This window comes from Ignavibacteriota bacterium, from assembly GCA_016218045.1.
Lineage (GTDB): Bacteria > Bacteroidota > Ignavibacteria > SZUA-365 > SZUA-365 > JACRFB01.
The window spans coordinates 1-57,671 of the sequence record JACRFB010000010.1 but is presented as its reverse complement, the minus strand read 5'-3'; the positions used below and the strand labels follow the sequence as shown (position 1 = coordinate 57,671).

The 57,671-nt window shown below is 60.5% G+C and carries 47 protein-coding genes (1 of these 47 running past the window's edge); 37 read left to right on the top strand and 10 right to left on the bottom strand.

Annotation, left to right across the window (positions count from 1 at the left end):
* From HY962_02620 to HY962_02590, 7 genes are all read left to right on the top strand, one after another.
* Nucleotides 1-2,205 carry the 3' portion of a PAS domain S-box protein gene (locus HY962_02620; GenBank protein MBI5645800.1) on the top strand. 903 nt of this gene lie to the left of the window's left edge, so only the last 2,205 of its 3,108 coding nucleotides appear in the window; its start codon lies beyond the left edge, outside the window; it ends in the stop codon at nt 2,203-2,205.
* Nucleotides 2,206-2,369: 164 nt separating this feature from the next.
* Complete coding sequence (locus HY962_02615) at nt 2,370-3,065, top strand: heme exporter protein CcmB (protein MBI5645799.1); 696 nt, start codon at nt 2,370-2,372, stop codon at nt 3,063-3,065.
* 122 nt (nt 3,066-3,187) lie between these two features.
* On the top strand, nt 3,188-4,036 hold the full coding sequence (gene ccsA, locus HY962_02610; protein ID MBI5645798.1) for a cytochrome c biogenesis protein CcsA: 849 nt from the start codon (nt 3,188-3,190) through the stop codon (nt 4,034-4,036).
* Between the two features lie 69 nt (nt 4,037-4,105).
* Nucleotides 4,106-4,228, top strand: coding sequence for a CcmD family protein (locus HY962_02605; protein ID MBI5645797.1), 123 nt, complete (start codon nt 4,106-4,108; stop codon nt 4,226-4,228).
* 18 nt (nt 4,229-4,246) lie between these two features.
* Nucleotides 4,247-4,654 (top strand): cytochrome c maturation protein CcmE, encoded by a 408-nt coding sequence (locus HY962_02600; GenBank protein MBI5645796.1) that lies wholly within the window; start codon nt 4,247-4,249, stop codon nt 4,652-4,654.
* Nucleotides 4,655-4,692: 38 nt separating this feature from the next.
* Nucleotides 4,693-7,365 (top strand): cytochrome c biogenesis protein CcsA, encoded by a 2,673-nt coding sequence (gene ccsA / locus HY962_02595; GenBank protein MBI5645795.1) that lies wholly within the window; start codon nt 4,693-4,695, stop codon nt 7,363-7,365.
* Nucleotides 7,366-7,664: 299 nt separating this feature from the next.
* Nucleotides 7,665-9,809, top strand: coding sequence for a T9SS type A sorting domain-containing protein (locus HY962_02590; protein MBI5645794.1), 2,145 nt, complete (start codon nt 7,665-7,667; stop codon nt 9,807-9,809).
* A 149-nt stretch (nt 9,810-9,958) separates the two neighbouring features.
* Here the strand turns inward: HY962_02590 and HY962_02585 are convergent, their stop codons facing one another.
* Entirely contained in the window at nt 9,959-10,483 is a 525-nt protein-coding gene (locus HY962_02585; protein MBI5645793.1) for a hypothetical protein, read from the bottom strand.
* A gap of 82 nt (nt 10,484-10,565) precedes the next feature.
* Nucleotides 10,566-11,180 carry a hypothetical protein gene (locus HY962_02580; protein ID MBI5645792.1) on the bottom strand — a complete coding sequence of 205 codons (615 nt, stop codon included), beginning with the start codon at nt 11,178-11,180 and terminating at the stop codon, nt 10,566-10,568.
* 186 nt (nt 11,181-11,366) lie between these two features.
* On the opposite strand from HY962_02580, the gene HY962_02575 reads away from it, so the two are divergent.
* The 4 genes from HY962_02575 to HY962_02560 all read left to right on the top strand — a co-directional run bounded on the left by HY962_02575 (nt 11,367) and on the right by HY962_02560 (nt 18,173).
* On the top strand, nt 11,367-13,742 hold the full coding sequence (locus HY962_02575; protein ID MBI5645791.1) for a hypothetical protein: 2,376 nt from the start codon (nt 11,367-11,369) through the stop codon (nt 13,740-13,742).
* Nucleotides 13,743-13,830: 88 nt separating this feature from the next.
* Complete coding sequence (locus HY962_02570) at nt 13,831-14,949, top strand: Omp28-related outer membrane protein (GenBank protein MBI5645790.1); 1,119 nt, start codon at nt 13,831-13,833, stop codon at nt 14,947-14,949.
* 206 nt (nt 14,950-15,155) lie between these two features.
* A complete protein-coding gene (locus tag HY962_02565) occupies nt 15,156-15,683 on the top strand; it encodes a hypothetical protein (protein MBI5645789.1) in 528 nt (175 codons plus the stop codon).
* 297 nt (nt 15,684-15,980) lie between these two features.
* Nucleotides 15,981-18,173: a hypothetical protein gene (locus HY962_02560; protein MBI5645788.1), complete on the top strand. Its 2,193-nt coding sequence runs from the start codon at nt 15,981-15,983 to the stop codon at nt 18,171-18,173.
* A 74-nt stretch (nt 18,174-18,247) separates the two neighbouring features.
* On the opposite strand, the gene HY962_02555 is transcribed toward HY962_02560, so the two are convergent.
* Nucleotides 18,248-19,744: an amino acid permease gene (locus tag HY962_02555; GenBank protein MBI5645787.1), complete on the bottom strand. Its 1,497-nt coding sequence runs from the start codon at nt 19,742-19,744 to the stop codon at nt 18,248-18,250.
* A 190-nt stretch (nt 19,745-19,934) separates the two neighbouring features.
* On the opposite strand from HY962_02555, the gene HY962_02550 reads away from it, so the two are divergent.
* The 26 genes from HY962_02550 to HY962_02425 all read left to right on the top strand — a co-directional run bounded on the left by HY962_02550 (nt 19,935) and on the right by HY962_02425 (nt 48,132).
* Complete coding sequence (locus HY962_02550; GenBank protein MBI5645786.1) at nt 19,935-20,450, top strand: DUF2179 domain-containing protein; 516 nt, start codon at nt 19,935-19,937, stop codon at nt 20,448-20,450.
* Between the two features lie 121 nt (nt 20,451-20,571).
* The gene (gene secD, locus HY962_02545; GenBank protein MBI5645785.1) at nt 20,572-22,488 is read left to right on the top strand and encodes a protein translocase subunit SecD; all 1,917 of its coding nucleotides are present in this window, start codon (nt 20,572-20,574) and stop codon (nt 22,486-22,488) included.
* Between the two features lie 48 nt (nt 22,489-22,536).
* Nucleotides 22,537-23,454 (top strand): protein translocase subunit SecF, encoded by a 918-nt coding sequence (gene secF, locus HY962_02540; GenBank protein MBI5645784.1) that lies wholly within the window; start codon nt 22,537-22,539, stop codon nt 23,452-23,454.
* A gap of 15 nt (nt 23,455-23,469) precedes the next feature.
* Nucleotides 23,470-23,808 carry an STAS domain-containing protein gene (locus HY962_02535; GenBank protein MBI5645783.1) on the top strand — a complete coding sequence of 113 codons (339 nt, stop codon included), beginning with the start codon at nt 23,470-23,472 and terminating at the stop codon, nt 23,806-23,808.
* A gap of 66 nt (nt 23,809-23,874) precedes the next feature.
* Nucleotides 23,875-25,146 carry an adenylosuccinate synthase gene (locus HY962_02530; protein MBI5645782.1) on the top strand — a complete coding sequence of 424 codons (1,272 nt, stop codon included), beginning with the start codon at nt 23,875-23,877 and terminating at the stop codon, nt 25,144-25,146.
* Nucleotides 25,147-25,157: 11 nt separating this feature from the next.
* Entirely contained in the window at nt 25,158-26,264 is a 1,107-nt protein-coding gene (locus HY962_02525; protein MBI5645781.1) for a DUF1611 domain-containing protein, read from the top strand.
* 352 nt (nt 26,265-26,616) lie between these two features.
* Nucleotides 26,617-27,078, top strand: a complete 462-nt coding sequence (mraZ, locus tag HY962_02520) for a division/cell wall cluster transcriptional repressor MraZ (protein MBI5645780.1) — start codon at nt 26,617-26,619, stop codon at nt 27,076-27,078.
* Entirely contained in the window at nt 27,075-28,019 is a 945-nt protein-coding gene (rsmH, locus tag HY962_02515) for a 16S rRNA (cytosine(1402)-N(4))-methyltransferase RsmH (protein MBI5645779.1), read from the top strand. Before mraZ ends, rsmH begins: the two co-directional genes overlap by 4 nt.
* Nucleotides 27,952-28,389 carry a hypothetical protein gene (locus HY962_02510; GenBank protein ID MBI5645778.1) on the top strand — a complete coding sequence of 146 codons (438 nt, stop codon included), beginning with the start codon at nt 27,952-27,954 and terminating at the stop codon, nt 28,387-28,389. The genes rsmH and HY962_02510 overlap by 68 nt, the downstream gene beginning before the upstream one ends.
* A gap of 4 nt (nt 28,390-28,393) precedes the next feature.
* Nucleotides 28,394-30,571, top strand: a complete 2,178-nt coding sequence (locus HY962_02505; GenBank protein MBI5645777.1) for a PASTA domain-containing protein — start codon at nt 28,394-28,396, stop codon at nt 30,569-30,571.
* A 4-nt stretch (nt 30,572-30,575) separates the two neighbouring features.
* Nucleotides 30,576-32,135, top strand: coding sequence for a UDP-N-acetylmuramoyl-L-alanyl-D-glutamate--2,6-diaminopimelate ligase (locus HY962_02500; GenBank protein MBI5645776.1), 1,560 nt, complete (start codon nt 30,576-30,578; stop codon nt 32,133-32,135).
* Complete coding sequence (locus HY962_02495) at nt 32,132-33,553, top strand: UDP-N-acetylmuramoyl-tripeptide--D-alanyl-D-alanine ligase (GenBank protein ID MBI5645775.1); 1,422 nt, start codon at nt 32,132-32,134, stop codon at nt 33,551-33,553. Before HY962_02500 ends, HY962_02495 begins: the two co-directional genes overlap by 4 nt.
* Before the next feature lie 4 nt (nt 33,554-33,557).
* Complete coding sequence (locus HY962_02490; GenBank protein MBI5645774.1) at nt 33,558-34,667, top strand: phospho-N-acetylmuramoyl-pentapeptide-transferase; 1,110 nt, start codon at nt 33,558-33,560, stop codon at nt 34,665-34,667.
* A 20-nt stretch (nt 34,668-34,687) separates the two neighbouring features.
* A complete protein-coding gene (gene murD / locus HY962_02485) occupies nt 34,688-36,052 on the top strand; it encodes a UDP-N-acetylmuramoyl-L-alanine--D-glutamate ligase (protein ID MBI5645773.1) in 1,365 nt (454 codons plus the stop codon).
* Nucleotides 36,049-37,215 carry a cell division protein FtsW gene (locus HY962_02480; GenBank protein ID MBI5645772.1) on the top strand — a complete coding sequence of 389 codons (1,167 nt, stop codon included), beginning with the start codon at nt 36,049-36,051 and terminating at the stop codon, nt 37,213-37,215. The genes murD and HY962_02480 overlap by 4 nt, the downstream gene beginning before the upstream one ends.
* Before the next feature lie 8 nt (nt 37,216-37,223).
* On the top strand, nt 37,224-38,321 hold the full coding sequence (gene murG, locus HY962_02475) for an undecaprenyldiphospho-muramoylpentapeptide beta-N-acetylglucosaminyltransferase (protein MBI5645771.1): 1,098 nt from the start codon (nt 37,224-37,226) through the stop codon (nt 38,319-38,321).
* A gap of 5 nt (nt 38,322-38,326) precedes the next feature.
* Nucleotides 38,327-38,791 carry a hypothetical protein gene (locus tag HY962_02470; GenBank protein MBI5645770.1) on the top strand — a complete coding sequence of 155 codons (465 nt, stop codon included), beginning with the start codon at nt 38,327-38,329 and terminating at the stop codon, nt 38,789-38,791.
* Between the two features lie 24 nt (nt 38,792-38,815).
* On the top strand, nt 38,816-40,201 hold the full coding sequence (locus tag HY962_02465) for a UDP-N-acetylmuramate--L-alanine ligase (GenBank protein MBI5645769.1): 1,386 nt from the start codon (nt 38,816-38,818) through the stop codon (nt 40,199-40,201).
* Nucleotides 40,198-41,139 carry a UDP-N-acetylmuramate dehydrogenase gene (gene murB, locus HY962_02460; GenBank protein ID MBI5645768.1) on the top strand — a complete coding sequence of 314 codons (942 nt, stop codon included), beginning with the start codon at nt 40,198-40,200 and terminating at the stop codon, nt 41,137-41,139. The genes HY962_02465 and murB overlap by 4 nt, the downstream gene beginning before the upstream one ends.
* Entirely contained in the window at nt 41,136-42,002 is an 867-nt protein-coding gene (locus HY962_02455; protein ID MBI5645767.1) for an FtsQ-type POTRA domain-containing protein, read from the top strand. The genes murB and HY962_02455 overlap by 4 nt, the downstream gene beginning before the upstream one ends.
* Nucleotides 42,003-42,012: 10 nt before the next feature.
* The gene (ftsA, locus tag HY962_02450; GenBank protein ID MBI5645766.1) at nt 42,013-43,278 is read left to right on the top strand and encodes a cell division protein FtsA; all 1,266 of its coding nucleotides are present in this window, start codon (nt 42,013-42,015) and stop codon (nt 43,276-43,278) included.
* A gap of 101 nt (nt 43,279-43,379) precedes the next feature.
* Nucleotides 43,380-44,558, top strand: a complete 1,179-nt coding sequence (gene ftsZ, locus HY962_02445) for a cell division protein FtsZ (protein MBI5645765.1) — start codon at nt 43,380-43,382, stop codon at nt 44,556-44,558.
* Nucleotides 44,559-44,689: 131 nt separating this feature from the next.
* A complete protein-coding gene (locus HY962_02440) occupies nt 44,690-45,382 on the top strand; it encodes a cobalamin B12-binding domain-containing protein (protein MBI5645764.1) in 693 nt (230 codons plus the stop codon).
* Nucleotides 45,379-46,134 (top strand): hypothetical protein, encoded by a 756-nt coding sequence (locus tag HY962_02435; GenBank protein MBI5645763.1) that lies wholly within the window; start codon nt 45,379-45,381, stop codon nt 46,132-46,134. The genes HY962_02440 and HY962_02435 overlap by 4 nt, the downstream gene beginning before the upstream one ends.
* The gene (locus HY962_02430) at nt 46,131-47,303 is read left to right on the top strand and encodes a hypothetical protein (protein MBI5645762.1); all 1,173 of its coding nucleotides are present in this window, start codon (nt 46,131-46,133) and stop codon (nt 47,301-47,303) included. Before HY962_02435 ends, HY962_02430 begins: the two co-directional genes overlap by 4 nt.
* Entirely contained in the window at nt 47,296-48,132 is an 837-nt protein-coding gene (locus HY962_02425) for a phytanoyl-CoA dioxygenase family protein (protein ID MBI5645761.1), read from the top strand. Before HY962_02430 ends, HY962_02425 begins: the two co-directional genes overlap by 8 nt.
* A 6-nt stretch (nt 48,133-48,138) precedes the next feature.
* Here the strand turns inward: HY962_02425 and HY962_02420 are convergent, their stop codons facing one another.
* The 7 genes from HY962_02420 to HY962_02390 all read right to left on the bottom strand — a co-directional run.
* The gene (locus tag HY962_02420) at nt 48,139-48,744 is read right to left on the bottom strand and encodes a hypothetical protein (protein ID MBI5645760.1); all 606 of its coding nucleotides are present in this window, start codon (nt 48,742-48,744) and stop codon (nt 48,139-48,141) included.
* 202 nt (nt 48,745-48,946) lie between these two features.
* The gene (locus tag HY962_02415; protein MBI5645759.1) at nt 48,947-50,983 is read right to left on the bottom strand and encodes a T9SS type A sorting domain-containing protein; all 2,037 of its coding nucleotides are present in this window, start codon (nt 50,981-50,983) and stop codon (nt 48,947-48,949) included.
* Between the two features lie 246 nt (nt 50,984-51,229).
* Complete coding sequence (locus HY962_02410) at nt 51,230-53,128, bottom strand: T9SS type A sorting domain-containing protein (GenBank protein ID MBI5645758.1); 1,899 nt, start codon at nt 53,126-53,128, stop codon at nt 51,230-51,232.
* Nucleotides 53,125-53,844: a hypothetical protein gene (locus tag HY962_02405; GenBank protein MBI5645757.1), complete on the bottom strand. Its 720-nt coding sequence runs from the start codon at nt 53,842-53,844 to the stop codon at nt 53,125-53,127. Before HY962_02405 ends, HY962_02410 begins: the two co-directional genes overlap by 4 nt.
* Nucleotides 53,845-53,867: 23 nt before the next feature.
* Entirely contained in the window at nt 53,868-54,707 is an 840-nt protein-coding gene (locus HY962_02400) for an ABC transporter permease (protein MBI5645756.1), read from the bottom strand.
* 47 nt (nt 54,708-54,754) lie between these two features.
* Nucleotides 54,755-56,233: a carbamoyl-phosphate synthase large subunit gene (gene carB, locus HY962_02395; GenBank protein MBI5645755.1), complete on the bottom strand. Its 1,479-nt coding sequence runs from the start codon at nt 56,231-56,233 to the stop codon at nt 54,755-54,757.
* A 22-nt stretch (nt 56,234-56,255) separates the two neighbouring features.
* Nucleotides 56,256-57,671: rRNA pseudouridine synthase (locus tag HY962_02390; protein MBI5645754.1), on the bottom strand; the 1,416-nt coding region annotated here is incomplete at its 5' end.

The window sequence follows — 57,671 nt, the reverse complement described above, 5'->3', positions numbered from 1 at the left end:
GATGAAGTGCTCTCGTACTGCAACGGTGTCGGCGCGGCGATTATCGGGCTGACACCCGAGATGGCAATCGGCCGCAAATGGGAATCCCTGCTTCCCCGCGGCGGGGACGCGGAGGCGGAGAATTCGCTGCGGACCCTTTTTTCGGGAGCGGACAACGATGTGCGGACCGGCAGAATAAGCCGCGTCGGCGCCCGTGTGTACGAGACGCTGGTTGTTCCCATGCCCGCGGAGGACCTCGAACTAGGACCGCGCCTCGCTATTGCGCGTGACGTCACCGATCGCACCGCCGCCGAGCGGGAAATCGAACGCTGGAAAACCCTCTATGAAAGCGTCACCGCAGCCTCGGGGCAGATCGTGTACGATTATGATGTTCAGAGCGGCGCAATTCAATGGGGCGGATCCATCGATACCGTCCTTGGCTACTCGCTCGAGGAAATGAACGCGGGGATCGCGCAGTGGTCCGACCTGATCCACCCTGAGGATCGCGAGCTGTCGCTCCTGCTTTTATCACAAGCGGAGGAGGCCGGTTCCGCCTACGAAGTGGAGTACCGTTTCCGTCACAAGTCCGGCGCCTGGGTGTGGTTCCTCGACAGGGGATTTTTCCTCGATCCCATCGACGGGAAACACTCACGCATGGTCGGCATGATGACCGACGTGACCGCGTGGAAATCCGCCGAGCAGACGCTGCGCGAAAACGAACGTCGTTACCGGGCTCTTTTCGACCTCTCTCCCTCGGGGATCATCGTGGAAGACGCGCACGGGACGATACTCGACATCAATCCCTCGTTGAGCGCGGCGTTCGGCTACGGCAGGGAGGAACTTATCGGGAAGAACATCCGCATCGTCGTCCCTCCAGATGAACACCATCTCATCGACGGACACGCGGCCCGCATCATCGCCGGCGAGGTGATGGAGCACGAGGTGATGAACATTCGCAAGGACGGCAGCACCTGCTGGATGGAACTGCGCGAAACCGCCATGACATTGCCCGACGGTTCACCCGGCATACTGAGCGTGGCGAACGACGTGACACTGCGCCGCGAGGCGAAGGACGCGCTGATCGCGGCAAAGGAGAGCGCCGAGAAGTCGCATCAACTGAAGGATATCTTCATCGCCAACATGTCGCACGAGATCCGCACGCCGCTGAATGTGATCATCGGATTCATGGATTTGATCTCCGAGATGTACCGCGACCGCATCGATGCCGAACACCTCATATTTTTCCGCACCATCGAGCGCTCCGGCCGCCGCCTCCTGCGCACAGTCGAGCAAATCCTGAACATTTCAAGCATACAGGCCGGCACATACACACCGCGTTTCGAAACCGTCAACCTCGTCGACGTCGCCGAGTCGCTCGCCACCGACATGCGGCCGATTGCCGAGGCAAAGGGGGTCGCGCTGAAACACGAGAGCACCTGTCTCGCGGCGTTCTCGACCGTCGATCGCTACACACTTGAGCAGGCCCTGATAAACCTGCTCGACAACGCCATTAAATTCACGGAGCGGGGAAACGTCATCATCAGTGTCGCCATCGAGGATGCGTGGGCGCGCATCGACGTAGCCGACTCGGGAATCGGAATATCGGATGAATACCTCCCGAGAATATTCGAAAAATTCTCCCAGGAATCTTCGGGCACAACGCGGCCCTTCGAGGGGCTGGGACTCGGCATGGCACTGACACGCCATTACGTGGAAGTGAGCAAGGGCATGATATCGATAGACAGTCACAAAGGACACGGAACCGTGTGCACCCTATTCTTCCCGCTCGATGCGGGCAGCGGCTCCATCGCGGGCGACTCCGCCTCGGGCGAAAATTCCGCGCGCAATGCGCACGACGCGGCGGCGCGTTGCGTGCTTGTGGTGGAGGACGACATCCAGAGCCAGCAGTACATGTCGCTGCTCCTTTCGCGACACTACAATGTACGTGTCGCCTCGTCGGCTCCGCAGGCGCTCGAGATCCTGAACGCGCAGCGCATCGACATTATTCTGATGGACATCTCCCTGCACGGAGACATGGACGGGCTGCAGTTCACGCAGTCGCTGCGTACGGAGGCCCGGTTCTCGACCCTCCCCATCATCGCGTTGACCGCGCACGCCTTTCCGGCGGACCGCCAGCGCTGCTTTGACGCGGGGTGCAACGAGTACCTTCCGAAACCCTTTCAGCGCGAACAGCTCCTCGCACTGATTGCCGGTTTCCTGAAGTAACTCCAGTTCGCGTGTCCGTGTCTGCGACACCGCGAGAGGCGGTGAGCAGGCACCCGGCAAGGGTCGCAGGTGCGGGACGGGGTCGCGCTATTTGCTTCGTGCGGCATCCGAATTTTTGTATATTTCGCGATTAGGATGAAAACGCGCACATCTGATATCGTGAAATGGTCTGCCGCCGGGGTGTCCCGGTGAGTCTGCGCCGCGGGGCTTCCGCCGTCTTCGCGAAGGACGTGCGCTCGGAATTGCGCACGCGCTACGCCGTCAACGCGCTGTTCATGTTCGTGGTAGTCGCGATTGCCGTCATTCTTTTTGCACTTGCCGGCGAGACCCTGGGGCGGGCCGTACACGCGGGTCTCCTGTGGGTGGTCATGTTTTTTGCGGCGATGAGCGGACTCTCGCGCTCCTTCGTCGCGGAAGAGGAGCGCGGCACGTCGCTGGCGCTGCAGCTTTTGTGCAGTCCGAGTTCCGTGTATCTCGGAAAGCTGCTGTTCAACGTGGTACTGTCGCTTGTGCTCAACGCGTTTATTGTCGCGCTCTTCCTTGTGTTCCTGCCCGAGATCCGTGTCAATCAGCCGGGTTTGTTCCTCGCGGTCATTGCCCTCGGCAGTGTCGCGACAGCCGCCGCTACAACCATCATTGCCGCCATCATCGCGAAGGCGAACACCAAGGGTACGCTGTTTCCCGTTCTCTCATTCCCGATCCTTCTGCCCCTGCTCATGGCGGGAATCTCCGCCACAAAAACGGCAATAGAAGGGAACACATGGAATGAGGCCTGGCCCGATCTGCAATTGCTTGTGTCGTATTGTGCCGTGGTGGTCACGGCGTCGTATCTTCTGTTCGATTTTGTCTGGAAAGAGTAAAGGAAAGGACAGCCCGTATGTGGTGGAAAATTCTCCTGTTCATCTGGATTGCCGTGTTCAGTGTCTTCGGCATCATCACGCCTGTTGCCGGCACGTTCGGCGACCTCGCGATGTACGCGCAGATGTCCCCCGAAAAGGAAATCCCGCTGAAGCTTACTCTCGGCGCAAAATCCGCCGAGCCCGATGCCGACGGTGCCTTTGTTCTGAAGGCAACCGATGGGCACGGACTCGAGTCGCCGGTCGCTTTTGCGGCCAGGCCCGCGGATCTGGATGCCGCGACCGGCTACCTCGTGCTCGCGCGCTACGATGCGGCGCGGCATCGCGTCGCCGTCTCGCGCATTCTCGCGACCGATCCGGGTCTGACCTTCCCCTTTATTCCGGGCCTGGAGGAACGCGCCAAAATCATCTTTTTCCATGTGCCCATGTCGTGGCTCACCGTGATCGCCTTCCTCGTGTCCATGTGGTTCGGCATCAAGTATCTGCGCAGGAAACAGATGGATGACGACGCCAAGTCGGCAATTTCGGCCGGACTCGGGCTCCTGTTCTGCATCCTCGCCACCACAACCGGATCCGTGTGGGCAAAATTCAACTGGGGATCATTCTGGAACTGGGATCCCCGCGAGACATCGATCTTTGTGCTGCTGCTCGTGTACGGCGCCTATTTCGCGCTGCGCTCCGCCATCGAGGTCGAGGAAAAACGCGCCAGTCTGAGCGCCGTGTACAGCATCCTGGCCGCCGTCACCGTGCCGTTCTTCATTTTCATCATGCCCCGCATCATGCCGGGCCTCCATCCCGGTTCCGCCGACGACACAACTTCGGGGCCCGTCGTCAGTTCCGGGGGTATGGACGCCACCATGCGTGTGGTTCTGTACGGACTACTGCTCGGGTATCTCGTGCTGTACGGGTGGCTGATGCGCATCCGATTCAGTCTGTACCGCATCTCACTTGCACGGACGCCGGGACAGTCCTGAACGGGAAACACACATCACCGCCGAATCACCTTTTCTCGATTGCAATAAATCACTATACTCGGACAGGATATGTACGAATTTCTGGAACACAACTCGCTCTACGTCGTCCTCATTATCGTTCTGATGGTGTGGGCAGGTCTCTTCGGATACGTGTGGCGTATCGACAGAGCCGTGAAGAAGCTTGAAGATTAATCACGAGAGGACACACCCATGAAAAAACGGTATATCATCGGCGGACTGGTCGTGCTGATCTTTCTCGCTGTCGGCGGATACTCGTTCCTGAACAGCTCCATCGAGTACGCCACCATCAGCAAGGCCGAGAATTCGGGCAAAAAGGTGCAGGTCACCGGCAAGTGGGTGAAGGAGATGGACGCGCGCTACGACAGCAAGGCGCACACCTTCACATTCTACATGCGCGACGAGGAAAACCGTGTCGCGAAGGTGGTGCTCACCGGCGGGAAACCGAACAATTTCGATATCGCGACGAGCATCGTCGCAAAAGGCCGGTACGAGCAGGGTGCCTTTCACGCGAGTGAAGTCCTGACAAAATGTCCCTCGAAGTATGAGGGCAAGCCCGCCGACGCCCATCCTGACAATATTCCGCGAACCTCGCTGTAGGATACAATCCACAGCACTTGTAGAAAGGACAGCACGACATGTACGAAGCAGTCGGCATGATCGGGCGCGTTGCCGTCGTGGGCGGATTCATCGCCACGGCGGTTGCATGCTTCGCTTATTTTGCCTCGCTCCGCCGTGAATCCCTGATTCATCTGGGACGCGCCGGTTTTCATCTCACGACGACATCGGTGTTTCTGGCATCGGCGGCACTGCTCGTGCTCATCGTCAAACACCAGTTCCAGTACCACTACGTCTGGGCATACAGCTCCCGCGAACTGCCGCTCGGCCTGTTGATGTCCACATTCTACGCGGGCCAGGAAGGAAGCTTTCTGCTGTGGACGCTGATGGTTTCGATCATCGGTATCGTGCTGCTGGCCTACACGCAGAAACACAACAACGAGCGGGAGGTTATGGGGACCTACACCGCGGTGCTCGCATTTCTGATGCTGCTTATCGTGGTGAAGAATCCTTTCGCGCTTGTGGAAGGATCGCAGATTCCCGCCGACGGAAAGGGCCTCAATCCGCTCCTGCAGAATTTTTGGATGCAGATACATCCGCCGATACTTTTCCTCGGTTTTGCCTCGATGGCTCCGCCCTTTGCACTGGCGATGGGTGCGCTGATGCAGAAGAAGTATCAGGACTGGATTACGAGTTCGCTGCCCTGGGTGGTCGGCGGCGCCATGGTGCTGGGTCTCGGCATTGCACTAGGCGGATTCTGGGCGTATGAGACGCTCGGCTGGGGCGGCTGGTGGGGTTGGGATCCCGTCGAAAATTCTTCGTTGATCCCGTGGCTTGTTTCCGTTGCGCTCGTCCACACGATGCTGACGCAGAAACGGACGAAGGGACTCATCATGACGAACTTCCTCCTCGCCATACTCAGTTTCGTCACTGTGCTGTACTCCACCTTCCTGACACGCAGCGGCGTTCTGGGCGACGCATCCGTGCACTCTTTCGTGGATCCGGGGCGCTTCGCGTTTACACTGCTCGTGCTTTTTATGTTCGCGTTCACCGACACGGGCGTGGCGTTCATCTTCCTGCGTTTCACCAAACTCGGGCAGGCATTGGCCACGCGTTTCAGCGGCTGGAAACGGCTCGGGATCGTGTATCTCGTCGCGATCGGCCCCAGCATTCCCATCTTTGCCATCGTCGGCGGCGACATTGTGCCCGTCTTCGAGGACGTGATCGCGAACGTGCCCGCGGTGGTGGACATTTTTGTGTTTCCCCTGCTGTGGACGGCGCATCTCCTGAATGCCGTCGCGCCGCTCTGGCCCGTCGCACTGGTCCTGAAGCTGGCATTCATCATTTACACGATGACCGGCCGCATGCACAGCGAGAAGGAGTACACGAGTTTCCGTTTGATGTCACGCGAAACATTCCTCGGGCTCGGTTCCGCAGTACTCGGTATCTTCACCCTCATCGTGCTGCTCGGCACCTCGCTGCCCATCATTCCCCAGTCGATCATCGCTTCCATCAACGATATGCTTGCGGGCATAGGATCGGACGCGACGCTGGGCAACACGGTTGATCCGTCGTTTTACAACGCGATGGGCGTGCCGCTCGGAATTCTCATCGTGGGCATGGCCGCGTCGGCACTGCTGCTGAAGTGGATACAGAACAACAAGGGCGAAGTGCTGCGCAAGGCCATACTGCCCGGTGCCCTGGCTTTGGCGTTCGCCGCGGTGATCTGGCTGGCCGGCGGAGTGAACGACGTATGGATGCTGGCGCTCGGTTGCTCGGCGTTCTTCAGTGTCGTTGTCAATGCGCAGGTGGGCTACACCATCGTGCGCGGCAATCCGAAATTTACGGGCGCCTATGTTGCACATCTTGGCGTGGCCTTCACGCTGCTCGGTGTCATTGGATCCGGATTTATGAGCCGCACGCAGTCCATCGAATTGCCGCAGGGTGTGTCGAAGTCCGCCTTCGGATACAACCTCACCTACACCGGATACGAACCGTTCTGGAACGGCGAGCGGTTTTACTTCAAAGTGGCGATGACCAATGCCGACGGCGATGTGATCGACACGGTGAAGACAGTCATGTTCAACTCGATGTACGGCGGACAGAAGCAGCTCATGCGTAATCCCGGCATCGCCAAGTTCTGGTTCAAGGATGTTTACCTGGAACCGCAGGCGCTTTTTGCACCGGATCCCGACGGCTGGCAGGCGGCACAGTTTACGAAAGGCATGTCAATCGAGTACGGCGGGTACACGATTCACTTCGTAGACTTCGACATGAACAACAGCGCGGCGTCGCAGGCCTTTACCATCGGCGGCGTTTTCCGCGTGGAGAAGTACGGGCAGCCGCCGCAGGAGTTCACGGTGACACACACAACGGGACCAGACGGTGTGCAGGACACCCCCGCGCGCGTCAGCGCCGGAGATCTCGAGATCGTGATAGACGCGCTCACGCCCAATCGCGAGGATCTGGCTCTCTCGACCGTCGACGCGCGCATGCGCAATCCGAAGGTCACACCCAACCCGAACGACCTGCGTGAAACCCTCGTCGTCGAGGCATCGCTGAAGCCCTTTATCTCCCTTGTCTGGCTCGGCATTGTGGTCATGATTGTCGGCTTCGGAATCGCGCGCGCGCGACGTGCAAAGGATGCCAAACGTCTCGAGGCTCCGTCCCGCCCCGGGCTGCCACTTGGCAGCGCCCGGACTGTAGCACCCGCACAGGAAGACGTCGTGCCCGAGGAACAACAGCAGACCTGACCGCAATCCCACCTTTTCTCCCCAGGCCGCGATGATGTTCATCGCGGCCTTTTCTTTTGGTCTGGAATAAAACGTCGCCCCGCGGATTGAATAGCGTCACATCGTGCTGTTTCAGTTTGGAACACTTCTCCCTCCGAATTATGACTTTTGAACGCTGAGAATTTGCACTGCGCAGAATGCCGCAAAACCTGCGATAATAGACTAAAACAGACAATATACTGTGATAATAGGATAATTGGCATCCGGTACGATTCTTGAAATACTATTAGACTCCATCACATTGTATTTCAGGAGCCGGGATGCTTTCCAAGTCATTCGTCACCTTCATTTTTATTGGTGTGATCGTCGGCAGCGCCTTTTCGCAAAGGACGTTCACCAAACGCGTGGGTTTTAACGTCAAGGGCAAGATCGTGATGATCGGGAACGTGAATGTGCGAGGTTACACGTCGTCGTCGGGGAGTACGACCGGCGGCAACAGCAGCGGCAGTGCGAACAACGATTCGTATTACATGCGTCATGTGGACGTCGATTCCGACGGCAGCACCTTCAACTCGAGTTCCGCCGATCTGAGTCTGCCGGTGCCCTCCGACAGCATACTCTGGGCCGGACTGTACTGGCATGGATACTCCGCCTCTGGATACTCACAGAGCGGCGTGTCGGCGAATGCGTACGGCAACCGCTTCAAGATCAAATTGCGCAAGGACGCGGGAGCGTATACCACCTACACCGCGGTGCAGCAGGACGATATCAGCAACTACAATTACCGCGGCTGGTACGCATATCAGGGGTACTACGATGTCACGGATATTGTGCGTACGGGCGGCAGCGGCACCTATTACGCGGCAAACATTGTGACTCCGTACAACGACTACGGAGTTTGCGCCGGCTGGTCGCTCGTTGTTGTGTACAAGGATTTCAGCAGCGAGCCGTTGCGCAATCTTGTGATCTGGGACGGGTATCGCGTGCTCGATCCGAATTCCTCCGAGACCATCACCTTGACCGGATTCAAAACACCATCGACCGGCACAGTCACAACCAACGTCGGTTCGATCGCCTTCGAGGGTGATGCGGGGCTTACCGATGACCGGCTGCGGCTCGGACCGACAGTGTACCTCAGCGATGCGCAAAACCCGTCTACCAATTTCTTCAACAGCAGCATATCGATGTTCGGGACCCGTTTTGCAGACAAGAATCCCGATTTCACAAATCAACTGGGATACGACATCGACATCGTATCAACATCTGGTGTGCTCGGCAACGACATCACATCCACCACCGTACGATTCCGCACCGACGGCGACCTGTACTACCCGGGAGTCATGAGTTTCGAAACCGAGAGCAAGGCGCCCGCGGTCACCGTCGAGAAGCGGTTCTATGAGTCGGGAAGTAATACATATTCCGTTTCGAAAATGGTGGGCATACCACCCAACACCGTTGCAAACCGCACGGTGCAGTATCATTTCAACATCGAAAACATCGGTGATGAGAATGCGCTGAATGTCGTGCTCATCGACACGATACCACCACTGCAGGATTATATGGCCGGTACCATGCAAGTGTCGATGGACAATATCAATTGGAGCACACTGACCGATGCAAACGACGCAGATGCCGGGTACTTCGATGCCGTCAACGACCGCGTTGTTGTCGGCGTCGGGAATGCCGCGACATCCGCCAATGGCGGGCAGCTCCTGAAACACTCCATCCGTTACGTGCGTTTCCAGACGCTGATCGAAGATCCCGCCACATTTACTCCGCCGCCGCCCGGCCTGTATGAGGCGCCGAATTTTGCGAGAGTCGCCTATGCCGATACCGGCGCCTATCTCTACGATGCCAACAGCAACGGGGTCGTGCTGACCATCGACAACGCACTGCCTGTGGAACTCGTCGCCTTTGCCGCGCGCACGATCGGTCATGATGCGCGCCTGACATGGCGTACGGTCACCGAGTCGAACAATCACGGATTCGAGATTCAGCGGCAGTGTGCCGACGGAGAGTGGGAAAAAGTGGGGTTCACCGACGGAGGAGGCACGGTGAATACACCACGCGACTACACCTTTGTGGATAAAGACGCCGACCGCGTCGGAACCTCGTTGCGATATCGACTGAAACAGATAGACCGGACAGGCGGCTTCGAATACTCGAATCCGGTAGTTGTGAGCTTTACCCCACCGGCCGGCTTGACGCTCAGTGCACCGTATCCAAATCCTGTTGCGCAGGGTGCGTTGGTAACACTGTCGTATGCATCAACGTCCGGAACAGGGCTCCACATTTTCCTCCACGACGTCCACGGGCGTGAGCTGCGCCATATCACGGAAGAGTCAACGTCCAGGGGCGTTTCCTCGGCAACCCTCCTCACGGGGGATCTCCCCGCCGGTCACTATACAGTGATTCTCACAGACGGAACCGACCTGGTTACCCGGCCGCTTGTGATTGGACGCTGAGACGCAGCGCGTCACGTGACAGAAAGGGCCGTGTCGCAATGACACGGCCCTTTGATTATTCCACTTCCATGCGCTCGAAGCGGTGCATCGGCAAAGAACAGGGGATGGGGGTCCGCTGTCCGCCCGCTCGATGTGCTGCGGCCGCGGTCCTATCGCAGTCGGATGGATGCCAACACGCCCTGAATCGTTGCATCCGTTTCATGCCCCGGTCCCATGAGTTGTATCGAGATCTGCATGCCGTCTTTCAGCGCGCCATACAGGGTCTGATGTGATCCCGAGGCATCGTACGTCGTTTTCAGAAAAGTGAGTCCGAGCATGTCGACGTTTTCTATGGCGGTGCCTTTGTACTGTGTCATCATCGACGTGAGATTCGTTTCGACGTCCTTGTCGGTCATGTTCATTCCGGCCTTCTTTGCCTGCACCATGAAGGTTCCCGCATTATTGTAGGTCTGGACGGTTCCATCATTAAATTCGGAAAACTGCCATCCCTCGGGCACAAGAATGGAGAAGATTTTACCGTCCTTCACCGAGCCGGCAACCGCCGGCTTTTCCTGCGTGGCTGCTGCATCTCCGGCGTTTCCCGCTTGTGATTTGGTCTCGTTGCTTTTGCCGCAGGACAGAAGTCCGAGGACGAGAAATGCTGCGACGGTGTACGATACGACATGGCGTCCCATACTGGTTCTCCGGGTGGTGGAATGAGTGATAGTGGGGCACGCGCATCGTGATGGCGCAACTCCGTTGCGCGTACTCATGGTGTTATTTATGACGATCGAGCGTTTGCGACAGCAGCATCCCGGCGATCCACCCGTTCCTGCCCCGGAAGCGCGCGAGCACGTATTGTGACGCCTCACTGTGTTGCACAGGAACAATCTCGAGTTCATCACCCCTGACAACATATCCTTTGCGCTGCATCGGCGGCGAAGACATCACCACAAAAAATCGTGAACGTGTCGCCGTGACAACGGCACGTTGAGGGCGTTTCCGCCTTGTTGACGGGAATTCATCGCCGGACCAGTTCGCGCCGCAGAATGACGGCACACCCGACACCGGCTGTAGCCGCACCGATTTTTCCGTCACGATGATTGCGATCGTGCTTCCGTCTTCCACGAAGTGATAGATGCCGTCGTGTTCCAATCCGGCCACCCCCGCCACATCGCAGATGTGCGCGGCCTGACCAAAGACAGACTGATAGGAAAATGACAGAGCATCCCCCGCAATGAGCAGGGCAATGGAACCGTTGTTGTTGGACCACACGCCGCTCGGATCCCACGTGACGGGTGCCTGGGCGAACGCCTGAGCGGACGCCAGAAGTCCGACACAGACAATGATACTATGTCGCAAACAATCGAGCAGACCCCCTCGGTCCGTCATTCCGGTTCTCGATGAATGATGTGAAGCGCAGCGTCACGCGAATATGAATATGGGAAACTAGGGCGCCGGCCGCTTCCGTCAAAACTTCATACCGCCAGTATGTTTGTGCTAGGATATTCGGACATCACATCGGATTTTTTACGTGACTTCATTCTCCCACGATATACCGGCAGAAGGCGGAGTGGTATGAAAAGACTCGTGATTGTTCTTATGGTTGCGGCGAGTGTCCAGGCAGTACACGCGCAGCGTATCCTGGTCGACCATCGGGATGTCGCGCTGTTCGACAGCATCCCCGCGCAGTACCGTGACGCCGCACAGAATCTTCGTATGCTTTTTATGGACCGCTCCGTGGGCGGAAACATATCGGACGCGCTGAATTGCCTGTCGGTGCCCTGGTCCAACGCCCCCAATTCGTGCAAGAGATATCAGCACCGCGATTCGGCGTACGCTGTCGCACCGTCGGAAGTGTATTGGAACGGCACCTGGGACCGCCGCCGTTGGCGATACGAGTTCTGGCCTTCGGGATGTTCCGAAGACGCCAACTGCTTCGTGAACTTTATCGAGCCACGCATCGATTCCTTCGATGTGGTGGGATTCCAGTTCAGCTATCTGGCCGTCATGCCCGGCGCGAACATCATACACCCCATAGACGGATTTTTCGGCACACGCACCGATCGTGGCACTGCCACGAGTTACACGGCGTTTGCCGCGCGGCATCCGCAGAAGACGGTGATATGGTGGACCACCTCGCTCGCCCGCGGAATAGGGAGTCCCGAATCGCAGGCCTTCAACACTGCGATGCGTGACTACGCGCGGAATTACAACCTCGTCCTCTTCGATGTGGCCGACATTCTCTCGCACACACCGGCGGGCGCGCCATGTTTCGACAACCGCGACGGAGTGGCCTTCCTCACAGAAAATTATCCTGACGACGGTCTCGACATCCCTGCAATTTGTCCGCAGTACACAACCGAAACCGACGGCGGTCATCTGGGTTCGATTTCGGCTGGTGGGATACGCGTCGCCAAGGCGTTCTGGGTGCTGATGGCGCGGATTGCGGGCTGGGACGGCCGCGGCGGATCCGGCGTCACAGAAGTACCGGACAAGGTACAACTCGTGTCACCCGCTCACGGAACAATACTCGCGTCCGACACCGCGCGTTTTGTGTGGCGCCGTTCACAGCCACAGGTCACATGGTACCGCATCGAGATAGCGGACAGCGCCGGGTTTGCCCGACCCCTGTTTGCCGATTCTTCACGCATCGACACGACATTCACCACCGCACAATTGCCACGTGGCCGCGAACTGATCTGGCGCGTGCAGGCGCGCAATGCAAAAGGGTGGGGCGCGTGGAGCGATCCGCGTTTGTTGACACTCGCACCACTGCAGTTGTTCAGCGCCGTGCCTATCACCGAGATGGGGAGGAGCACATACAAGAACTTTGGAGGCGGACTCTATCCCGACGGCACAAATCAGCGTCCATCGGCGCATGAGACCGCGGGCCGCGCGCTGGCACACGCCATCACACCGCTCGACTCGCTCGGCAGGCCCGATCCGGTAAACGGAAAGATCGGACTCATGTCCATCGGCATGTCGAACACGGGGCAGGAGTACGCCGTGTTCGAAAATGTGGTCGACACGTTCCAGATGAAGAATCCGAATCTCGTCGTGGTAAGCGGCGCGCAGTCGGGGCAAACCGCCTCCATCATCCGGGATCCCAACGCCGACTACTGGCGTATCATCAACGAGCAGCGATTGCCATCGCGCCGTCTCACGCCCGCGCAGGTCCAGGTCGTTTGGCTCAAGCAGGCGAACATCGCGCCGACGCAGGTCTTTCCCGTACATGCCACCATGCTGCAGGACGACATCGAAGCCATAGTGCGCCTCCTTCCCCGGAAATACCCGAACGTGCGCCTGCTGTACCTTTCGAGCAGAACGTATGGCGGGTACGCAACGACGCAGCTCAATCCCGAACCCTACGCCTACGAATCCGGGTTCAGCGTGAAATGGCTGGTGCAGAAACAGATAGACGGCGACACCGCGCTCGTGTATACCGGGACCGCTCCGCGCGCGCCGTGGCTGGCATGGGGGCCGTATCTGTGGGCCGACGGACCGAATCCGCGAAGCGACAACGGCCTGTTTTACGTGCGCGAAGATTTTATCCAAGACGGGACGCATCCTTCGGAAACAGGCCGGGCCAAGGTCGCCCGCCTGCTGCTCGACTTTTTCCGCACCGATTCCACAACGGTGCCCTGGTTCCTCAGACGGAACACCACCGCGGTGGAACAAAAAGGAGCAAGCAGTCCGATATTGTTGCAGATCATTTCGGACGCAGCGGGCGGCGGCCTGAGCGCGGTGATGGATCTGCCCCGGGCCGGATCCGTTCTGCTGGAACAATTCGATGTGCTGGGCATCCGTGAAGCGGTGCTTCTCGACAGCCACCTGCCCGCGGGAAGGCATACCGTTGCGATCAGTCCGAGGCCGGGCAGTGCCGCGCGGATGTTCTTCCTGCGCCTCTCGACGGCCGACGGCGTCAGCGTCACGCGGGGCATGAGGCAATAGCAGACGTCGAGGGTCCGCTTTGTTGTTCCACCAGGAGTGAATGCTGTGTACATTTCCATGAAGCCACGCAGCCCACTCCGGAGGTCCCATGAAAAACGTCCTATTCCTCGTCCTGGTCGCGCTTCTTTGTGTGTGGAAGATGAACGCGCAGGGCCCTGTGAAGCGTATCCTGCTCGAGGAGTTCTCGACAGCGCCCTGCGGTTTTTGTCCCGACGGCGATGTGATTGCGGAGAAGCTGGTGGCTGATCATCCGCAGGTCATCTGGGTCACCCATCATGCGGGTTTCGGAACCGATTCGATGACCGTGGCGGAGAGCAAGGCCATCGCATCGGCGTTTACAGATTTTGCGCCAGGCGCCTGCATCGACCGCGGCGACCATCCCATCCCCGTGTACACACGGCCGCCCTTCATCGCGGTGTCGCGCCAGAAGTGGGATTCGGTCTGCACCGCGCATCTCGGTGACGCTCCGGTAACCGCCATCACGCTGCAGAACACGTTGAACCGCTCCGCGCGCAGCATCTCGTGCACCGTCGTGATACAGTTTGTGAGCGCTCCTGCGCCGGGCGATCTGCGCCTGAATCTGTACATCGTGGAAGACAGCGTGAGCGGCGTCGGGAAGGGGTACGATCAGACGAATTATTTCAACGGGACGCCGGGTCATCCTTATTACAAGAAAGGCGATCCGATTGTCGGATATTCACACAAACGCGTGCTTCGGGCGGTTCCTTCGGGCGCGTGGGGGCTGACGGGTGTGTTTCCCTCCGCACCCGGCACAGGGACGTACACGTACACATTCCAGAACATTCCGCTCGCAGCCGCATGGAACATCGAGGCGCTTGACGTCGTTGCCTTCGTGTCGTATTACGACGCCGATGCAAAGAAGCGTGCCGTGATCAATTCCGCAAGCCGCAGAGCGACGGATGGTCCGTCCGCGATCAGCGAAGCCGGGATCACCGAACATCAGACACGGCTCGACGTGTATCCCACGCCCGTGCGGGTCGGTTCGATCGCGACCATCGCCCTCGATGGAAGCGGGCAGGGCGAGCTGCTGCTTTCGGATCTGTATGGTCGCGAGGTCGGACGGTGGCAGGTCGCCGCCGGGATGACGTCCATGCCGCTGCCGCCGCTTCCTTCGGGCGCATACATGTGCCGTTTCGTGTCCGGCAACCTCGTGCACGCGGAAAGCCGTCTGCTCGTCGTGCGTTGATCCGCGTTTTCCCGCGGAGATCATTCAGCCGCGTCAGGTAGAAACGGGGCGCTCCGGTCTTGATTTTGCCTTTTCGGGAAAGTACATTTCGGACATAGTCAGATCATTATAGCCGGGATGGACCTCCGCATGAGCGGCGGCCTTCCTCTTGATCGTGCGTCCCCGCCAGGGGCGCGCATGTCCCACACACCATACAGGAGGTACTCATGAAGCGTTCCATTCTCGTTGTGGCAGCAGTGATGTTTCTCAGCGGCTCGGCGGCCTTTGCCCAGCTCGATCCGAACTGCCTCGGCATCGGCGCTGAATTTTCGGACCGGGCCACCATGGCGAAATTTGTGTACACGGCGACCACGAATATCAGTCTGCAGTTCGGCATCGGCTATACGAGCACATCGCAGACAATCGACCCGGAGCCGGCAGTCAAGCCGGAGAGTGAGTCGTCGCTCGGCTTCCTCATCGGAGGCAAGTACTTCCTCGCGGACAAGGACGTTGATCCGTTCATCGGCCTTGCGTTTCGTTATTCGAAGCCGCACGAGCATCACACAATCACTGGAATCAGCCTGCTTGTCGGCGGCCAGGCGTCCATCGTGAAAAAGGTTGCCATCTTCGGCCAGGTGGGTCTCGACTACGACATGAATGCCGTCGAAACCACCGTTGGAACGCAGACCACGAAGACCACGACCAACACGCTCAGTCTCTTCACCGGTGCCGTGGGCGCGATATTCTATCTCTGATCCAACACAGTTTTCCTGCACAGCGCCCCGGATTCCGGGGCGCTGCTGCTTTGTATGGAATCGGTTCCGTTTTCTGTACAGATGTACAGTTGATATAGGGCAACGCATGTCCGATTTTAGCATCGTCAATTCTACGCATACAACATTTTTTGCGGCCGCTGTGTCAACGCAGGGAGAGGGGCAGCCCGCAGCCGGTCCGGCACGTCGCAGGGCATGACGTGCGGCGCTTACCGCGCTAAGCCGCAGGCGGTTCCGCGATTTTTTTTACATTGCGTTCTCCACCTCTCGCGAACGCCGATGGCGACAAAAAAAATACTCCGCCCGCCCGTTTCACCCGTACCGCACGATGCAGCCCTTACGCCCGCGCACCCAGCGAGTCAGAAAGCAGCGCTCGATGCGTCCTTCGCATTTCTCACGGCGTTGATGCTCTTCCAAAACACTGTCGAAGGCCGGCTTTGGGGGATCAATTTCGGTAGATACCTGGGATTCAACGTCTGGGACACCGCTGTTTTTGTCCTCATACTGTTATTGCGTGTTCCGGCTGTGTACGAGTATCTCGCAGGCGCTCTGGCGCGGCCTCGGGCCGCGGGCATGTGGAAACGTGCCCTCCCGCTTGTCGCTGTGGCCACAACCGCCTGTGTGATGTACCTCTCGACACACCTGCAGGTGGCCTACGCGTTTCTCGGTGACGGATCATACTATGCAGGCGAAGTGTACCGGCTGCTCGCCGCACCCGATTTCCATCCCGCCTTCTTGAAACCGAGCTCGTGGCTCACAGGCGAGTGCCTGCGCGTGCTCACACTCTGGCTGCACTCCGACAACGTGCGTCTCCCGTTTACTGTTTTCGGCGCCGCGGGGCTTGGTATCGTTGTCCTTTCGCTGTTCACAAACCTTCGCCACGAGAAACGCGATATTAGTATGCTGCTTTCGGTTGCGGCAATATTCGGCGCGGGCACACTGCTGTTCCTGACGTACGTCGAGTTGTACGCGCTCTCTTACGCGCTCACAATCGCATATTTCCTCGCGTCATGGAGGGCACTGCGGCTGAACGGGTCCGTCTTCGCACCCGGACTTCTGCTGCTGGCCGCAGCGGCGTTTGCGCTTCCGTCCCTCGTTTTTGTCCCGTCGTATCTGCTGCTCCTTCATTGGAGATTCCGCGGAGAGCACGGGCCCGTCCCTCTAGCCAGGGCGGCGTTACTGCTGTGTGTACTGATAGTCGCGGCCGTCATCGGTGGATATTTTCTACGCGCGGCGGGTTTGCTGCCGGATGTCCTGATCCCGCTCACAGCGGGGGATTCCTATGGACATGCGTACACACTCCTCTCACTGTCGCATCTGCTCGACATTCTCAACAGTATCGTCCTCATCGCGGGTGTGTTCAGCGCGGTGCTCATCGGGGTGACGATAACTGCGCGAAAGCGTGTACCCTGGCGCTCGCCGCTCGTGCTGTTTGCGCTCGTTGCCGCGGGGGGAGGGCTGTTTTTTATCGCATGCGGGGATGCGTTTCTCGGACTAGCCCGGGATTGGGATCTGATGACAGCCCCGGTGTTTTCTCTCATATTTCTGTGTGCGGTTGTCCTGACCCAGCTTCGGGAGCAGGGCGATGTAAATCTGTACCGCATCTTGCCGATATTGGCCGGTGCCGCCCTGTTCACACTCTATATGTGGATACGTGTCAATGTGGCCTTCGATGCATCACACGACGCAGACGCGCGACGCTTCGAGAAAATCGTGCGTATGGACGAGGGCATTGTGCGGGCTGTACATACGTACACGGGATACGACATCCTGCGCACATACGCGCATCAGTCGGGTAGGCAGGAACAGGAGATCGACGCACTCTTCGGGATGCTGGCCACGGGACATCTTTTAAAAAACACCGACGACAAACTTGCGAATGCCGTGATGCTCGTTCGTGATCCGGCGCTGCGCCGCCAGTCGTACACACGGTTCCTTGACCAGATCGAGGAACGCATAGGGCACACAACGCTGCAACCCGCGGAAGATGAAAGTTCACCGAGGGAACTCGTCGCGCGTGTACTGCTCTCCGCTTCCCAGACAGGCGACGCAGCACTCGCACAGAACTCAGTGGCGCATTTTTCCACCGTGTTCCCAAACTGGAGGGAAGCCGCTCTGGTCTCGGCATTGTTGGAATCCGGACTCACGCCCGCGCAGCGCGCCGAGCGGTCCGCCACCGCGGTGGATCCGACACGCTGCGGCGACGCTGCTCTGTCACTTGCAGCCGCGCGTGTGCAGGCGGCCGGAGGCGCCGTCGATCGCGCGCTGCCGCTGTACGAACGTTCATTGGCCCTCGCGCCCGGGGTGTATCCCCCCGCGTACATCGAGGCCGCGAAACTCGCGTTCGAGGTTCGTAACGACCGCGTGGCGTCGCAGCGTTATCTGCGCGACTGCATCACCCATGCACCTGCATCACCCGAGGCGCTCGACGCGCGGCGCATACTCGGCATGATGGAGCAAAGCGCGGAGTAATACACGCGCGGTACCTCAGGATTGTGATGGACGCCAATACCGCGGGTCAGCGGCGAGACGTACTGCGCGCCGTGTTATTTCGTTTCTCCGCGCATCTTCGCCATGATGCTGTGCCTGCGCCCGTAGGTGAAGTAGATCACAAAGCCGATCAGCAGCCAGATAAACAGCCGCCACCAATTGTCCACCGGAAGCGAAAACATGAGCATGGAGCACGAGAGAATGCCCATGATCGGGACAAACGGCACCCATGGCACGCGGAACGGGCGCTCGGCCTCGGGATGCGTGCGGCGCATGATCAGGACCGCGCCGCAGACGATGACAAACGCGAAGAGTGTGCCTATGTTGGTCAGGTGCAACAGGGCGTCGATGGGGAGGAAGCCGGCCAGCACGGTGACGAATATTCCGATGAGGATGGTGGATTTCCACGGCGTCCTGAATTTCGGATGAACGACTCCGAAAATGGATCGGGGCACCAGGCCGTCACGCGCCATGGCCAGAAATACGCGGGGTCCCGAGAGCATCATGACGAGCAGCACGGATGTGATTCCGGCGACACCGGCCACGGCGATGATGCCTTCGGCCCAGCCGAGGCCCTTGGTTTTGAACGCGAGCGAAACGGGGGCGTTGACGTCGAGCTGATCAAAACGAACCATGCCCGTGAGCACGGCCACAACGGCGATGTAGAGAACCGTGCAGATCAATAGTGACGCGATGATGCCGACGGGAACATCCCGCTGCGGATTTTTCGCCTCCTCGGTGTGTGTGGAAACGGAATCGAAACCGATGTAGGCAAAGAAAATGATGGCGGCTCCGGCAAGCATACCCACGGGCGCGCCGGTGGGATTCGTGTCGCCTGCGACATGTAATCCGAAGAAGCTGATGCCGGTCCACCCGAAAGGCGCGAAGGGTTCCCAGTTTGTCGATTCAATAAAGAACGCGCCGACACCGATGACGAACAACACCGCAGCCAACTTGATGCCGACCATTGTAGCATTAAATGACGCCGATTCCTGTATTCCTTTGACGAGGATCAGTGTCACGATCGCAACTATAATCACGGCGGGCAGGTTGATCATCGAACCGGTGGAAAGAAAGGTTCCGCTTACAGCATCGTAGCGCCAGGGTGATTCGCGCAGCAGCTCGGGGAGAACGATCCCGGCCTTGGCCAGGACATTCTGGAAGTAGCCTGACCATCCCGTGGCGACAGTGGCGCTGCCCACCGCATACTCGAGCACAAGGTCCCATCCGATAATCCACGCAAACAACTCTCCGAGCGTCGCATACGCATACGTATATGCCGAGCCGGCCACAGGAACCATGGATGCAAATTCGGCGTAACACAAGGCCGCAAAAATGCAGGTGATGCCCGCGACCACATACGAGAGCATCAGTGAGGGTCCTGCCACATTGTGCGCGGCGGCGCCGGTGGCGACAAAAATTCCGGCACCGATCACGGCGCCAACACCCAGGGCGGTGAGCTGCACCGGACCCAGGATTCTACGGAGGCGGTTTTCACTGTGCATTTCCTCCAAGAGCACATGGAGAGGCTTGCGGGCGAACAGCGATTTCAGCATTTGGTATCTCGATTTTGCGCTGGAAGATTTCTGCGAAAGTATCGCGAAGCTGTGGGACTAACAAACCCGACCATGGAATGCGTAGTGCCCGAACGCGAATGAATGCGGAAATAATGATATGTTTGGAACAGTTACGACGGTGGCTGCTGCATGCCTTTCGCCGAATATATCCACCACATTCCTTCCTATGGACATCTTCCTTTCCGCCCTGCTCATCTTCGGTCTTCGTATCTGCGACGTCTCGATGGGCACCATACGCACCATGTTCACCGTCCAGGGTAAAAAATGGCCGGCATCACTCATCGGATTTTTTGAAGTCATGATCTGGGCCGTGGCGATACGGCAGGTGTTTTCGCAGCTCGATAATCTGTGGAATCTGCTCGGCTACGGGGCGGGCTTTGCGACAGGCACCTTTCTCGGCATCTTCATTGAAGAGAAGCTGGCGCTGGGGTTCGTGCAGGTGCACGTGATTTCGCGCACCGCAACCGACACAATCGCCAATACACTGCGGTTGAATAAGTTCGGTGTCACGATCGTCCCGGGCGAGGGGGGCAGCGGGGGAATGCCCATCATCATGTCGCTGATACGGCGCGGCCGGGTGCGCGAGTTCCGTTCCATCGTCGACGCGATCGACCCGCAGGCGATGATGTCGGCGCATCACGCGAATCTCTACCGCGGATTCATCCACGGATCCAGGAAATGACAAGACCCCGCGGCCGTTTGACTTTGAATCGCCGCGTTTCTATATTTGATGTCCTGAACGAATTTGCGCGGAAATTACAGCGCAATTAGTGTTTTCCATGTTGACGGAGGTCCGACAGGCCGTGAAGAAAAACCGGTTTCGCATCATTTTGATCGTGGCGTTTCTCGCCTTGACGGGATATTTCCTGTATCCCACCTGGACGGACTCCCAACATCAGGACACCTTGCTCGGTCTGCGTGGCGAGGACAGCACGAAGTATCTCGACGATAACGAAGAGAGCATTCGCAACGCGCGCGAGAAACGCATTAAACTCGGCCTCGATCTTCAGGGCGGCATGTACGTGACGCTCGAGGTGAACATCGCGCAGATGCTCGACAAAATCGCGCGGAACAAGGACGAGAACCTGCGCCAGATTCTGGAAGAGACAACGAAGGAAGCGGCCGAGAGCGAGGAATCGATACTCGACATCTTCAAACGCAAGTTTGCCGAGCGCAATCAGCGCCTGAGCCGCTACTACGGGGAACTTCGAAGCTCGAACGACGAGATCATCGCCATGCTGCAGGACGAGTCCGACAAGGCCGTCGACCGCGCCATGGAGATCATCCGGAACCGAATCGACAAGTACGGCGTATCCGAAGTGTCGATCACGCGTTCGGGCAGCCGCCGTATCATCCTCGAACTTCCCGGCGTGAGCAATGAACGCGAAGTGCGTCAGCTCATTCAGGAGACGGCCCAGCTCGAATTCAAGCTGCTTGCGGAGCCGAAGCTGATTCAGTCCACCATGGACAACATCAACAAGCTTCTCTCCGGCTCGGACATCAATACATTGCTCGACACGGCCAGCACCGCAAAGGCCGACAGCGTCAAGGGCGACACCACAAAGACGATTGCCGCCGCCGACAGCGCCAAGCGCAAGGATTCCGCAGCCGCGCCGAAGGACACCGCGCTTGCACGCGCGCAGAAGGAAATGCCGTTCACAATCCTCTTCTCCTCGCGTCAATTCGAGAACGGCGCCGTGCAGCTACTCGCCCCCGCGCAGAACCGCGACCGTATCAACCGCATCCTTTCGCGACCGGATGTGCGTCGTCTTATCCCGTCGGATCTGCAGTTCGCCTGGAGCGCCAAATCGCAGAAGCTGCAGACACAGGACGGCAACACCACCGACTTCTACGAGTTTTACGCCCTCAAGGCCGAGCCGGAACTGACCGGTGAAGTCATCACCGACGCGCGCGCGCAGATGAGCCAGGAAGGTTTTGGCGGCGCGATCGTGACCATGGAAATGAACACGGAAGGCGCGCGCGAATGGGCGCGTGTCACCGGTGAAAACGTCGGCAAACAAATTGCCATCGCGCTCGACGACGCCGTTTTCTCGGCGCCGAACGTCCGCCAGAAAATCATCGGCGGCAATTCGATGATCGAGGGTATGGACAATATGGATGAAGCCCGCCTGCTCGAGATCGTGCTCAAGGCCGGTGCGCTTCCCGCCCCCGTCGATATTATCGAAGAGCGCACCGTCGGTCCGTCGCTCGGCGAGGACTCGATCAACGCCGGTATCAACTCCTTCCTCATCGGCGTCGGCTTGGTCATGTTCTTCATGCTCATCTACTACCAGTACGCCGGTTTCACCGCCGATGTCGCGGTGCTCTTCAACATGGTGTTTATCCTCGGCGTGCTTGCGGCATTCAACGCGACACTGACTCTTCCAGGCATTGCAGGTATGCTGCTCACTGTCGGTATGGCTGTGGACGCGAACGTGCTCATCAACGAGCGTATCCGCGAAGAAGCGGGCACGGGCAAGACGCTGCGCGCCGCTCTCGACGCGGGATATTCACGCGCCATGCCCGCCATCATCGACTCGAACCTAACCACGCTCATCACGTGTATCATCCTGTACCAGTTGGGCAGCGGTCCCGTTCAGGGTTTTGCGCTGACGCTGATGATCGGTATCCTCTGTTCGATGTACACTGCCATCGTTGTGACCCGCGTCTTCATGGAAGTCACGATGGACACGAATCCGAAGCTTGTCACCTTCGGTTGATTTCTTTCCGCACCCACAGACCAACCGCCTCAGGAGATACACGGTCCAATGCGCATCCTGCATGATTTAAACGTCAACTTCATGGGCAAACGAAAGCTGATGTACATGCTTTCGGGCGTCATTATTCTCGCGGGATTCATCTCGATTCTCGTGCGCGGTCTCGCCTTCGGTCTTGATTTCACGGGCGGAACGGAACTTGTCTTCCGCTTCCCGCGCGCGGTGGAAATCGGCGAATTGCGCAGCATGCTCGCGGGCGCCAACGTCGGCACCTTCGAAATCAAATCGTTCGGCAAGGACACGGATTACATCATCCGCACGCAGCAGCTCGGCGTCGGCGGAAAGATTTCGAACGAAGTGAAGGATCTGATGAACAAAAACTTCGACAACAAGATGGTGCTCCTGCAGGAGAACCGTGTCGAGGCAAAGATCGGATCGGAGATGCGGCAGGACGCGGTCATCGCGATTTTTGCGGCTCTTGTGGGCATCCTGCTCTACATCGCCTTCCGCTTCAAGTTCGTGTTTGGAATCGGTGCGGTTGTCGCCCTCTTCCACGACGTGCTTCTGACTCTCGGCGTTGTGTCGCTCAGCACGGGTCTGATTCCCGGACTCAACCTCGAGTTCGATCAGGCCATGGTCGCCGCGTTCCTGACACTCATCGGCTATTCGATCAACGATACCGTGATCGTGTTCGACCGCGTGCGTGAGAACATGAAGCTTTTCAAGACGGCCGACTTCGAAGAGACGATGAACAAGAGCGTCAACAAGACCATGAGCCGCACCATTTTGACCGGCGGCACGACCATTCTGACGATGATTGCGTTGCTGCTTTTTGGCGGCGAGCCGACGCGTGGCTTTGCCTATGCCATGACTATCGGCGTCATCACCGGCACGTATTCCAGCGTGTTTGTCGCCAGCGCCATGACGCTCGACTGGGTCACTTACAGGAAATCCAAAATCACGTTCTAATCCCGGACGGGAGCCATGGAATTCGCATTGACGCAGAACCAGGGCGTCGCTGTGTTTGCGCTCGACGGCGCCGTGCTCGGCGGCCCTGAAGCGACAGCCCTCAAGGCCGAATTGCAGCGCCTTATCGACGGCGGCGGAAAAAAGGCGGTTGTGGATCTCTCGCGTGTAAAGCTCATGAACAGCTCGGGTCTTGGCCTGCTGATCGGCAGTTACACATCGCTGCGCAGCGCGGGCGGTGAGTTGTGCCTCGCGGGACCCAACGAGAACATCCGCTCGCTGTTGACCATCGCCAAATTGAACAACGTTTTTCGCATTTTCCCGAGCGTTGACGAGGCGCTGGCCGCGTTCGCCTGACGCGGGCAGCAGTGTCGCAACAGCTCCCATGCTGGGAGCGGGAAGGTGCTGAAGGAGGCACACGGAATGTCTGTCCGAGTGATTGTGGGCGCCCAGTGGGGCGATGAGGGAAAGGGCAAAATCGTCGATCTGCTCAGCGACAAGGTCGATATCGTGGCCCGGTATCAGGGCGGCGCGAATGCCGGCCATACTGTGGAAATCGGCGATAAGAAATACGTGTTGCACCTCATCCCGTCGGGCATTTTCCACGAAGGTGTAACCTGCGTGATCGGCAACGGCGTCGTGATCGATCCCGTCGCATTGATGGAAGAGATTCATCTGCTCGAGTCGCACGGCATACGGCTCGGTGGGCGATTGAAGATCAGCCACAACGCGCATCTCATCATGCCGTATCACAAACTGCTCGATTCACTCTCGGAGCAGGGCGCACAGCCGATCGGCACCACGGGCAGGGGGATTGGTCCGGCGTATATCGACAAGTCCGCGCGCAGCGGCATCCGTATCGTCGATCTGCTCGATCATCGCGAGCTTGAGGAATCGATACGGCGCAATCTCGAGGCGAAGAATCAGATCATCCGCAAGGTGTACGAGCGCGAAGAGATGGATGTCGACGAGATGATCCGTCAGTACCAGGCCTTCGACACACAGATCGACGAGTACGTGACCGACACGGCTCTGTACCTGAACACGGCGATCGCGGACGGCAAGTCCATACTCTGCGAAGGCGCACAGGGCGCCTTGCTGGATGTGGATCACGGCACCTATCCGTTTGTCACATCGTCCAGTCCCATCAGCGGCGGCGCCACGACAGGCCTGGGCATTCCACCGACGGCGATCACCGAAGTGATGGGCGTGATGAAGGCGTACACGACGCGTGTCGGTCTCGGTCCTTTCCCGACCGAGCTGCACGACACCATCGGCGAGGCGTTGCGCACGCGGGGACACGAGTTCGGATCAACGACCGGGCGGCCTCGCCGCTGCGGATGGTTCGACGCGGTCGCCATGCGCTACTCCATCATGCTCAACGGCATCAGCTCGGTGTACATGACCAAGCTCGACGTGCTGGGCGGACTCGACGAGATACGCGTGTGCGTGTCGTACGAGGCCCGCGGTAAAAAGCTCAAGTCCTTCCCGACAGACGTGCGCACGCTGCAGGCGGTGACCCCTGTGTACGAATCCTTCCCCGGTTGGAAAGAGGACATATCCGGGGCGACGGATGTGACGGAACTCCCTGTGAATGCACGCGATTACATCAATGCGGTGCAGTCGGCCATCGGTGCGCGGATCGTCTGCGCGTCGGTGGGACCGAACCGCGTACAGAACGTGCTGTTCGGCTAGCGCCCATGGTCATGCTGCAACACCACGCGGAACGGATGGTGCTTCTCGCGGAAGGCCGTCTGAGTTCGATCGGCGCGCGTATGGTGATCGCATCGCTGCTGTATATCCCCGAACGGGTGGTGGCCGTGATCGACAGCACAAAGGAGCGCGGCACGGCGAACGAGGCCGTGGGTTTTGGAGGTGACACGCCCATTGTGCATTCCATCGAGGAAGCGCTCGCCTATAATCCCGATTCGCTTCTCATCGGCATCACGCCGCTCGGCGGTCAGCTCCCGGAATCATGGAGGCGCATCACGCGCGAGGCCGCCGCGGCCGGACTGCACATCATCAGCGGCATGAAGGCGACATTGTCGCAGGATCCCGAACTCGCCGGCATCGCACGCATGAACAACGCGTTGATGTTCGACATGCTGTCGGTATCCAACAGTCATCAGATCCGCGCGCAGGGGAGCTGGCGCAGGCGCACGGCAAAAACCATCCTCACGGTGGGCACCGATTCCAACACGGGCAAGATGACAACTGCGCTGCTCATGCACCGCGAGATGCAGAAGCGCGGGATCAACAGCACGTTGATTGGCACGGGTCCGACAGGCATCCTCATCAGCGGCCGCGGCATTGCGGTTGAAGCAGTAACAAGCGATTTTCTCGAGGGCGCGCTCGAGTTCGAAGTGGACCGCGCGATAGACGAAGGGTACGAATACATACTCGTCGAGGGACAGAGTGCCATCACAAATTGCGGCAGTTCGGCGATTGCCATGGGCCTGCTGCACGGCGTCATGCCCGACGCCATGATCCTCTGCCATCAGCCCTCCCGCGAGGTGGACGGGTACGGACTACCGCTTCCATCCCTCTCCTCGTCCATCTCCCTGCACGAATCTCTCATCGGCGTATTCAAGCCGGCGCGTGTGGCCGCCGTCGGCCTCAACTCCATCGATCTGCACCGCGAGGAATTGCGCCTCGTCAACGAGCGCATCAAGGCCGAGACAGGTCTGCCGTCGGCCGATCCGCTGCGGGAAACTCCGGGCATTCTCGTCGACGCCGTGCTTGAGTATTTCTCGAAGTACACACGCATCGCCCTGCCCGATTCAGCGAGCGAAATCCGGGACCGGCTGTACTGAGAAGCCATCCGCTATAGCGGATAACCATATCGTTTTATTTTCGCGTCGGCTTCCTCAGCGCGTCCTGAAGCCGCGTGGGTGAAAGTGGGGGAATGGCGCTTTCGGAGCCCGATCCCGCGCCGCGGAATAACTGCACCCGCAATCGCGGCAAAAGTATAACTCCGGGCCCGGATCCGATCCGATCCGTTGGCGGAATACTGCCCTTTTTTCAATAAAAAGGGGCATCTGAAAAATATTTCCGAAAAAAAAACTTGATGCTTGACTCTGTGCTCCGAATGTATATTTTTGGAGGAAAGTGGGCCATAGTGGCGCAAAGTGGTTGGATTTGGAGAATAGTAGAGCAATCTCCCAGATGGTGAAATTTCGCGGCACATATGAAAGCACTCTCGACGAGAAGGGGCGCTTCGTTTTTCCGAAGAAACTTCGGCAGAACCTCGCCGCGACCGCCGATCGCTTCATCATCATCCCGGGCCATGAGAAATGCCTCTACCTCCATCCCCTCGACAATTGGGAGAAGAAGGAACAGGAATACGAAGCGCTCAACGAACACAACGCCGAGCATCGTTTGCTGATCCGCATTCTCCAGGAAGGGCTCGAGGAAGTGTCGCTCGACAGCCAGTACCGGATCATGATTCCGTCGAAACACATCGAGTACGCGCAGTTGTCGCTGCGAAGCACGATACGCGTCTCGGGTGCCTTCGACAAGATCGAGATCTGGGATCCGGCGGTGTATGAGGAGTACAAGTCGAAGCCGGAGAACGCGCGGAGTTTTGGTGACATCTCGGCGGCCATTCTCGGAGGCACCACGCTTTGACACATGACCCGACAGACTATCACATACCGGTCCTGCTCGAATCTGCGGTGGAGTTATTGGTCACCGATGCGGCAGGAACGTATGTGGACGGGACGCTCGGCGGTGGAGGGCACAGCGAGCGTATCCTTGAACGTCTCGATGCGGGGGGCCGGCTTGTCGGCCTCGATCAGGATGCGGACGCAATAGTCCACGCCTCGCGACGTCTTGCGCACGACTCACGCTTTTTGTTTGTGCGCAGCAACACTGTGCATCTCCAGTCTGTCCTCGAAAACCTCAATCTCACAGCAGTGAATGGCATTCTTCTGGACCTCGGCATGTCCTCGCGGCAGATCGACGCCCCGGAGCGCGGCTTCAGTTTCCAGCATGACGGGCCTCTCGACATGCGGATGGACCGTTCCGAGGGCATCCCTGGCGCCGCCGACCTTCTCGCACATGCCGACAAGGACGAGCTGCAGCGCATCTTCTTCACCTACGGGGAAGAGCGCCGCAGCAGAAGGATCGCGGATGCCATCATACGTGCCCGCACAAAGGCGCCGATACTCACGACCAACGATCTCGCGGCCGTTGTGCGTGCGGCCGCCCCGGGTCCGCACACATCCAAGACGCTGGCGCGGATTTTCCAGGCGCTGCGCATCGCCGTCAACGACGAGCTGCGCGTGCTCGAAACTATTCTCGACGCGTCGCTCAACGCGCTGGGAGATGCCGGGCGCCTCGTGGTCATCTCCTATCACTCCCTCGAAGACCGCATGGTCAAGCTCTTCCTCCGCAGGCAGAGCGTCGACTGCGTCTGTCCGCCGCGCACTCCCATCTGCGTGTGCGGAACCATTCCACGCATGAAAGTGCTCACGCATTCACCGAAAGTACCGGACGACGATGAGATACGCAGAAATCCAAGATCGCGCAGTGCCCGTCTTCGAGCGGGACAGAAAATCCACGCGTAGCAGCGCGGCCTCATTCACCGCCGGGCGGCCGGTGGACGACTTTGTCCACACGCCGAGACAGGCGGCGCGGCACCGTGAACTGACCACGCTGAACATCGTGCTGCTCCTTGCCATTTCAGCGATCGTGGTCACCGCCTACATCGCAAACACGGTGATGGTCGACAACCTCATGCGCTCGATCACAACGGCCGATCGTGAGATGGGACTGCTCCTGCAGCAGCGCGAATCGCTCCGCGCCGAGATCAATTATCTGTCCAGCTCCACGCGTGTGCAGAAGATCGCCGTCAACGAATTGCAGCTCGTACACTCGCAGCAGCAGCCGTATTCGCTGATCGTGTTCGGTCTTCCGAAGGTGGAGGAGGAAAAGTAAACACATGCCCGTCGAGTCGTTCGAAACCGGTCCGGGACGCAACGAAGTCGTTCGCGTGCTCCAGCGCCAGCAGAGCGTTCGGAGGATGTACGGGCTGTTTATCGTCCTCATGGCGGGCTTCGCGGCGGTTGTGGTGAAGCTTGCGCTGATTCAGATCCGCGACAGCGACAAACTGCGCGAGATAGCACTGGAACAGTACCAGAGCCGCGAGAGCATCACACCGATACGCGGACTCATTCTCGACAGGAACCTGTCGATACTGGCCTCGAACCTGATTGAATACACCCTCGCCGCCGATCCGAGCGTGATCGACAGGCCCGACACGGTGGCGGCATTCCTCGCGCGGATAGTGCCCGATGCGCGCGCGTCGGTCTATCTCCGGAAACTGTCCGACACGACGCGCAGATACGTCGTGCTCGAGAAGCGGCTCGGTCCCGAGGTGTTCGCGCGTTTCGGATCATGGAAGTGTTACGGCGTGCGCATGCGCCCGGCCCCGCGGAGGCATTACAATTTCGACGGTCTTGCCGGGGCGCTGATCGGGCACACCAACAGCGAGAACCTCGGACAGTCCGGCATCGAGTTGGGCATGAACGAAGAGCTGGCGGGCAAGCCCGGATTCATCGTCTATCAGCGCGATGCAAACGGGCGCCGTCGGCCCGAGGTCGACTATCCACACAAGGATCCGGTGAATGGGCGCAGCGTCGTGTTGACGCTGGACCAGTCGTACCAGGCCATCGCGGAAGAGGAACTTCAGCGCGGTATCGACACCTCGGATGCCAGCTCCGGTCGCTGCATCATTCTGCAGCCGCGCACGGGCGAGATCCTCGCGCTCGCCAACTGGCCGAGCGTGAATCCCAACCGGCTCGGTGAGTATTCGGCCGAGGAAATCGCGGCATCGAAGAATCGCATCATCACCGATGTGTACGAGCCCGGTTCCACGTTCAAACTTGTCGCGATGAGCGCGGCGTTGAACGAGGGGATCTTCGCGCCCAACGATGTATTAGGCGCGGAACACGGGGAGTGGCATTACAGCGCCAGCCAGAAGCCGATCCGCGACGATCATCCCGCCGACCGCCTGTCGCTGCGAAGCGCTTTCATCAAGTCGTCGAACATCATTTCGGCCAAACTCGCGGAGAAGCTCGGTGCGGAACGGTTTTACAAGTACGCGCGCAATTATGGTTTCGGTATCCGCACCGGAATCGAGGCGCCGGGTGAAGTGCGCGGCGAACTGCGCAAGCCGACGGAATGGGACGGCATCACGCTGAAGTACCTCGCCTTCGGGTACGGTCTCTCGGTCACGGCCCTGCAGATCGCCTGCGCTTACGCCGCCATCGCGAACGACGGCGTCCTGATGCGGCCGTTCCTGCGGCGCTGGTTGCTGGATGAAAACCGGAACATCGTGGACGAAACCGTGCCGATGGCGATACGGCGGGTGGTTTCGAGCGAGACAGCCGCAACGATGCGCGGATTCATGCAGGGCGTTGTCGACAGCGGCACGGCGCGGCTCGCGCGTATCGAAGGCATGTCGATCGGCGGGAAGACGGGCACCTCACAACGTATCGTGGGATCCACCTATTCGAGCAGTTCACACGTGGCTTCGTTTGTCGGATTTTTCCCAGTAGAAGATCCGAAAATCCTGATTCTTGTGATTCTGGACGAACCGCGGAACGGGTATTACGGCGGCCTGGTTGCCGCGCCAATTTTTCGTGAGATAGCCCTCCGGATCATCAATAGCACACCCGAGTTCGCGAAGCGTCCCGAGCCGCTGCTGCTGGCCGAAGAGGGCGCACCGCGTCCCGTGCCGGATCTCGCGGGCATGCATCCGTCCGTCGCCGGCGCACTGCTCCGTTCACACGGATTCAAGATGGAATCGTCGGGCAGCGGAACGACCATCGTGTCGCAGAACCCGTCCGCTCGTGCATCCGTGGTACCCGGATCGGTGGTACGTGTCACGCTCGGTGAGCGGGGCGCAAACGACGCCATGGTGACCATACCGGATTTCACCGGTCTGAGCATCAGGCAGGCCAGCGCGCGCGCGCGTGCTGCGGGTCTTGTGCCGAGTCCCATGGGCAGCGGTGTGATAGTGGACCAGATCCCGCGGGCCGGCACCGTTGTGCCGCGCGGGCTGCGTGTCACCCTGTCGGCCGGCCTCCGTCATTTTCTCACCGCCAACCCGTACTGACACGATGAACTTCAGCCAGCTCTCGATCGATCGCACACGCCGCGCAACAGCGGTGCGGCTTTCGTCGCTGCTGCATGGGGTGCCTGTGTCGCAGATGTATGGTCCGTTCGACGCCGAGGTCGCGGGCATCACCACCGATTCGCGGCGCGTGTCGGACCGCTGGATGTTTGTCGCGACCGAGGGTGAACACGTCGACGGACATCAATTTGTGCAGCGCGCGATCGAGCAGGGCGCGAGTGTCATCGTCGTGCAGGAACAGCAGTACAGCGACGGACTGCACGAACTGCTCAGCGCCTCGTATGTGCAGCACAATACCACGACCGTGCTCGTGGTACGTGACACGCGCGAGGCCGTGGGCCTGCTCGCCGACAGGTATTACGGCTCGCCCGCGGCAAAGCTCCGGCTTGTCGGCATCACGGGCACGAATGGAAAAACGACGAGCAGTTATCTCATGAAGTCGGTCCTCGAGCGGAGCGGGGAAAAGACGGGTCTGATCGGGACGATCGCCTCTGTGATCGGAAAGGATGTCGTGCCCGCGTCCTTTACGACCCCGCCCGCCGAGGAATTACACCGACTGCTTGCGCACATGGTTGCCGCCGGCTGCACATCGGCGGTGATGGAAGTGTCGTCGCACGCACTCGCTCTGCGGCGCGTCGAGGGCATGGTCTTCGACACCACGCTGTTCACGAACTTCACGCAGGATCATCTCGATTTTCACGGCTCGATGGAAGCGTATCGCGATGCGAAGGCGCTGCTCTTCCGCCGTCATACGCGGCTCGGCGCCGCCTTCAACATCGACGATCCCGCGTGGCGTGCCATGGCCTCCGGATTCCGCCGCCGCCGCGCAAGTTTCGGCCAGGCCGCACGCGCGACACATCGTATCATGGACTTGCAGGCCGGCAGCGCGGGGACGCGCTTCACCCTGCGGCATGAGGGCGGCGAGACGCGCATCACATCGGCGCTCGCGGGAGGATTCAACGCGTGGAACCTCGCGGGAGTCTATGCCGCTGCTTCGATTCTGGGTATCGAGGATCGTGTCATTGTGCGCGGCCTGCGCGCAGTTAGCGCTGTGCCCGGACGCTTCGAGCGCATCGTGTCGGCCGACGGCGTCACCGCGGTGGTGGACTATTCGCATACTCCGGACGCCCTCGAAAAGGCGGCGCTCGCGGCGCGCGCGCTGCTCGGGCCGGATGGACGACTGATCGTGGTATTCGGCTGCGGTGGAGATCGCGACCAGGCCAAACGTCCGCTCATGGGTGCAGTGGCCTCGCGTGTGGCGGACCTCACCATTGTGACATCAGACAATCCGCGAAGCGAAGATCCCGAAGCCATTATCAACGACATACTCGAAGGTGTGAGACCCGACGCCGCCGTCGAGCGCAGGCCGCGGCGCCGCGCTGCCATCGAGCGTGCCCTGCGACTCGCCCGCCCGGGTGATATCGTCCTGATCGCGGGAAAGGGGCACGAGACATATCAGCTTGTTGGCAGGAAGCGGCTGGACTTCGACGACCGCGCCGTAGCGCGTGGGTACTTCGAAGCCAGGCGCGGGGGGGTGGCCGCATGACGGGCATGTGTGTCGCCGATCTTCGCGCATTGCCGCACGAGGCCGCCCGCGGGCTCGACTCCATTCTCGACCGCCCCGTCGTGCGCATCTGCACCGACTCCAGAGATCTGCAGCCGGGCGATGTCTTCCTCGCACTGCGCGGGGCATCCTTCGACGGGCATGACTTTGCCGCTGCAGCGATGGCCGCGGGAGCCGTGCTCTGCATTGTAGACCGGCGCGGACTGCGCCGGGTGGCCGACAGATCGTTGCTCGAGCCCTGTCTTGTTGTGCGCGACACGCTCGAAACCTACGGCGACATCGCGCGCACGTACCGGCGCCGCTTCCGCATCCCTGTTTTTGCGGTGACGGGCAGCAACGGTAAAACCGGTACAAAGGAATTGATCGCGGCGGTACTTGGTACAAAAATCAACACACTGCAGAACAGCGGAAATTTCAACAATCAGATCGGGTTGCCCAACACGTTGCTGCGACTCGAGCCCGCGCATCGGGCGGCCATCGTTGAAATGGGCACGAATCAACCGGGCGATATCCCGTACCTGTGCAGCATTGCCGAACCGACACACGCACTCATCACAAACATCGGCCGTGCGCATATCGAGCGGCTGCTATCGCGCGAAGGTATCGCGGCCGAAAAGGCCGCCGTCTTTGCTGCGCTCGGCAGCGAGGGTGTTGCGTTCGTCAATGCCGACGAGCCGTTGCTCCGGCCCTACGTGCCGAAAGGGCGCCGGATCATCCGGTATGGATTTTCCGCGCGCGCCGCGGTCCGCGTACTCCGCGCGGAACTCGATGAGCAGGCGCGCGCCACCGTTGTCATCGCGGCGCCTGAGTGGATTGCGAGGCCCGTCACCGTGCGCCTGAAACTCCGCGGCCGCCATGCCGCCTATGCCGCGGCCGCCGCTGTTGCGGCAGGCCTGGTGTTCGGCTGCGGGATCAAGGCCATCGTCCGCGTCCTCGAGCAGTATGAGGGCGGATCGGGTCGGCTTGCGGTACGCGACGCGGCGGGCGTCACCGTGCTCGACGACGCGTACAATGCCAATCCCGATTCCGTGATCGCCGGTCTGCACACGCTTGCCGCGATGCGCAGTTCAGGACGCCGCATCGCCGTCCTGGGCGACATGCTGGAACTCGGACCGACCGCGCGACATGAACACGCGGCCGTGGGTGACGTGCTCGCAACGCTCGACATACCCTTCGTGCTGACGTGCGGACGCCTCTCCCGCGCCATCCGCGATGCCGTGCGGTCAGGCGGCGCGTCTTTTACCGAGCATTTTCAAGATCGCGACGCCCTGCTCCGCGCACTTGTGGCGCTTGCCGACGAGGGTGATGTCGTGCTCGTGAAGGGCTCGCACGGGATGCGCATGAACGAAGTGGTCGACGGATTCATCGCCGCGCGGACGGCTCAGGAGAAGGAGTGCTGATCGGATGCTGACGTACCTGCTCGAGTGGATCAACGCGACGTACAGTCCGCCGGGATTCGACGTGTTCCAGTTCATCACGTTCCGCGCGGGCGCGGCGGCATTGACGTCGCTGCTCATCGCGTGGTTCGTCGGACCGCGCATCATCACCGTGCTCAAGAAGCGGCAGATCGGCGAGGCGGCAAAAGTCGAAGCACCCACCACACATTTGGTGAAGGCGGGAACACCGACGATGGGCGGACTCATTGTGCTTGCATCGGCGCTCATCCCGGTCGCCCTGTGGGGCCAGCTCCACAACACGTACATCTGGCTCATCCTCGCCGCGACCACGCTGCTCGGCGTCGTCGGATTTATCGACGACTATCTGAAGGTCGTGAAAAAATATCCCAAGGGTTTAATCGGCGAATACAAGATCGTCGGCCAGGTGGCCGTAGGCGTGCTTGTGGGAGCCGTGCTGTATTTCATGCCCGAGTTCGAAGCGCACCGCACTGCGACGATGGTGCCGTTCTGGAAGGGTGGCCCGATCGAATACGGGCTGCTCTACGTGCCCGCGATTATCTTCATCATCACCGCGACCTCGAATGCGGTGAATCTCACCGACGGGCTGGACGGACTCGCGATAGGGACAATCTCCATCGCCTTCCTCGCCATCGCGGTGATCTGTTACGTCAGCGGCAACGCGCGCCTCGCACAGTATCTCGACATCTTCTATCTGCCGGGCAGCGGGGAACTGACCGTTTTCAGCGCGGCGATGGTTGGTGCGGGACTCGGCTTCCTGTGGTACAACACCTACCCCGCGCAGGTGTTTATGGGCGACACGGGCTCGCTTGCGCTGGGCGGAGCGCTGGGTGCCGTGATGGTCATGATCAAGGAAGAACTGCTGCTTCCGATACTCGGCGGAATTTTTTTCGCGGAAACCGTGTCGGTGCTCGTTCAGAAGGCCTGGTTCAAATACACAAAACGGAAGTACGGACAAGGTCGAAGAGTATTCCGGATGGCGCCGATGCATCATCACTTCGAACTGCTCGGTTGGTCGGAACCGAAGATCGTGATGCGTTTTTATATCGTGGCCGTGATTCTCGCAATTCTCAGTCTTATCACCTTCAAGGTCCGCTGATGACGTCCGGTCCTTCCGATATGAATCTCTCCCGCGTCAGTGTGATTGGTGCGGCGCGCAGCGGACTCGCCGCCGCGCGTTTGCTGCGATATCACGGCAAAGACGTGCTCCTGAGCGAGTTCGGGGAGGAAGCGCGTTTCCAGGGTGCAAGAGCGGAAATGGAGGCGATCGGCGCGGCGGTGGAATTTGGCGGGCACAGTCCGGCCGTATTCGAGGCCGGTACAATCGTCGTGAGTCCGGGCGTCCCCTCCGATGCGCCCGTGCTTGTTGCCGCGTCGGAGCATGGCATTCCGATCGTCAGCGAACTGGAACTCGCGTCCATGTTCTGCGAAGCACCGATCGTTGCGATCACGGGCACAAACGGCAAGACGACCACAACGACTCTTACGGGCGAAATATTCCGCGCCGCGGGACTCGGTACCATCGTTGCAGGCAATATCGGCTTTGCATTTTCAGACGCGCTGCTTGCATCGCGTGCGAAACTCGACGCGGCCGTGCTCGAGGTGAGCAGCTTCCAGCTCGACTTCACGGTGCGTTTCCATCCGCGCATCGCGGTGATAACCACCATTACGCCGGATCACCTCGCGCGGTACAAGGGTGACTACACGGAATACATCGCATCGAAGCAGCGAGTGTACCGCAATCAGTACACCGACGACGCGCTCATCTACTCCACCGACAATGCCGACGCCGACAACGCGGCGCAAGCCGCCGCCGCGCGCAAGTTCCCGACCAGCGTGACACGACCGCTCACAGCAGGCGGATGGATGGAAGGACGCAAACTTTTCCTGAACACCGGGGAGGGGAAGGAACTGCTGACGGCCATCGACGAGATGCGCCTGCGCGGCAAACATAATTACATGAACACGCTGCAGGCAGCCCTCGCGGCGCGCCTCTTCGGCATCAAGATGGATGTTGTGTCGGAAGCCGTGCGGCAGTTCGAAGGTGTCGAACACCGGCTCGAATTCGTGCGACGACTCGATGGTGTGGCATACATCAACGATTCGAAAGCCACCAACGTCGATTCCGTCGTGATCGCATTGCAGAGCTTCGCGCAGCCGGTGGTGCTGATTGCAGGCGGACGCGACAAGGACGCACCCTACGATCCGCTGCTCCCGCTGCTCGAGTCCACCGTGAAAGCCGTGGTCCTCATCGGGGAGGCGGCGGACCGGATGGAAGATGCCTTCAACGGGCACGCCGAAATTCGTCGGGCTGCATCGATGCAGGAAGCCGTGACCGTTTCCCGCGACCTCGCGTCGCCCGGAGACGTGGTACTGCTGTCGCCCGCCTGCGCGAGTTTCGACATGTTCGACAATTTCGAACAGCGTGGTCTCGTGTTCAAACATCTTGTGCTCGGACTCGCATCGAGGAGCAACGGCGCGTGAAGCAGCGCACCGGACATATCGACCTCACGCTGTTCCTCTCGGTGCTCGTGCTGATGCTGTTCAGCATCGGCGTTGTGTACAGCGCCAGTGTCGATATCTCGCGCGCGAAAAACGACGGCGACTGGAACGCGCTGTTTCTGAATCACGCGGTGCGTGTGTTCCTCGGCATCGGCGCGCTGCTTCTGGGCATGTTCACCGATTACCATGTGTATAAAAAGCTGAGCAAATACATCCTTCTTCTCGCGATCGTGTTTCTTGTGCTGACGCCGTTCTTCGGCATCACGCAGCTCGGCGCGAAGAGATGGCTGGGTTGGGGTCCGTTCAAGTTCCAGCCGTCGGAGTTTGCGAAATACGCGCTGGTGATTCACCTCTCGGTGCTGCTCGCGAACAAGCAGAAGTATATCACGAGTCTGAAGAACGCCTATCTGCCCATGCTGGTGTGGGTGGGAATGGTGGTCGGACTCATCACCTTCCAGAACAATCTCAGCACCGTTGTTGTCATTCTGCTCATCAGTCTGATGCTGCTGTACGTCGGCCGCGTGCGTCTGACACATCTGGTGGGCTCGGTGGTGCTCGCTCTTCCAGCCGTGCTGGTGTATGCCGTTTCGAAGGCGTACCGATTAAAACGAATCATGGACTATATGGCTTCAACCGGTGATCCGGGCGACAAGCTCGACGCGGCAAAATCGCAGGTGGAGCAGGCCGTGATCGGACTCGGAAACGGCGGCCTCCTCGGTGTCGGCATCGGCGCGAGCAAACAGCGCGAGTTGTTCCTCCCCGAATCGTACAGCGATTTCATCTACGCCATCATCGGCGAGGAGTACGGATTTATCGGAGCGGTCGCGATCATGCTGCTTTTCGGACTCATCCTCTTCCGCTGCCTCAAGATCGCAAAGCGTGCAACCGACGACCTTGGCCGCTTTCTCGCGGTGGGCATCTCGTCTGTGATCATTGTGGGAGCGTTGTTGAACGCCATGGTGACGACGGGCCTCCTTCCGACCACGGGCCTGCCGATGCCCCTCATCAGCTACGGCGGCACGAGCATTCTGTTTACCGCCTACAGTCTCGGCATCGTACTGAACATCTCGATGTACACGCGCATCCGTCCCCGTGAAATTGCCACGGAGCCCTCGCGCGGCCTGGGCGAGGAGGGGATGGAATGAACGTGCCGATGACAATAGTCTTTGCGGGCGGCGGGACGGGCGGACATCTGTTCCCCGGTCTCGCTATCGCTGAAGCGCTGCAGTCGAAGGTGCCAGCGGCACGGATCAGCTTCGCAGGATCGCGCGACAAAATCGAGGCGACGGTTGTTCCGCGTCATGGGTATGAATTCGATCCGGTGTGGATCAGCGGATTCCGGCGCCGTCTGTCGCTCTCAACCTTCGTCTTTCCGTTGAAGGTGGCCGTGTCGTTGTGGCAGGCGCGCGGCATCATCAGGCGCCGCCGGCCCGATGTTGTGGTCGGCACGGGCGGATATGTCTCCGGTCCTGTCGTGTACATGGCCGCTCGCATGGGTGTGCCGACATTGATACAGGAGCAGAACGAATATCCCGGAGTCACCACCCGCCTGCTCGCGAAGCGTGCCGACGAGGTGCACATCACCTTCGAGGAAACACGCGCGCACATTGCCGATGCGCGAGTTGTGCATGTGACCGGCAATCCCGTTCGCTCGAGTTTGCGGCGCCTGCCCACCGCCAACGCGCGCCGCGTCTGGGGACTGGATCCCGACCGGCCCGTGCTCTTTGTGTTCGGCGGCAGTCTCGGTGCCTCGTCGATCAACACGGCCGTGGGCGGCATGCTGCGCTCACTCGACGAGCAGGGGGTGCAGGTGCTCTGGCAGACCGGCGCGCGTGATGCCCAGGCGGCGCGGGACGCGGCGGCCGGATCCGCGCATGTAGTCGTGCGGGAGTTCATTCACGAAATGGACGCGGCGTACTCGGCCGCGACCCTGGTGCTGTGCCGCGCGGGCGCCACCTCGCTTGCAGAATTGACGGTGCTCGGACTCCCGTCGGTTCTCGTTCCGTACCCGCATGCGGCGGCCGATCATCAGCGTCGCAACGCTCGTGCGCTCGAGAACGCGGGCGCCGCGCGCGTGGTGGAAGACGGACAGGCGCGCACGCTCGGCGCCGTCGTGCTGGAACTTTTGCGCGACCAGGACGCACTGCGTCGTATGAGCGAGGCCGCGGCGCGGCTCGGACGACCGGACGCGGCATCATGCATCGCGGATGCGGTCATACGCCTCGCGGGCACAAAGACAGGAAGGAGGTGACACACATGGAACAGGCGGAAAACGTGTTTCGGCGGAGGTACGACGTGTACTACGTGACACTGCTTGTGTACGTGGTGTTCGCCGTGCTCTACATCCTTCTGACGGGCACCGTGACGAATGAAACGGTTGCCTTCGGTTTCCGCGATCCCGTCGTCTACATCATCGGACTGTTTATTCTGATCACCGGACTCGCACTTCTGTCGAGCGTCGTCAGGAATCCGCGGCTGGTGCTCACCGAGACGCAGATCGTGTTCCGCACGCGTTTCCGTGAGCGGGCCGTGCAGCACGCGCAGATCACCTCGCTGGTCATCAAGCGCGAACGTACACGCATCAACGAGGGGTCGTCGGCCGTGGTCAAGATTCGCGTGCGCGACAAACGGCGCCTCGTGCGCATCCGCGTTGCCAATTACGAGCGCGACCGCGAACTGGTCGACGCATTCAAGGCGCTCAAGAACCGGCTTCGCAAATAACACGCAGCGCGCAAGGACACAGGAATGAAATTCGCAAACATCCATCGCATCCACTTCGTCGGCATCGGCGGTATCGGCATGAGCGGCATCGCCGAGATCCTGATCAATCAGGGTTTCGCGGTGTCGGGTTCCGACCTGCATCTGTCCGAAGTGACACAGCGGCTGTCCGACCTTGGCGCGGTGATTTACGAGGGCCACGCCGGCGAGCATGTGCGCGGCGCCGACGTGCTTGTGTACTCGTCCGCCGTCACGCCCGAAAATCCCGAGATTCTCGAAGCCGCCGAGAGGAAAATTCCCGCCATCCGTCGCGCGGAAATGCTCGCGGAGGTGATGCGGCTGCACTACGGTATCGCCGTGGCGGGAACACACGGGAAAACCACCACGACTTCGATGCTCGGCCTCGTCCTGATGCAGGGGGGTCTCGATCCCACAATCATAGTGGGCGGCAAGCTTCATGCCTTCGGCGGCACAAATGCGCGGCTCGGCAAGGGCGACTTCATGGTGGTCGAAGCCGACGAGTTCGATCGTTCCTTCCTGCAGCTCAATCCTGCGATCTCGATACTCACCACGCTCGAGGAGGAACATCTCGACATCTACGCGAATCTCGACGACCTGAAGCAGGCGTTTACGGAGTTCGCAAACAAGGTCCCGTTCTACGGTTTTGTGACCCTCTGTCTCGATGAACCGGCGCTGCAGGAAATTCTTCCGCGCATACAGCGGAAGGTGATCACCTACGGCCTCTCGTCGCAGTCCGACGTGCAGGCCGTGGATGTGGAACAGAAGCAGAACATGGCGTCCTTCACCGTGCTGCATCGCGGCGAGGAACTCGGCCGCATCTGCCTCGGTGTTCCGGGCGAACACAATGTGCGCAACGCCCTCGGCGCGGCTGTCGTGAGCCTGGAACTCGGCATACCCTTCGCGCGCATCAAGGAGGCGCTCGACTCGTTTACCGGCGTGTTCCGCCGCTTCGAGGTGAAGGCCGACACGGCCGGCGTGATGGTAGTGGATGATTACGCGCACCATCCGACCGAAGTAAAGGAGACGCTGCGGGGAATCAAGGCAGGGTGGAGACGGCGCGTCGTGTGTGTGTTCCAGCCGCATACCTACACGCGTACGCGCGACTTCCATCGCGATTTCGGACGGGCCTTCATGAATGCCGACGTGCTGATCGTGACCGACGTGTATCCCGCCCGCGAATATCCGATACAGGGCATCACCGGAGAATTGATCGCCGACGCCGCAAAAAGTTTTGGACACAAGGACGTGCGCTACGTGGCGGACAAGACGCGTCTTCCCGAAGTGCTGCGCGAGCTTGTCCGAGAAGGCGACATCGTGATCACGATGGGCGCGGGCGACATCTACAAGTACGGCGACGAATTCATTCGCACTCTCGGAGTTCCGCGCGCGTGATCTCACTCGAGCACATACGGGGTATCTGCAGCGGGCGCATCGCGATCGGGGAACCGCTCGCGCGCCTCACCACATTCCGCATCGGCGGCGCCGCCGATCTGTATGTGGAGCCGATGCGTACCGACGAGGTGCTCGCCCTGATCACCTATTTCCGTCGCAATGACATCCGCTACATGGTGCTCGGCAACGGAAGCAACGTGCTCATTCACGACGACGGCTATTCCGGCGCGGTCATCAATCTCGAAGCCGGATTCTCCGGTGTCAGCATCGAAGAAGGAATTGTGACGGCGGGCGCGGGCGCGCGCCTCTCGGCCTTTGTGGACTTCTGCATCCTGCGCGGGTTTGCCGGTACCGATCCGCTCGCGGGCATTCCCGGCACTCTTGGCGGCGGCCTGATCATGAACGCCGGTGCGTACGGCGCGGAAATTTCGGACCATCTCCTCGACGTCACCGTCGTCCGCGGCGACGACGTGGTGACGCTGCGCAAGGACGAGTGTGATTTCCGATACCGCCATTCCGGTCTGCGTGATGCCGTGGTGCTGTCCGCGCGTTTCGCCCTGCCGGAAGGCGACACCGAGGACATGAAGAAGCGCCGCAAGGAACTCCTTCTCACACGCAATGCCGCCCAGCCGACGAACCTCCCGAATGCCGGCAGCATCTTTAAAAATCCTGAAGGGCAGTATGCCGCGCGGCTCATCGAGCAGTGCGGTCTGAAGGGATACACCTTCGGAGGCGCGACGGTGTCGACTCTTCACGCCAATTTTATCGTGGGATCCCCCTCGGCAACGGCAGCGGATATTCTCGCGGTTATCAATCATGTGCGACGGACCGTGTATCGGCACACAGGTGTTGCGCTCGAACTCGAAGTGCTCCTGGTCGGATTCGGCTCCGATGCCATAGCACCCCTTGCCGATCCCCGTGCGGAGGTTGCCCGATGAGACTCAAACGGACTTCCACACCTCCCGACGAGGTGACACCGATGCCTCGACGCAGACGGCGCATTTCGCCTGTCGGACTCTCCCTGCTTGCCATCGTGGGATTCGTGACATCGCTCTCGCTCGCGGCGAATCACTGGATGAACAACGCGGTGAAGGTGACCGCCGTCGTCACCGGCACGCACCTGTTGAGTCCCGAGGAGATTCTGCGGCGCGCGCGCGTGCCCGACACCACCGTGCTCGCCGACATCGACCTCATGGCGGTGAAAAAACGCATCGAGGCAAATCCTGTCGTGCGTGAGGCGATACTGCGACGGAATCCGCCTTCCACGCTCGAGATCGAGATTCATGAGCGCGCTCCGATCGCCGTTGTACTCAACGTCGGTGGACGCGACTGGCTTATCGACGAGGACGGCTACCTGCTTCCGTCCGTGGCATCCGTCCCGATGCATGCCCTCCCCGTCATCACCGGCGCGCAGGGAATTGGTGGATTTGCTGCCGGTGTCCGTGTGAAAAACGCCCGACTGCGCCAGGTGCTCGATGTGCTCCGCCGCGCGCGTCTCGATGATCCCGAGGCGCTGCACTTATTCTCCGAGGCGTCCCTCGATGGAAAAACCGACGTGATCCTTTTCACACTCGAGGCGGGCGTGCCCGTGCTTGTGGATCCGACCGCCGATGTCGCGCGCGCAATGCGCGTCTTCCGCGCCTATTGGCAAAACCTCGCGCTGCAGCATGACGTCCGCGGACTCGAATATGTCGACCTGCGTTTCAAGGATCAGGTGGTTGTGCGCTGGACACCCGGCCAGGGGCCTGCGCCACGACCGGTTGCCAACACGATCGACACAACAAATATCCAGAAAGATTGACGGGCCATCCATGAAAGGTAAACACCAGAACGGAAGCGCGGCGGAGCGCATTGTTGTCGGCCTCGACATAGGCACGACCAAGGTGTGCTGCATCATCGCCGCGATGGATCCCGATGGCCGCATCAACGTGATGGGGATCGGGAAAGCCGAGAACGAAGGCATGGCGCGCGGCACCGTGACGCACATAGACAAGACCGTCTATTCCATACAACAGGCCGTGCAAAACGCCGAAGTGCAGTCGGGCATCAAGGTGCGCGCCGTCAATGTCGGCGTCGCGGGAGACCATATCCAGAGCTTCCAGAGCCGGGGTGTCATCGCCATCAGCAATCCCGACAACGAAATCACACGCAAGGACGTCGACCGGCTCATCCAGGATACAAAGCGCGTCAATCTTCCCCAGGACAGGAAAATCATCCATGTCATCCCGCAGGAATTCATCGTCGACGGTCAGGACGGCATCTACGATCCCGTCGGCATCTCGGGCGTGCGCATGGAAGGAAACGTGCACATCATCACCGGCAGCATCACCGCCGTGCAGAACATCTACAAATGCGTGGAGCGGGCCGGCTTCGAGGTCAACGATCTCATCCTCGAACCGCTCGCATCGAGCTATGCAGTTTTGGACAATGAAGAGAAGGAAGTCGGAATAGTGCTCGTCGATATCGGCGGCGGCACCACCGACATCGCCGTGTTCGAAGATAGAACGATCCGCCACACGGCGGTGCTCGCGATCGCGGGGAAGAAGGTGACCGAGGACATCCGCAAGGTGCTTGGCATTCTGAACGAGGATGCCGAGAAACTGAAGCGCGAGCACGGGTACGCCTACCTGCCCGAGATCGTGCACGATTCGCCCATCCTGCTGCGCGGGATAGGCGGACGCAAACCGATGGAGATCAGCCGGAGTCTCCTCTGCCAGATCATTCAGCCCCGCATGGAGGAGATCCTCGAAATCGTGGCTCTCGAAATCAAGCGGTCCGGCTATTCCAAACATCTGCACTCGGGCGTGGTTCTTACCGGAGGCGGATCCCTCATCAAGGGCACCGCCGCGCTCGCGCGCGAAGTGCTCGGCATGCCGGTAAAAATCGGCATTCCCAACGGCTTCTCGGGCGGACTTGTCTCCGAAGCCGAAAATCCGATGTACAGCACCTGCGTCGGCCTCGTCCTGCACGGTTTCCGCAATTACGGCGTGCAGTCGGGCGGCGACACGGCGCGCAGCACCCGCTCGCCTCTCGGCTTGTGGGAGCGTGTGCGCGACTGGTTCACAGAGCAATTCTAACGGCTCTCATTCCCAAGGTTCCAAGCAAACAGTGAAGCAATACAGAAGAACACATCATCACCACACAGTCACACTCTGAGGAGGGTATCATGTATCCAATCATGCTGGACAAGCAGACCAGCGACCGGGCGAAAATCCGTGTCGTCGGTGTGGGCGGTGCCGGAGGAAATGCAGTGGACGACATGATCGCGCGTGGTCTCGACGCAGTCGAGTTCATCGCGATCAACACCGACAACCAGGCGCTGGATTCGAGCGGCGCGCAGTACAAGATCCAGGCCGGGAAAAACCTCACGCGCGGTCTGGGCGCGGGCGCCGATCCCTCCGTGGGGTATCGCGCGATCGAGGAAGACAAGGAAGAGATCACCGCGGCCCTCAGTGGCAGCGACATGGTCTTTATCACCGCGGGCATGGGAGGCGGCACGGGAACGGGCGGAGCCCCGGTTGTGGCAAACATCGCCAAAGGCCTCGGATCGCTCGTTGTGGGCATCGTGTCCAAACCCTTCCATTTCGAAGGCAAGCGCCGTATGGCGCAGGCCGAAGAGGGAATCGAGGAATTGCGCAAACACGTCGATACGCTCATCGTGATCCCGAATCAGAAGCTGATGTCGCTTGTGGAAAAGGCCACGTCGGTGCCGGACGCGTTCCGCATGTCGAATCAGGTCCTCTTCAACGCCACACGCGGCATCGCCGACATCATCTCGAAGCGCGGCATCGTCAATGTCGATTTTGCCGATGTGAAAACCATCATGAAGGACATGGGCGACGCGCTCATGGGCAGCGGCATCGCGAGCGGCGAGAACTGCGCCGTCGAAGCCGCGCACAACGCCATTTCACACCCGCTGCTCGAGGGTGTCACCATCGCCGGCGCACGCGGCGTGCTCATCAACTTCACCGGCGGTTCCGAGATGTCGATCGTGCAGCTCGAGGAAGCCGGCAACATCATCACCGAGGCGGCGGGCGAAGAGGCGAACGTGATCTTCGGCGCGGTCCTCGACGAAACTCTCGGCGATCAGATGATGGTGACCGTCATCGCAACCGGCTTCAATCAGCGTCATGTGGGAGGCCGGCGTCCGACCATGCCCGCCGCGAAACCCATGGCGGCCGCGCGTCCCCTGCACATCCCTTCGGGACTGACCGAACTCAAGGACCTCGATCCTCCGGCATACATCCGCAAGTACCCGCGGCCCGTCGAGGATGAGAGCGAGGCGGAACACGATACGCAGCAGCATCAGCGCGTTGAACGCGAAAAAGCTCCTTTCCTCAGGAGGATCATGGATTAGGCACACACCCTCCATCCAACTCCCCCCGAAGATCCTCCAAGCGCCTCATCCATGAGGCGCTGTTTTTTTCGCGCCAGGATACCGCGACGGATGATTCCCAAATGAACCGTGCGCGCAGTATCTTTTTTCTCATGGACGACAGGCAACTTCTCGAAGCCCTTGCACTATGCGTTGAACGCGGGAAACGCGACGCCGCCTCACCACATCCGCCCGATTTGCGCGGGCAGGACGGGGCCGACGAATTGACGAGGCGCGCGCTCGAGGCACACGCCATCCCGCCGCAGCGTGTGCTCGACGAGGGATTGATTCCCGGCATGGCGCGCATCGGAGAGCTGTTTCGCGACAAACGCGTTTTTGTGCCCGACGTGCTGTTGGCCGCCCGCGCCATGGCCGCGGGTATGGCGCATCTCGAACCGCACTTCCGCGCCCACGACATTCTGCAGCGCGGCACCTTTGTCATCGGGACGGTCCGCGGCGACCTGCACGACATCGGTAAAAAGCTCGTCGCCATGATTGCAACCGGGGCGGGATACGAGGTGGTCGATCTCGGAACCGATGTGCCGCCCGAGACCTTTGCCGAAGCGGCGCGCGCGCATCCCGGCTGCGCCGTCGGTGTCAGCGCGTTGCTCACAACCACCATGCTGCACATGCGCGAGGTTGTCGACGCCGTGCACGCCGCGGTTCCGAACACACCCGTCATCGTCGGCGGAGCGCCCGTGACCGCCGCCTTCGCCGCCTCCATCGGCGCGGATGCCTATGGCGCGGATCCGCAGAGCGCCGTCGACTTTCTCCGCGCGTGTATCGCGCCTGTGGCGGAGGTATGATCCGCGAGGCGCGGCAGTTTGATGTGCACGTCCTCTTCCCGCAGGGCGTTGCCGACGTAGTGACACACGGAAAGGTCGAAAGACGACTCGGATACGCGGAGGGCGGCGCACCCGACGTGATCCGCGAGGGCATCGATGCTCACTGCGCGCGGCTCGACGGCCTCGGCCGCAACGCCCGCGCCGCGGTGCGTGTGCTGCCGCTCGCGCGTATCAACACGATGCAGGGCATTGTGGGTCTCCACGAAAAGGAATTCGCCTGCGGCCCCCGCATCACCTCACAGCTCGAAGGCGCCGTCGAACTCGCGGTATTCCTTGCCACCACGGGCGCGGCGTTTCAGGAGGCCCTCGAGAATACAACACACGCTCATGATCCCTTCGATCACTTTCTTCTCGACGCCGTTGGCTCCGTGTTCGCGGAAGCGTGCGCGGCCGCCCTGCATGAGATGGTCCGGGAAGAAGCGCTGCGACGGGAGTGCGGGACGTCCAACCGCTACAGCCCCGGATATTGCGGCTGGTCCGTATCGGATCAACGAGTCCTTTTTGATCTGCTCGCGGGGGCACACTGCGGAGTGCGGCTGTCGGAGTCGTCGATGATGTCACCGATCAAATCGGTCTCCGGCATCATCGGCCTGGGATCCGGCGTGGTGTCTTTGCCGCACGGCTGTGCGGACTGCGACTCGTTCGACTGCATGTACCGCGTCGAATCCACGCCCTCCACGGATGAGGCGGAAAGCAGCGGAGACCGGATATGACCTCGCGTGAACGCTTGCTCATGGCACTCGATTGCAAGGCGCCCGACCGGCTCCCCGCCACGACGCATCATCTCATGCCATCGTTTCTTGCGGACTTTGAAGGCGGTCGCGACGAAGATGGATTCTGGCGCGAGACAGGTCTCGATCCGGTTCGCTGGCACGCGGCTTTTTCGCCCGATGCGGATCATGGAGAAATCCTCGATCCAGCGCACGATCCCGGCCCCTACGCCGCGAGGCGTGTCCTTTCCGATTCGTGGCGTATCACCGAGACGCCGCTCGCGCACGACCGCTATACGACGGTCTCCGTTGTTGTGGAGACACCCGGCGGCGCGTTGCGCACAGTCCTGCAGAGCGACAGGCACACCACCTGGGTGACGGAACGTCCTCTACGCCTTCGCCGTGATATCGACGTGCTCGCCCGCCATGCGCCCGCGTTGCGCTGTGATGTCGAGGAACTACGGCAGTATGCGCGCGAGCGGCGTGGAGATGCGCTGCTTCGTGGTGCCGTCCCCGGTTTTGAAGTGTACGGACAGCCGGGCTGCTGGCAGGATGCAGCGGTGTTATACGGCATCGAGGAACTGATTCTCGCGACCTACGACGACCCGGTCTGGGTGCACGAATTCCTTGCAGTCCTCCAGCGGCGAAAACTCGGCTGGATACGTTCGCTGAAGGGCGCGCCATACGACCTGATCGAACTTGGCGGCGGCGACGCGTCGGCCACGGTTATCTCGCCCGCAATTTTCGAGGAGTTTGTCGCGCCCTACGATGCGCCTCTCATCGAAGCCATGCATGAAGCGGGGCAACGCGTGGTGTACCACATCTGCGGCGGCATCATGCCGGTGCTCGACCTCGTGCTGGCCATGAAGCCGGATGCGATAGAAACCTTCACACCGGAAGAGATGGGTGGTGATGTGGATCTGGCCGAAGCCGCGTCGCGGATCGACGGCCGCGCATGCATGATCGGGGGCTTCAACCAGAACCGCCACTTCGCCGGATGCACGGAGGAGGAAACTCGGGCTGCGGTGCGTGCCTGCTTTCAACAGGCAGGGGGAAACGGGGCATACATCCTCTCGCCGTCCGATCACTTCTTCCACGCCGAAGCGCGCCTGCTGCGGGCCTTCGCCGACGAGGCGCGCGCCTGCGTGTACGATGGACACGGGCATGGCTGAACACGACAGACGTGTGTCGGCTCTGGAGAGGGATCTGCGGTTTTTCCCGGCACATCCCGCGGACGGCCGCGTGCTGAGCGCCGCCGACGTGGATCGCTTCAATGAGCGCGGCTTCCTCGCGGGTCTCCCCGCGTTGAATGAATCCGAGATGCGGGATGTGCGGACACGCTTTGATCAACTTCTCGAAACGTTTCTGCGCAGCGGCCGCAACAGCTATGCGATCGACCGGTATCAGGACCGTATCGCGATGATACACGACTGCGCGACACATCCCCGCATCGTCGATGTTGTTTCGGACCTCATCGGACCGGATGTGATCTGCTGGGCCACACACTTTTTCTGCAAACTGCCCGGTGATCCGCGCGAAGTCGCCTGGCATCAGGACTGCTCGTATTGGGCGTTGACACCGTCGCGGACGGTCACCGTGTGGCTCGCGATCGATGATGTTGATACGGACAACGGCTGCATGAGGGTGCTGCCCGGTTCGCATCTGCATGGCCATCTGCCCTGGCGCGAGACGGCTCCAGACGAAGACAACGTCCTCACACAGGCCATCGATGCGATCGCGGACTATGGCGAACCCGAGGATGTGCAGCTTCGCTCGGGAGAGATTTCCATTCACTCCGATCTGTTGGTGCATGGATCGCGTGCGAACATGTCGGACAGGCGCCGTTGCGGTCTCACGCTCCGTTACTGTCCACCGTCGGTGCGCGCGTACTGGGACTGGAATCGGCACAGCATCGTGTGCAGGGGATCGGATCCGTCGGGTCACTGGGCGGACGTGCCCCGACCGGACGATACGGCGCCGTTCGAGTTCCGCGAGTCCTGACTCCGCTCACGGAAGTCGTCCGCCGAACTTCGGCGAGAAGCCGCTGCAGCGGAACTCCTCATCGTCGTGCATGGCGTCGTAGCGCGTGAGCATGCACAGGATCTCCTCGCCCCAGCTATCCGTGTCGTAGGTCTTGCACATGATGCAGATTCCGGGCATCGGTATGGACGCCGGATCGACGCGGTTCCCGTCATCGTCGAAGATCCCGCCGATAAAACCGGATGTCTCGCTCTTTTTTCCCATCATGTCACAGAACGGACAATGTCCTCCCGAATGTCCTTCCAGGTCGAGGAATGCCCTGCCTTCCGCCCACTCTCGATCCAGAATCGCGAGATCGTGATCGATCATGGCCTGCAGTTCCGCGTCGATTTCCTCATCGTCATCCCAGAGGGCCTCCGAGTTCACCCCGGCCTCGTCGTGCGTGTTGACGGCTTCGTCGTGTGCGGCGCGAGTCCCGTCGTGCGTGTGGAAGCCCTCGTCGTGGGTGTTGACTGCCCCTTCGTGTGTGTTGGGGGTCTCGTCCTGTGTGTTGGGGGTCTCGTCCTGTGTGTTGGCGGTCTCGTCCTGCCGTTGAGCCGCATCCTCCGCTGCCGGTCCGGCTCTGTGCGCCATCCTGTCCTCGAAATCGAAAGGATCCTGTACGCCGCGCTCTTCCATGTGCCCCCCTATGTCTCGTGACTGAGTCGGCGGATCCGTCAAATCTGGACGCCCCGCCTTTTCCCTTGTACTCGCGAAGCGATGATTTTGTTCCCGCGGAAAATAAAAAAGCCGTCCTCCGGAGAGGACGGCTTTGTGTGGCGGTGGTCCGCCGGAATTATTTCATCAGGACCATCTTCTTCTGGAGAATCTGGCCGTCGACATTGATCTGATACACATAGGTGCCGCTGGTGAGATCCGCTGCGTTGAAGGTCACCATGTGCACGCCGGCATCCTTGCTCTCGTTGACCAGTGTGCCGATTTCTTCGCCGATCGGATTGAAGACTTTCAGCGTCACGTACCCCGGCTTCTGAAGCTGGTAGCTGATCGACGTGGTCGGGTTGAACGGATTCGGGTAGTTCTGCGACAGCTCGATGCCGTTCGCGGCGCCGTTCATGTACACGTCGACAACCGGCGACACCGTGGTCTTGCCGTCGGTGTCCACCTGACGCAGGCGGTACTGCACGTGACCCACGGAGTTGTGGATGTCCGTCACAGGATCGCTGTGTGTATACGCAGTCGGCGTCTTGGTCGTGCCGCGGCCGCGGACGAAGCCGATGGTTTCCCATGTGCCGCCGCCGTTGAAGCTGCGGTCGATCTGGAAGCCGTAGTTGTTCACTTCAATCGTGACTTCCCAACGGAGGTCGATGTTTCCGCCGTTGCGCTCGGCCTTGAAGGTGCTGAGCTCGACGGGGACGATGGGAATGCGCGAGCGATAGCACGCGATGCCGTTGTTGGACTGAAGGACAAAGAGATGCACGAAGTAGCCCTTGCCCTCGGTGTAATCGGGCTCGAGCTTCACGTCCACATCAGCGATGTAGTTGTAAATACCGGAGTTGTTGGTCTGAATCTTCTGACCGAGATACGGCGTGTCGCCGAAACCCGGTTCGCGGGCTTCCTGACCGGTCGTGGTCACGTTCATGATACGCGCGCGGGTGTTGGAGTTTGCCGCTGTCGGATTCGAAGGATCCGTCGGGAAACCGTCGCACACCACGAGGAACGCGTTGCCGTTCTCCTTGATCTTGAAGAAGGCGAGGGGTCCTGCAGGGCCGGTGCCGGTGAACGGATCCGATGACAGCGCATTCATGAGCGTCATGTTCATGTTCTGCGGGAACGGCGCGCTGGTCTGGAACTGGTTGTTGATGGTTGTAACGCGGTTATTGTTGTCGTGCCACACTTCCGCAAACGACTGCGGACCGGTGGCGGCGATGCCGTGGGAGGCGAGGCCTTCGAGCGACGACATCATACGGATGCCGAGGCGGTACTCGAGCGGCAGGCCCTTGTCCGTGACGGGACGCACCTGACGATCGTCGGTCAGCACGACGTTGATCTGGTCGTTGGTCTGCGACTGGCCGTCGAAGGGACCGCCCGATGTGAAGATGCGCACGCTGTCCACAAGTTTCGGACCCTGCGGCGTATTGACGTACCCGCGCTTGCCGACCACGTCGAATGCGTCACCCCAGCGCGTCCACTGCATTTCGCTGTCACCCAGCGTGCCCGGACCCGTCGACGCGAGGTTCAGCGTGACGTACACAAGACGCGGCGTCGACTTCGGGGTGTCCCAGCGCCATACGCGGAACGGGCCCTGGCCGAGATACTCGGGACGGCAATTGGGGGGCGGACCGGGGAAACAGATACCCCAGATCGGAGCAACGAGGTTGCTCGCGAAAATACGCGCGGGTTCTTCGTCATCAACGTCAACCTTGTAGATGGGGAACTGGCCCTGGCCGAAGCTGGTGTAGGAGCCGGGATAGACCCACTGCAGCACGCCGGCAATGGTGTCCGGCGGCACGGGCAACTGACCGCCCTTGCCCGGAGTCTGACCGAACTGCGCGGCGATGCGGCCTTCGGTGGTTTTCGGAAGGCCCGTCAGCGGATCCCAGATGTGGATGCGGGGACAGCCGACGCTGTTTCCCGAGATCGAGCAGATGCCCGGATTCACGATGTAGAGATTGTCGCGTGTCTTGTCATACGCGAGGCCGGTGTACTGGCGCTGCCCGGCCATCCAGCCGTAGGTCGGATGGGAGCTCGAGGAGGGCTGCATCACAACCCACAACTCCTCCCAATCGATGTTTCCCTGGGCGTATCCGTTTATCGGCAGAAGTGCCGACACCACGAACAACATGCCGAGAAGAATCGGTAGAGATCGCTTCATGAAAACCTCCAGAAAGTAATAACGACAAAAGGCGGAACGTCAGGGCGAATAGTGCGAATACACCGTATGAGCGGCCTAAAATGTAACTCGCATAATTAAGCCAACATACCGAAAGATCGACGTTTTGTCAAGGAATCCGCTGCGGACGTCGTACTCCACTCCAGAGAAGTGACACCCGCAACAGCGAAAAGGATACAGGGGAGAAATTTGTGACCTTCGGCAACGGATGTCTCAACAGAAGACTCTTCACCTGCCGACGATGATCTGTTGTGCACCGCTGTGCGCCGCTCCTGAAACCCGCAGCAGATAATGGCCCGAGACAAGTGTCGCCAGCGGAAGTGTGAGAGAGTGTACACCCGCATCGAAGTCGCCCAAAGCCCGAGTGTACACACGGCGTCCCAGCGTGTCATGAATCTCCACACGCAGCGCCTCGGCTTCGCGCAATTCGAAGGTCATTGTTGCGGTGGGTCCCTGACCCGACGTGTACGGCTGCGGATAGACAGGGTGGAGCAGCAATCCTTCGGGCCGTGTTGTCGGCGCTTCGCGCGCGCTGAGCACGACGGATGTTTTTTCCTTCAGGATGTAATTCGAGGGATCCAGCTCGACGTTGCTCACGGTATTGGCGGGAATGGCGGGGAAGGTGAATACTTCCGAGCCGCGGCTCACCTCGATGCGTTCGATGATCGCGGGCCCGCCGCTGTGCGTGATGCGAAGATCTACCGGCATGCGGAACACCGGATATTTTGTCGTGTCCTGATACTGCTGAACGAGAACACGGAGCGGCGCCGCGGTGCTGTCGGTGTAACGCCCGACACGGTACTTGGGCCAGCCGGGTTTGTACACCCATTGATCGAAGAACCACGAAAGATCCGTGCCGGCGGCCCTATCCATCGCGGCGCGGAAATCGCCCGTGCCCGCGTTGCCATAGGCGTGTCCTGCGCCGAATCCGCGCATGCCCCGGAAGAAGGCGCTGTCGCCCATCACGTACCGCAGCATCACGAGCACCGCTGCGCCCTTGTTGTAAATCGTCGAGGGATAATTCGACATGGGCGGCGTGCGGGGGAAGTCGTACAACGGATGTACACCCTCCTGAGACGCATCGTAGCGCAGGTAGTTCGACGCGAAAGTCTGACGGCGTGTGTCGTAGGTCGCGCGTCCCGAAACATGCTCGGCCCAGACCGCCTCGCTGAAAGTCGCGAAACCCTCGCTGAGCCACGCCTCCGCGAAGGTGCGCGGTGTCACCCAGTCGCCCCACCATTGATGCGCAAGTTCGTGCGCCGCGACGGAGGAGGCGGGTGAGGAACTGAAGAGCTGCGATGCGTAGCTGATCATCGTCTGGTGCTCCATCGATCCGATCGGCGTGATGCAGTAGCCGATTTTGTCGAACGGATACGGTCCGTAGAACCGCGTGAAGGCCTCCATCATTTTCGGAATGGAGGAGAAATGCGACACACCCTTCGCGGAATCGCGTCGCGGCACATAATACTCCGTCGGGATTCCCTGCCACGATCCTGTGAGACGCACGTAGTCGCTTATCGCATAGGTGAAGAGGTATGTCGCCGTCTGATGATTCTCGACCCATCGGTACGCGACGCCACCCTGCACCGGACCCGTTTCCGCGAGCAGGCCGGTGCCCGCAACAACCTGCCCCTCGGGAACGACGAAAGTGACATCGAAGGTCGCCTTGTCCGAGGGTATGTCGTTCGACGGAAGCCAGTGCCGCATCGTCGAAACGTACGGGGCGTAAAATCCGACACCCATGCAGAACGTCGTTGCGCCGAAGAAACAGCCGCCCCATGAGGACGGTCCCGACTCGCTGGTCGGCGCGCCGCCGTAGAGGATGCGCAACACCACTGTGTCGGCCGGGCCCGGCGTCTGCGCAAGTGTGACGCGCAGTTCACCGTCGCTTTGAACGAACTGCTGCGCTGATCCATCCCGGGTCACCGACGACACGGTCAGGTCGCGCAGATGCAGCACCACGGGATTCGCGGCGCGAGTGATGTGTAATTCCGCGTCACCGTCGATGGTCTTCGCCGCGAGGTCGAAAGTCACCCGTGCCGAGTAGTGTGTGACGTCAATCTCCTGCGCGCCAGCCGCGGCGGCGGCGAGAAACAGGAACACCGCGCAATACATAAGACGGTTCATGGACGATCCTCCTTGCCGCGTGTGAATATTTCGTCGGAGACTCCCTTGTTGACACGATAATTCGTGTACGTCATGACGATGGTGGCGGGTTTCTTTTTCTCCGCCGTGTCGTCCTTCCCCGGGGTCTTCGACTTCGGGCCGATCCGTATCCCGCCCATCGCCTGCATGCGGAGCACTACTTTCGAGGGCAGAAAATATTTGTTCTCGAGGAAGGAATACGTGATGGTTATCTCGGCCGAGCCGCCCTGATTCGGATCGGTGTTCATGCGCACGATGAGCCAGCGCGCGGGATCGACAAAGAGCATCGCGCGCTGCAGGCGCAGGGTGTCGGATTTTGCGAGCAGCTTCACCTTCAGGCATCGAGCGCCGTCCACCGTCTCCTCGCCCTGCACAACGGCATCGTAGAGATCCTCGCTGAACATGCGGGGATTCATCGACATGGCGTCGCGCGGAAGCATGGCAAAACCCTTCGCCTCGAAGTGGACGCGGTCAGGCTGTTTGAACCAGATTTTTGCGGCCATCGGCGGCGCCTTCACTCCGGGCATGTCGACCACCGCCTGCAGGTCGGCGCTGTAATCCTTAACGCGGTCGAATTCGCGGCGGACGTTTTCGAGGACTGTCGCGGCGGACGGAAGGGTCTGTCCCCGCAGCGCGGGAAGCGCCGCGGCGAGAAGGACAATTGTGAGGACGGGTGCGGGTCGGTGTAAACGCTGCATGCCGGGTTCCGGATTATTGCGGGTCAGGAGAGAACATCCTTGCGCCGGAAAATGGCCCACGCGGCGCCCGTGAACAAGGCGAAAAAGATTCCGAGCATGGCCGTCTTGCGCGCGATCACGTCCCATTCGATGGGATCGCCGAAGGCCCGCTCCCAGACGTCCATGTATGTCGTGAACAGATACGGTCGCAGACCTTCGAAAAATTCGAAGGGCAGATTGCCGAGAATCAGAAACAGAATCACGACGGCCATCGAGCCGACGATCGGTCCGATCGCATTCTCCACAAAGGACGAGAAAAGAAGCGCGAGCGCGGCCACGGAACACATGGCCCACGCGGCCAGGACGTACGCGAGGATGAAGCGCCACACCACGCCCGCCGCGGGATAAATCGCGATGCCTTCCTGCGAGAACCAGAGCAGGTCGCCGCTGCCGAAAAGCAGCAGGCCCAGCACGATGCTGAAGCCGCCCAGGAAAAAGACGAGTGAGAGCGTGTAGATCACGGTGCTCGCGGTTTTTACGACGAACAGGCGCGTGCGTCCCGGCGGCCGCGTCAGCAGGATGCGCAGCGTGCCTCCCGTGGCCTCGCCCGCCAGGATGTCGCCCGCGACCAGCACGATCAGGAAGGGGATGTGCACAAAGAGCGTGTTCATCATCAGGTTCGCGACAAACCAGCCGTTGAAAAGGGATCCGACGAAGAGGAAGTCCTTCTGCAGGCCGCGTGTCATGTCGCGCACCATGTCGTCGCCGCCAAGCGACATGCCCCAGTACGCGATCGGCACGAGCACGAGGATCAGGCCGAAACCGATGTAGGTGCGGAGCTTGCGGAAGGTCTTGAGCAGTTCGTATCGAATGAGCGTGAGCATGCCGCGTTCCTTGTCGGGTGGCGCTTACAAAGGAGTATCGGGTCCGTTTATCCGGGAAGTGTCGTTTCGCGCAGCCGCAGTTCCAGTTCCACGATCTCGCGGATCTGGGCGAGGAACCAGGGATCGATGCCCGTGATGCGGTGCAGTTCCTCGTCGTCGACACCCGCCAGCATGGCGAGGCGCAGGTCGAAGAGGCGGTCGTGGCGCGGCGTGGCGATGCGCATGCGGAGTTCGCGCGCAAGCGCCTCGCGTTCGCTCTCGGCGAGATCGGGCGGGAACACGGGATCCTTGCCGTCGGCGCCGAGGCCGTGGCGGCCGATCTCGAGCGAGCGGAGCGCTTTCTGCAGCGACTCCTTGAACGTGCGGCCGATCGCCATCACTTCGCCGACGGATTTCATCTGCACGCCCAGCGCGCTGTCCGCGCCCGGGAATTTCGCGAAATCCCAGCGCGGAATTTTTGTGACGATGTAGTCGATGGTCGGTTCGAAGCAGGCGGGCGTGACGCGTGTGATGTCGTTCGGAATTTCGTCGAGTGTGTAGCCGACGGCCAGCAGCGCGGCGATCTTGGCGATGGGGAAGCCCGTGGCCTTGGACGCGAGCGCGGAGCTGCGCGAGACGCGCGGATTCATCTCGATCACGGTCATGCGCCCGGTGCCGGGGTGCACGGCGAACTGCACGTTCGATCCGCCTGTCTCCACGCCGATCTCGCGCATGATGCGGATGGCCGCGTCGCGGAGGCGCTGATACTCCTTGTCGGTGAGCGTCTGCGCGGGCGCGACGGTGATGGAATCGCCCGTGTGCACGCCGATGGGATCGAGGTTCTCGATGGAACAGACGATCACCACGTTGTCCTTCGTGTCGCGCATCACCTCGAGTTCGTATTCCTTCCAGCCGAGTATGGATTCCTCGACAAGCACCTGGCTGATCGGACTCAGCGTGAGCCCGTGTGTCACCTTCGTCAGGAATTCTTCCATGTTGTACGCGATGCCGCCGCCCGAGCCGCCCAGCGTGAACGAGGGACGGATGATCGCGGGGAAGCCGATCTGTTCCACGGCCGCGTGGGCTTCGGCCAGCGTGCGCACAAAATATCCACGAGGCATTTCGAGGCCGCAGCGCTGCATCGCGGCGAGAAACTGTTCGCGGTCCTCCGCCATGCGTATGGCCGGCAGCGAGGCGCCGATCAACTGTACGTTGTACTTCTCGAGTATGCCGTGCTCCGCAAGTCCGACGGCGAGATTTAATGCCGTCTGTCCGCCCATGGTGGGCAGCACCGCGTCCGGGCGTTCACGCGCGATGACTCGTTCGGCCACTTCGATCGTGAGCGGCTCGATGTACGTCGCGTCCGCGAATTCGGGATCGGTCATGATCGTCGCGGGATTGCTGTTGATCAGCACAATGCGGTAGCCCTCGGCGCGCAGGGCGCGCACGGCCTGGGTTCCGGAATAGTCGAACTCGCACGCCTGCCCGATGACGATCGGTCCGGAGCCGAGTATCAGAATCGACGATATGTCTGTCCTGCGTGGCATGATTCTCCGCTGGCGTTGGTGGCTATTCGTCGTCGCGTGCGCGCACGGGCTTCCGCGCGCCCTTGGCGCCGCCGGACATCTTTTTCAGGCGGCCCACTTCATGTTCACCGAGGTAGCGCCACTCACCTCGGCGCAGGCCGTCGGCGGTCAGACCCGCGAACTCCACACGTTCGAGTTTGCGCACATCGTAGCCCAGCGCCTCGAACATGCGGCGCACCTGCCTGTTGCGGCCCTCGTGCAGGATCAGCGCGACGGTCAGATTCCGCGGCGCATCCACCACGGTCGCCTCGCACGGTTCCGTCAAGCCGTCCTCGAGCTTCACGCCCGTCCGCAGTTTCGACAGATCGTGCGGCTTCAGTCCGGTCGTCAATTCCGCGAGGTAGGTGCGCGGATGTTGGAATCGCGGGTGTGTGAGGTTGTACGCGAGGTCGCCGTCGTTTGTCAGCAGCAGCACGCCGGTGGTGTTGCGGTCGAGCCGCCCGACAGGATAGAGCCGGTGATGCGACGGCACGAGATCGAGCACGGTGGTGCGGCCCTTTTCGTCGGACGTGGTGGTGATGCAGTCCTTCGGTTTGTTCAGCACGATGTACACAAGCTGCGAATCGATGTGCACCTCGAGACCGCGCACCGAGATGCGGTCGTCGCCGGGACGGATGTGCACGCCCAGTTCAGTCACGGTGATGCCGTTTACTTTCACTTCACCCGATGTGATCAGCTCGTCGGCTTTGCGACGCGCAGCGATGCCCGCATCCGCAAGAAACTTGTTGAGACGCACCTGCTCCGCGATGGGGCGCAACGCCGCCGTCTGCGTGCGTGAACGGCTGCCGCGTGCGGGGATCTGATCCCTGCCGCCTTTGCCCTTGCCCTTGCCGCGTGATCCGCCGCCGGACTTCTTCTGCCCGCCGGATTGATAGGTCCGCGGACGGTTCGCACCTTCGCGCTCACCCGTCGGCCGCTTCTCTCCACGTCCCTCTCCGAAACCACCCGAAGTCGCGCGAGCGCTGTCTCCGCGGTCATTCCATCTCTTCTGTCCGCCTGTGCGCGGTGTCTCGCTCCGCTCACCGCGTTCGCCGCGCTCACCGCGCTCACCGCGCTCACCGCGTTCGCCGCGTTCGCCGCGGTACCCGCCCGACGACGGACGTGGTGAATCCTCGCGGCTCTTCCATTTTTTCGGTCCGCCTGTGCGCGGTGTCTCGCCAGGTTCGCCGCGTTCACCGCGGTAGCCGCCCGACGACGGACGTGGTGAACCCTCGCGGCTCTTCCACTTCTTCGGTCCGCCTGTGCGCGGCGTGTCACTGCGTTCACCACGTTCACCGCGGTAGCCGCCCGACGACGGTCGTGGTGAATCCTCGCGGCTCTTCCATTTCTTCGGTCCGCCTGTGCGCGGTGTCTCAGAACGTTCACCACGTTCACCGCGGTAGCCGCCCGACGACGGTCG

Bases quoted from the DNA above. Each gene is read 5' to 3' on its own strand.
- HY962_02600 (MBI5645796.1), top strand. From the start codon at position 4,247: ATGAAAAAACGGTATATCATCGGCGGACTGGTCGTGCTGATCTTTCTC.
- HY962_02405 (MBI5645757.1), bottom strand. From the start codon at position 53,844: ATGCAGCGTTTACACCGACCCGCACCCGTCCTCACAATTGTCCTTCTC.
- HY962_02505 (MBI5645777.1), top strand. From the start codon at position 28,394: ATGCCCGTCGAGTCGTTCGAAACCGGTCCGGGACGCAACGAAGTCGTT.
- HY962_02510 (MBI5645778.1), top strand. From the start codon at position 27,952: ATGAGATACGCAGAAATCCAAGATCGCGCAGTGCCCGTCTTCGAGCGG.
- HY962_02575 (MBI5645791.1), top strand. From the start codon at position 11,367: ATGAAAAGACTCGTGATTGTTCTTATGGTTGCGGCGAGTGTCCAGGCA.
- HY962_02455 (MBI5645767.1), top strand. From the start codon at position 41,136: ATGAGACTCAAACGGACTTCCACACCTCCCGACGAGGTGACACCGATG.
- HY962_02560 (MBI5645788.1), top strand. From the start codon at position 15,981: ATGGCGACAAAAAAAATACTCCGCCCGCCCGTTTCACCCGTACCGCAC.
- HY962_02415 (MBI5645759.1), bottom strand. From the start codon at position 50,983: ATGAAGCGATCTCTACCGATTCTTCTCGGCATGTTGTTCGTGGTGTCG.
- HY962_02570 (MBI5645790.1), top strand. From the start codon at position 13,831: ATGAAAAACGTCCTATTCCTCGTCCTGGTCGCGCTTCTTTGTGTGTGG.
- HY962_02470 (MBI5645770.1), top strand. From the start codon at position 38,327: ATGGAACAGGCGGAAAACGTGTTTCGGCGGAGGTACGACGTGTACTAC.
- HY962_02530 (MBI5645782.1), top strand. From the start codon at position 23,875: ATGTCTGTCCGAGTGATTGTGGGCGCCCAGTGGGGCGATGAGGGAAAG.
- mraZ (MBI5645780.1), top strand. From the start codon at position 26,617: ATGGTGAAATTTCGCGGCACATATGAAAGCACTCTCGACGAGAAGGGG.
- HY962_02435 (MBI5645763.1), top strand. From the start codon at position 45,379: ATGATCCGCGAGGCGCGGCAGTTTGATGTGCACGTCCTCTTCCCGCAG.
- HY962_02550 (MBI5645786.1), top strand. From the start codon at position 19,935: ATGGACATCTTCCTTTCCGCCCTGCTCATCTTCGGTCTTCGTATCTGC.
- HY962_02400 (MBI5645756.1), bottom strand. From the start codon at position 54,707: ATGCTCACGCTCATTCGATACGAACTGCTCAAGACCTTCCGCAAGCTC.
- HY962_02585 (MBI5645793.1), bottom strand. From the start codon at position 10,483: ATGGGACGCCATGTCGTATCGTACACCGTCGCAGCATTTCTCGTCCTC.
- ftsA (MBI5645766.1), top strand. From the start codon at position 42,013: ATGAAAGGTAAACACCAGAACGGAAGCGCGGCGGAGCGCATTGTTGTC.
- HY962_02535 (MBI5645783.1), top strand. From the start codon at position 23,470: ATGGAATTCGCATTGACGCAGAACCAGGGCGTCGCTGTGTTTGCGCTC.
- secF (MBI5645784.1), top strand. From the start codon at position 22,537: ATGCGCATCCTGCATGATTTAAACGTCAACTTCATGGGCAAACGAAAG.
- murD (MBI5645773.1), top strand. From the start codon at position 34,688: ATGAATCTCTCCCGCGTCAGTGTGATTGGTGCGGCGCGCAGCGGACTC.
- HY962_02490 (MBI5645774.1), top strand. From the start codon at position 33,558: ATGCTGACGTACCTGCTCGAGTGGATCAACGCGACGTACAGTCCGCCG.
- HY962_02525 (MBI5645781.1), top strand. From the start codon at position 25,158: ATGCTGCAACACCACGCGGAACGGATGGTGCTTCTCGCGGAAGGCCGT.
- murG (MBI5645771.1), top strand. From the start codon at position 37,224: ATGACAATAGTCTTTGCGGGCGGCGGGACGGGCGGACATCTGTTCCCC.
- HY962_02500 (MBI5645776.1), top strand. From the start codon at position 30,576: ATGAACTTCAGCCAGCTCTCGATCGATCGCACACGCCGCGCAACAGCG.
- HY962_02420 (MBI5645760.1), bottom strand. From the start codon at position 48,744: ATGGCGCACAGAGCCGGACCGGCAGCGGAGGATGCGGCTCAACGGCAG.
- HY962_02495 (MBI5645775.1), top strand. From the start codon at position 32,132: ATGACGGGCATGTGTGTCGCCGATCTTCGCGCATTGCCGCACGAGGCC.
- HY962_02615 (MBI5645799.1), top strand. From the start codon at position 2,370: ATGGTCTGCCGCCGGGGTGTCCCGGTGAGTCTGCGCCGCGGGGCTTCC.
- HY962_02590 (MBI5645794.1), top strand. From the start codon at position 7,665: ATGCTTTCCAAGTCATTCGTCACCTTCATTTTTATTGGTGTGATCGTC.
- HY962_02425 (MBI5645761.1), top strand. From the start codon at position 47,296: ATGGCTGAACACGACAGACGTGTGTCGGCTCTGGAGAGGGATCTGCGG.
- ftsZ (MBI5645765.1), top strand. From the start codon at position 43,380: ATGCTGGACAAGCAGACCAGCGACCGGGCGAAAATCCGTGTCGTCGGT.
- HY962_02465 (MBI5645769.1), top strand. From the start codon at position 38,816: ATGAAATTCGCAAACATCCATCGCATCCACTTCGTCGGCATCGGCGGT.
- ccsA (MBI5645795.1), top strand. From the start codon at position 4,693: ATGTACGAAGCAGTCGGCATGATCGGGCGCGTTGCCGTCGTGGGCGGA.
- HY962_02605 (MBI5645797.1), top strand. From the start codon at position 4,106: ATGTACGAATTTCTGGAACACAACTCGCTCTACGTCGTCCTCATTATC.
- HY962_02410 (MBI5645758.1), bottom strand. From the start codon at position 53,128: ATGAACCGTCTTATGTATTGCGCGGTGTTCCTGTTTCTCGCCGCCGCC.
- ccsA (MBI5645798.1), top strand. From the start codon at position 3,188: ATGTCCCCCGAAAAGGAAATCCCGCTGAAGCTTACTCTCGGCGCAAAA.
- carB (MBI5645755.1), bottom strand. From the start codon at position 56,233: ATGCCACGCAGGACAGACATATCGTCGATTCTGATACTCGGCTCCGGA.
- HY962_02430 (MBI5645762.1), top strand. From the start codon at position 46,131: ATGACCTCGCGTGAACGCTTGCTCATGGCACTCGATTGCAAGGCGCCC.
- HY962_02580 (MBI5645792.1), bottom strand. From the start codon at position 11,180: ATGACGGACCGAGGGGGTCTGCTCGATTGTTTGCGACATAGTATCATT.
- HY962_02565 (MBI5645789.1), top strand. From the start codon at position 15,156: ATGAAGCGTTCCATTCTCGTTGTGGCAGCAGTGATGTTTCTCAGCGGC.
- HY962_02440 (MBI5645764.1), top strand. From the start codon at position 44,690: ATGGACGACAGGCAACTTCTCGAAGCCCTTGCACTATGCGTTGAACGC.